47 protein-coding genes and 1 tRNA gene (2 of these 48 running past the window's edge) are annotated in these 57,671 nt (G+C 56.9%); 32 read left to right on the top strand and 16 right to left on the bottom strand.

Annotation, left to right across the window (positions count from 1 at the left end):
- The 5 genes from ureC to AC236I_RS03270 all read left to right on the top strand — a co-directional run.
- Nucleotides 1–139, top strand: the 3' end of a protein-coding gene (gene ureC / locus AC236I_RS03290; RefSeq protein ID WP_004867822.1) for an urease subunit alpha. Its footprint begins 1,565 nt before the window's first position; only the last 139 of its 1,704 coding nucleotides appear in the window; its start codon lies off the left edge, out of view; the stop codon is at nucleotides 137–139.
- Between the two features lie 9 nt (nucleotides 140–148).
- Nucleotides 149–646, top strand: a complete 498-nt coding sequence (gene ureE, locus AC236I_RS03285) for an urease accessory protein UreE (RefSeq protein WP_004867824.1) — start codon at nucleotides 149–151, stop codon at nucleotides 644–646.
- Nucleotides 647–1,321 carry an urease accessory protein UreF gene (locus tag AC236I_RS03280; RefSeq protein WP_048023343.1) on the top strand — a complete coding sequence of 225 codons (675 nt, stop codon included), beginning with the start codon at nucleotides 647–649 and terminating at the stop codon, nucleotides 1,319–1,321.
- Between the two features lie 8 nt (nucleotides 1,322–1,329).
- Nucleotides 1,330–1,944, top strand: coding sequence for an urease accessory protein UreG (gene ureG, locus AC236I_RS03275; protein WP_004867829.1), 615 nt, complete (start codon nucleotides 1,330–1,332; stop codon nucleotides 1,942–1,944).
- A gap of 156 nt (nucleotides 1,945–2,100) precedes the next feature.
- Complete coding sequence (locus AC236I_RS03270) at nucleotides 2,101–3,708, top strand: purine-cytosine permease family protein (protein WP_015585696.1); 1,608 nt, start codon at nucleotides 2,101–2,103, stop codon at nucleotides 3,706–3,708.
- A 42-nt stretch (nucleotides 3,709–3,750) separates the two neighbouring features.
- Here the strand turns inward: AC236I_RS03270 and tsaD are convergent, their stop codons facing one another.
- Nucleotides 3,751–4,764, bottom strand: a complete 1,014-nt coding sequence (tsaD, locus tag AC236I_RS03265; protein WP_257333246.1) for a tRNA (adenosine(37)-N6)-threonylcarbamoyltransferase complex transferase subunit TsaD — start codon at nucleotides 4,762–4,764, stop codon at nucleotides 3,751–3,753.
- Between the two features lie 349 nt (nucleotides 4,765–5,113).
- Here tsaD and rpsU point away from each other — a divergent pair, with 349 nt between their 5' ends.
- The 3 genes from rpsU to rpoD all read left to right on the top strand — a co-directional run bounded on the left by rpsU (nucleotide 5,114) and on the right by rpoD (nucleotide 9,246).
- The gene (gene rpsU / locus AC236I_RS03260; protein WP_001144069.1) at nucleotides 5,114–5,329 is read left to right on the top strand and encodes a 30S ribosomal protein S21; all 216 of its coding nucleotides are present in this window, start codon (nucleotides 5,114–5,116) and stop codon (nucleotides 5,327–5,329) included.
- 176 nt (nucleotides 5,330–5,505) lie between these two features.
- Nucleotides 5,506–7,251, top strand: a complete 1,746-nt coding sequence (gene dnaG / locus AC236I_RS03255; protein ID WP_004867839.1) for a DNA primase — start codon at nucleotides 5,506–5,508, stop codon at nucleotides 7,249–7,251.
- A 150-nt stretch (nucleotides 7,252–7,401) separates the two neighbouring features.
- A complete protein-coding gene (gene rpoD / locus AC236I_RS03250; RefSeq protein ID WP_004867842.1) occupies nucleotides 7,402–9,246 on the top strand; it encodes an RNA polymerase sigma factor RpoD in 1,845 nt (614 codons plus the stop codon).
- Between the two features lie 100 nt (nucleotides 9,247–9,346).
- Here rpoD and mug read toward each other — a convergent pair whose 3' ends face one another.
- Complete coding sequence (gene mug / locus AC236I_RS03245) at nucleotides 9,347–9,853, bottom strand: G/U mismatch-specific DNA glycosylase (RefSeq protein ID WP_004867844.1); 507 nt, start codon at nucleotides 9,851–9,853, stop codon at nucleotides 9,347–9,349.
- A 124-nt stretch (nucleotides 9,854–9,977) separates the two neighbouring features.
- Here mug and AC236I_RS03240 point away from each other — a divergent pair.
- Nucleotides 9,978–10,053, top strand: a tRNA-Ile gene (locus tag AC236I_RS03240).
- 369 nt (nucleotides 10,054–10,422) lie between these two features.
- The gene (locus AC236I_RS03235; RefSeq protein WP_015585695.1) at nucleotides 10,423–10,587 is read left to right on the top strand and encodes a hypothetical protein; all 165 of its coding nucleotides are present in this window, start codon (nucleotides 10,423–10,425) and stop codon (nucleotides 10,585–10,587) included.
- Nucleotides 10,588–11,023: 436 nt separating this feature from the next.
- Here the strand turns inward: AC236I_RS03235 and AC236I_RS03230 are convergent, their stop codons facing one another.
- The 3 genes from AC236I_RS03230 to AC236I_RS03220 all read right to left on the bottom strand — a co-directional run bounded on the left by AC236I_RS03230 (nucleotide 11,024) and on the right by AC236I_RS03220 (nucleotide 14,691).
- Nucleotides 11,024–11,347, bottom strand: a complete 324-nt coding sequence (locus tag AC236I_RS03230) for a DUF1889 family protein (RefSeq protein ID WP_071824665.1) — start codon at nucleotides 11,345–11,347, stop codon at nucleotides 11,024–11,026.
- A 225-nt stretch (nucleotides 11,348–11,572) separates the two neighbouring features.
- On the bottom strand, nucleotides 11,573–13,498 hold the full coding sequence (dhaR, locus tag AC236I_RS03225; RefSeq protein ID WP_487608688.1) for a dihydroxyacetone kinase operon transcriptional regulator DhaR: 1,926 nt from the start codon (nucleotides 13,496–13,498) through the stop codon (nucleotides 11,573–11,575).
- A gap of 95 nt (nucleotides 13,499–13,593) precedes the next feature.
- The gene (locus AC236I_RS03220; protein WP_004867850.1) at nucleotides 13,594–14,691 is read right to left on the bottom strand and encodes a glycerol dehydrogenase; all 1,098 of its coding nucleotides are present in this window, start codon (nucleotides 14,689–14,691) and stop codon (nucleotides 13,594–13,596) included.
- Between the two features lie 596 nt (nucleotides 14,692–15,287).
- Here AC236I_RS03220 and dhaK point away from each other — a divergent pair.
- From dhaK to AC236I_RS03200, 4 genes are all read left to right on the top strand, one after another.
- The gene (dhaK, locus tag AC236I_RS03215; protein WP_004867852.1) at nucleotides 15,288–16,358 is read left to right on the top strand and encodes a dihydroxyacetone kinase subunit DhaK; all 1,071 of its coding nucleotides are present in this window, start codon (nucleotides 15,288–15,290) and stop codon (nucleotides 16,356–16,358) included.
- 10 nt (nucleotides 16,359–16,368) lie between these two features.
- Nucleotides 16,369–17,001: a dihydroxyacetone kinase subunit DhaL gene (dhaL, locus tag AC236I_RS03210; RefSeq protein ID WP_004867854.1), complete on the top strand. Its 633-nt coding sequence runs from the start codon at nucleotides 16,369–16,371 to the stop codon at nucleotides 16,999–17,001.
- Nucleotides 17,002–17,011: 10 nt separating this feature from the next.
- Nucleotides 17,012–18,433: a dihydroxyacetone kinase phosphoryl donor subunit DhaM gene (dhaM, locus tag AC236I_RS03205; RefSeq protein ID WP_048023336.1), complete on the top strand. Its 1,422-nt coding sequence runs from the start codon at nucleotides 17,012–17,014 to the stop codon at nucleotides 18,431–18,433.
- Nucleotides 18,434–18,522: 89 nt separating this feature from the next.
- On the top strand, nucleotides 18,523–20,175 hold the full coding sequence (locus AC236I_RS03200; protein ID WP_015585692.1) for a glycerone kinase: 1,653 nt from the start codon (nucleotides 18,523–18,525) through the stop codon (nucleotides 20,173–20,175).
- 111 nt (nucleotides 20,176–20,286) lie between these two features.
- Here AC236I_RS03200 and AC236I_RS03195 read toward each other — a convergent pair whose 3' ends face one another.
- Nucleotides 20,287–21,060, bottom strand: coding sequence for a siderophore-interacting protein (locus AC236I_RS03195; RefSeq protein ID WP_004867861.1), 774 nt, complete (start codon nucleotides 21,058–21,060; stop codon nucleotides 20,287–20,289).
- 237 nt (nucleotides 21,061–21,297) lie between these two features.
- On the opposite strand from AC236I_RS03195, the gene AC236I_RS03190 reads away from it, so the two are divergent.
- Together AC236I_RS03190 and ygjG are read left to right on the top strand one after the other, a co-directional pair.
- On the top strand, nucleotides 21,298–21,891 hold the full coding sequence (locus AC236I_RS03190) for a PadR family transcriptional regulator (protein WP_004867865.1): 594 nt from the start codon (nucleotides 21,298–21,300) through the stop codon (nucleotides 21,889–21,891).
- Nucleotides 21,892–22,157: 266 nt separating this feature from the next.
- Nucleotides 22,158–23,537, top strand: a complete 1,380-nt coding sequence (gene ygjG / locus AC236I_RS03185) for a putrescine aminotransferase (RefSeq protein WP_064359227.1) — start codon at nucleotides 22,158–22,160, stop codon at nucleotides 23,535–23,537.
- An 88-nt stretch (nucleotides 23,538–23,625) separates the two neighbouring features.
- Here the strand turns inward: ygjG and AC236I_RS03180 are convergent, their stop codons facing one another.
- Nucleotides 23,626–23,958: a tRNA-binding protein gene (locus AC236I_RS03180; RefSeq protein WP_065907099.1), complete on the bottom strand. Its 333-nt coding sequence runs from the start codon at nucleotides 23,956–23,958 to the stop codon at nucleotides 23,626–23,628.
- Nucleotides 23,959–24,176: 218 nt separating this feature from the next.
- Between AC236I_RS03180 and ebgR the strand changes: the two genes are divergently transcribed.
- The 7 genes from ebgR (at nucleotide 24,177) to ygjK (ending at nucleotide 35,606) form a co-directional block, all read left to right on the top strand.
- Nucleotides 24,177–25,160 carry a transcriptional regulator EbgR gene (gene ebgR / locus AC236I_RS03175; protein ID WP_394945497.1) on the top strand — a complete coding sequence of 328 codons (984 nt, stop codon included), beginning with the start codon at nucleotides 24,177–24,179 and terminating at the stop codon, nucleotides 25,158–25,160.
- A 241-nt stretch (nucleotides 25,161–25,401) separates the two neighbouring features.
- Nucleotides 25,402–28,494, top strand: coding sequence for a beta-galactosidase subunit alpha (ebgA, locus tag AC236I_RS03170; protein WP_487608687.1), 3,093 nt, complete (start codon nucleotides 25,402–25,404; stop codon nucleotides 28,492–28,494).
- On the top strand, nucleotides 28,491–28,940 hold the full coding sequence (locus tag AC236I_RS03165) for a beta-galactosidase subunit beta (protein ID WP_064359231.1): 450 nt from the start codon (nucleotides 28,491–28,493) through the stop codon (nucleotides 28,938–28,940). The genes ebgA and AC236I_RS03165 overlap by 4 nt, the downstream gene beginning before the upstream one ends.
- A gap of 94 nt (nucleotides 28,941–29,034) precedes the next feature.
- A complete protein-coding gene (locus tag AC236I_RS03160; protein ID WP_064359232.1) occupies nucleotides 29,035–30,468 on the top strand; it encodes an amino acid permease in 1,434 nt (477 codons plus the stop codon).
- 224 nt (nucleotides 30,469–30,692) lie between these two features.
- Entirely contained in the window at nucleotides 30,693–32,126 is a 1,434-nt protein-coding gene (locus AC236I_RS03155; protein ID WP_487608686.1) for an amino acid permease, read from the top strand.
- A 52-nt stretch (nucleotides 32,127–32,178) separates the two neighbouring features.
- On the top strand, nucleotides 32,179–33,237 hold the full coding sequence (gene ygjJ / locus AC236I_RS03150; protein WP_065907104.1) for a protein YgjJ: 1,059 nt from the start codon (nucleotides 32,179–32,181) through the stop codon (nucleotides 33,235–33,237).
- A gap of 17 nt (nucleotides 33,238–33,254) precedes the next feature.
- The gene (gene ygjK / locus AC236I_RS03145) at nucleotides 33,255–35,606 is read left to right on the top strand and encodes an alpha-glucosidase (protein ID WP_064359235.1); all 2,352 of its coding nucleotides are present in this window, start codon (nucleotides 33,255–33,257) and stop codon (nucleotides 35,604–35,606) included.
- Nucleotides 35,607–35,673: 67 nt separating this feature from the next.
- Here the strand turns inward: ygjK and lsrG are convergent, their stop codons facing one another.
- From lsrG to lsrA, 6 genes are read right to left on the bottom strand one after another with little or no spacing between them, the layout of a single operon-like run.
- Complete coding sequence (gene lsrG, locus AC236I_RS03140; protein ID WP_064359236.1) at nucleotides 35,674–35,970, bottom strand: (4S)-4-hydroxy-5-phosphonooxypentane-2,3-dione isomerase; 297 nt, start codon at nucleotides 35,968–35,970, stop codon at nucleotides 35,674–35,676.
- Nucleotides 35,967–36,854: a 3-hydroxy-5-phosphonooxypentane-2,4-dione thiolase gene (gene lsrF, locus AC236I_RS03135; RefSeq protein ID WP_134936074.1), complete on the bottom strand. Its 888-nt coding sequence runs from the start codon at nucleotides 36,852–36,854 to the stop codon at nucleotides 35,967–35,969. Before lsrF ends, lsrG begins: the two co-directional genes overlap by 4 nt.
- A gap of 11 nt (nucleotides 36,855–36,865) precedes the next feature.
- Nucleotides 36,866–37,879: an autoinducer 2 ABC transporter substrate-binding protein LsrB gene (gene lsrB / locus AC236I_RS03130; RefSeq protein WP_004867888.1), complete on the bottom strand. Its 1,014-nt coding sequence runs from the start codon at nucleotides 37,877–37,879 to the stop codon at nucleotides 36,866–36,868.
- A 4-nt stretch (nucleotides 37,880–37,883) separates the two neighbouring features.
- Nucleotides 37,884–38,876 carry an autoinducer 2 ABC transporter permease LsrD gene (lsrD, locus tag AC236I_RS03125; protein WP_044350404.1) on the bottom strand — a complete coding sequence of 331 codons (993 nt, stop codon included), beginning with the start codon at nucleotides 38,874–38,876 and terminating at the stop codon, nucleotides 37,884–37,886.
- Nucleotides 38,877–39,911 carry an autoinducer 2 ABC transporter permease LsrC gene (gene lsrC, locus AC236I_RS03120; protein WP_015585686.1) on the bottom strand — a complete coding sequence of 345 codons (1,035 nt, stop codon included), beginning with the start codon at nucleotides 39,909–39,911 and terminating at the stop codon, nucleotides 38,877–38,879. It abuts the gene before it with no gap.
- Nucleotides 39,908–41,395 carry an autoinducer 2 ABC transporter ATP-binding protein LsrA gene (lsrA, locus tag AC236I_RS03115; RefSeq protein ID WP_004867895.1) on the bottom strand — a complete coding sequence of 496 codons (1,488 nt, stop codon included), beginning with the start codon at nucleotides 41,393–41,395 and terminating at the stop codon, nucleotides 39,908–39,910. Before lsrA ends, lsrC begins: the two co-directional genes overlap by 4 nt.
- Before the next feature lie 217 nt (nucleotides 41,396–41,612).
- Between lsrA and lsrR the strand changes: the two genes are divergently transcribed.
- The 3 genes from lsrR (at nucleotide 41,613) to AC236I_RS03100 (ending at nucleotide 46,427) form a co-directional block, all read left to right on the top strand.
- A complete protein-coding gene (lsrR, locus tag AC236I_RS03110) occupies nucleotides 41,613–42,584 on the top strand; it encodes a transcriptional regulator LsrR (protein ID WP_004867898.1) in 972 nt (323 codons plus the stop codon).
- Nucleotides 42,585–42,621: 37 nt separating this feature from the next.
- The gene (gene lsrK / locus AC236I_RS03105) at nucleotides 42,622–44,214 is read left to right on the top strand and encodes an autoinducer-2 kinase (protein WP_004867902.1); all 1,593 of its coding nucleotides are present in this window, start codon (nucleotides 42,622–42,624) and stop codon (nucleotides 44,212–44,214) included.
- Nucleotides 44,215–44,405: 191 nt separating this feature from the next.
- Nucleotides 44,406–46,427 (top strand): NADPH-dependent 2,4-dienoyl-CoA reductase, encoded by a 2,022-nt coding sequence (locus tag AC236I_RS03100; protein WP_113990825.1) that lies wholly within the window; start codon nucleotides 44,406–44,408, stop codon nucleotides 46,425–46,427.
- An 89-nt stretch (nucleotides 46,428–46,516) separates the two neighbouring features.
- Here AC236I_RS03100 and rlmG read toward each other — a convergent pair whose 3' ends face one another.
- A complete protein-coding gene (gene rlmG / locus AC236I_RS03095; protein ID WP_015585685.1) occupies nucleotides 46,517–47,653 on the bottom strand; it encodes a 23S rRNA (guanine(1835)-N(2))-methyltransferase RlmG in 1,137 nt (378 codons plus the stop codon).
- A gap of 136 nt (nucleotides 47,654–47,789) precedes the next feature.
- Between rlmG and AC236I_RS03090 the strand changes: the two genes are divergently transcribed.
- The 4 genes from AC236I_RS03090 (at nucleotide 47,790) to sstT (ending at nucleotide 52,103) form a co-directional block, all read left to right on the top strand.
- Nucleotides 47,790–48,290, top strand: a complete 501-nt coding sequence (locus tag AC236I_RS03090; RefSeq protein WP_032718272.1) for a M48 metallopeptidase family protein — start codon at nucleotides 47,790–47,792, stop codon at nucleotides 48,288–48,290.
- 73 nt (nucleotides 48,291–48,363) lie between these two features.
- Nucleotides 48,364–49,353 (top strand): Gfo/Idh/MocA family protein, encoded by a 990-nt coding sequence (locus AC236I_RS03085; RefSeq protein ID WP_118842335.1) that lies wholly within the window; start codon nucleotides 48,364–48,366, stop codon nucleotides 49,351–49,353.
- Nucleotides 49,354–49,633: 280 nt separating this feature from the next.
- Entirely contained in the window at nucleotides 49,634–50,602 is a 969-nt protein-coding gene (locus tag AC236I_RS03080) for a TerC family protein (protein WP_075808201.1), read from the top strand.
- Between the two features lie 253 nt (nucleotides 50,603–50,855).
- A complete protein-coding gene (sstT, locus tag AC236I_RS03075) occupies nucleotides 50,856–52,103 on the top strand; it encodes a serine/threonine transporter SstT (RefSeq protein ID WP_004867918.1) in 1,248 nt (415 codons plus the stop codon).
- Between the two features lie 84 nt (nucleotides 52,104–52,187).
- On the opposite strand, the gene AC236I_RS03070 is transcribed toward sstT, so the two are convergent.
- Both AC236I_RS03070 and uxaC read right to left on the bottom strand, forming a co-directional pair.
- Nucleotides 52,188–53,675, bottom strand: a complete 1,488-nt coding sequence (locus AC236I_RS03070; protein WP_113990823.1) for a UxaA family hydrolase — start codon at nucleotides 53,673–53,675, stop codon at nucleotides 52,188–52,190.
- A gap of 18 nt (nucleotides 53,676–53,693) precedes the next feature.
- Nucleotides 53,694–55,106: a glucuronate isomerase gene (gene uxaC / locus AC236I_RS03065; protein WP_004867932.1), complete on the bottom strand. Its 1,413-nt coding sequence runs from the start codon at nucleotides 55,104–55,106 to the stop codon at nucleotides 53,694–53,696.
- Between the two features lie 481 nt (nucleotides 55,107–55,587).
- Between uxaC and AC236I_RS03060 the strand changes: the two genes are divergently transcribed.
- Both AC236I_RS03060 and exuR read left to right on the top strand, forming a co-directional pair.
- Nucleotides 55,588–56,889, top strand: coding sequence for an MFS transporter (locus tag AC236I_RS03060; protein WP_004867935.1), 1,302 nt, complete (start codon nucleotides 55,588–55,590; stop codon nucleotides 56,887–56,889).
- A 129-nt stretch (nucleotides 56,890–57,018) separates the two neighbouring features.
- Nucleotides 57,019–57,671, top strand: partial view of a transcriptional regulator ExuR gene (exuR, locus tag AC236I_RS03055; protein ID WP_004867938.1) — the 5' portion only. Its footprint extends 124 nt past the window's final position; only the first 653 of its 777 coding nucleotides appear in the window; the start codon lies at nucleotides 57,019–57,021; its stop codon lies beyond the right edge, outside the window.

Raw genomic sequence — 57,671 nt, 5'->3', positions numbered from 1 at the left:
GACCGACATGATCCATAACGGCCTGCAGCCCAATATCACCGTCGACGCGCAAACCTATGAAGTGCGCATCGATGGCGAACTGATCACCAGCGAACCGGCAGATGTCCTGCCGATGGCGCAACGTTATTTTCTGTTTTAAGGAGTCCGGATGCTCTATCTGACCCAACGAGTGGATTCACCTGGCAAACTGACCGCCAGCCTTACGCTGCCGATCGATGTGCGGGTGAAAAGTCGTATCAAAGTCACCCTCAACGACGGTCGCGAAGCCGGTTTGTTGTTGCCGCGCGGCCTGCTGCTACGCGGCGGGGATGTGCTCAGCAATGAAGACGGCAGCGAGTTTGTGCAAATTATCGCCGCAGATGAAGGCGTGTCCGTGGTGCATTGCGACGATCCGTTCACCCTGGCGAAAGCCTGCTATCACCTCGGCAACCGCCACGTTCCGCTGCAAATCATGCCCGGAGAGCTGCGCTATCACCACGATCATGTGCTGGACGATATGCTGCGCCAGTTCGGCCTGGAGGTCACTTTCGCGCATCTGCCGTTTGAACCGGAAGCCGGCGCCTACGCCAGCGAAAGCCACGGCCACAGCCACGGTCATAGTCACGATCATGGCCACGATCATCATCATCACGAGCACAGTCACTAAATGCCAACGCCGGAAAAACGCCTGCGGTTGATGCAGCTGGCCAGCAGCAACCTGCCGGTCGGCGGCTATAGCTGGTCGCAAGGTCTGGAATGGGCAGTCGAAGCAGGCTGGGTACCCGATGCCGCCGCTTTTGAACGCTGGCAGCAGCAGCAGATGGAACAGAGCTTTTTTACCGTCGATCTTCCTCTGTTCGCCCGGCTGTATCGGGCATGCGAAAACGACGATCTGCCGTCAGCACAGCGCTGGACCGCCTGGCTGCTCGCCTGCCGTGAGACCCGCGAACTGCGTGAAGAAGAGCGTAATCGCGGCGCGGCATTTGCCCGCCTGCTGGCCGACTGGCAGCCGGATTGCCCGCCGGCGTGGCGCGTTTTGTGCCGGCAAAGCCAGCTCGCCGGCATGGCGTGGCTCGGCGTGCGTTGGCAAATCGCACTTCCCGACCTGGCGCTGAGCCTTGGCTACAGCTGGATCGAAAGCGCGGTCATGGCGGGCGTTAAGCTGGTTCCCTTCGGCCAGCAGGCGGCCCAGCAGCTGATTTTACGCCTGTGCGATCGCTACGCGGCGGATATGGCCTGCGCCCTTGCGGCGCCGGATAGCGCGATAGGTTCCTCCACGCCGCTGGCCGCCATTGCTTCCGCCCGGCATGAAACCCAGTATTCCCGATTATTCCGTTCCTAGGAGAGAGTATGCATAACTACAAACACCCGCTGCGCGTCGGCGTCGGCGGCCCGGTCGGTTCCGGGAAAACGGCCCTGCTGGAAGCGCTGTGTAAAGCCATGCGTGACAGCTGGCAGTTAGCCGTCGTCACCAACGACATCTACACCAAAGAAGATCAGCGTATTCTCACCGAAGCGGGCGCGCTGGCGCCGGAGCGCATCGTCGGCGTCGAAACCGGCGGATGTCCGCATACCGCGATCCGCGAAGACGCGTCGATGAACCTGGCGGCGGTAGAAGCGCTGAGCGAAAAATTCGGCAACCTCGATCTGATCTTTGTGGAAAGCGGCGGCGATAACCTGAGCGCCACCTTCAGTCCGGAGCTGGCGGATCTGACCATCTACGTCATTGACGTTGCGGAAGGGGAAAAGATCCCGCGCAAAGGCGGGCCGGGGATCACGAAGTCGGACTTCCTGGTGATCAACAAAACCGACCTTGCACCGTATGTGGGCGCGTCGCTGGAGGTGATGGAGCGCGATACGATGCGTATGCGCGGCGAGCGCCCGTGGACCTTTACCAACCTGAAAAGCGGCGATGGCCTGAACAACATCATCGCCTTCCTTGTCGACAAAGGTATGCTGCGCTAAAACGTTCCTGCACCATCCGGACGCGCCCGCGCCCGGATGGTGCATTCGACGCCCTCTTTTTATCCCCCCCTCCCCCACAGCCCCCTGCGGCGCCTGCTCTACGAAGTGGCATAAGGTTTGCTAATTACAGTCATACCTGACCATTAAGGAATGACTATGTCATCACTGGATATCAAAACTGAGTTACCTGCCCAGACCGGGCCATCAGGCTCCAGAGAAACCCTGGAAGACTATACACTCCGCTATGCTCCGCTGAGCTTCCGCCGCTGGGGGCCTGGCGTCGTCGCCGTGACCGCGCTGGGCGGCATCGCCTATCTGGCGGACTTCTCCATCGGCGCCAGCATCGGCATGGCATGGGGCACCACCAACGCGATTTACGCCATCCTGCTGGCGGCGCTGGTGATCTTCCTCACCGGGATCCCGCTGGCGATTACCGCCGCCCGCTATAACATCGATCTCGACTTAATCACCCGCAGCGCCGGATTCGGCTATTTTGGCTCGGTCATCACCAGCATTATCTTCGCAGGCTTCACCTTTATCTTCTTCGCCCTTGAAGGCTCGATTATGGCCCAGGGGCTGCTGGTTGGATTAGGGATCCCGCTGTGGATGGGCTATCTCATCGCCACCCTGATGGTGCTGCCGCTGGTCGTTTACGGTATGAAAGCCCTGACCCGCCTGCAGGTGTGGACCACGCCGCTGTGGCTGGTGCTGATGGTGGTGCCGGTGGCCTGGCTGATTGCCAAAGACCCGGCGCTGGTGGACGGCTTTATGAACTTCGCCGGCAAGAATAACGCGGCGCAGGTCGATTTAACTGCCATTATGCTCGGCGCCGGCGTCTGTCTGTCGCTGATTATGCAGATCGGCGAGCAGATCGATTACCTGCGCTTTATGCCGCCCAAAACGGCGGAAAATAGCAAAAGCTGGTGGCTGGCGGTCTTTTCCGCAGGCCCTGGCTGGGTGGTATTAGGCGCGATAAAACAGATCATCGGCGCCTTCCTCGGCTTTTATCTGCTGACCCGCTTCCCGGCAGTGCACAACACCGAGCCGGTACAGCAGTTCGTCAGCGTCTTTGATAACCTGGTACCCGGCTGGCTGGCGTTAACCCTGGCCGTGGTGCTGGTGGTCATTTCACAGATTAAAATCAACGTCACCAACGCCTATTCTGGCTCGCTGGCGTGGACCAGCGCCTGGACGCGCACCACCAAACGCTATCCGGGGCGGATTATCTTCGTCATCGTCAACCTCGCCATCGCGCTGGCGCTGATGGAGGGCGATATGTTCAGCGCGCTGTCGTGGATTCTTGGTTTCTATTCTAACTTTGCCATTGCCTGGGTCGTGGTGGTTGCCACCGATATCACCGTCAACAAAGGTCTGCTCAGGCTCGCTCCGGCGCAGCCAGAATATCGTCGCGGGATGATCTACAACGTTAACCCGGTGGGGGTGGTTTCGTTTGCTCTGGCGGCCGGCCTGTCGATCTGCGCCTTCTTCGGCCTGCTCGGTGCCACGCTGGCGCCATTCTCGCCGCTGATTGCGCTGGTCGTGGCGCTGGTGATGACGCCGCTGATGGGTATCCTCACCGGCGGGCGCTACTACATCAAGCAGTATGATGACGGGATTAGCGAGCCGCGCTACGACGCGCAGGGCAATGCGTCCATCACCGTTTACCAGTGCGTCAGCTGCGAAGAAGAGTACGAACGTCCGGACGTCATGCACTCGCACAAACATCAGGGCGCGATTTGCTCGCTGTGTAAAAGTATGGAGTAAAGCAGAAAGGCAGGCCGACGGAATGTCGGCCTGTGATGCAGATTACGCCGCCGGCAGTTCAGCAAGCGGCCAGCGCGGACGGACGGTCACGCCGAGATCCGGTTTAGCACCGGTACGCAGGCGAACCATCCCGGCATAGGCGATCATCGCGCCGTTATCGGTGCAGAACTCCGGGCGCGCATAGAACACTTCGCCGCCGCGCTTTGCCATCATCTCCGCCAGCTTCGCGCGCAGCGTGCGGTTGGCGCTCACGCCGCCGGCCATCACCAGACGTTTAAAGCCGGTCTGCTCCAGCGCGCGACGACACTTAATCATCAGCGTATCCACCACCGCATCTTCAAACGCACGGGCGATATCTGCACGGGTCTGCTCGTCGTCATCGTTATTGCGAATAGTGTTAGCCGCAAAGGTTTTCAGGCCGGAGAAGCTGAAATCCATACCGGGACGGTCAGTCATCGGACGGGGGAAAACAAACCGCCCTTCTTTGCCCTGAGCCGCCATCTTAGACAGCATCGGGCCGCCGGGATAATCGAGCCCCAGCAGCTTAGCGGTTTTATCGAACGCCTCCCCGGCCGCATCATCGATAGACTCGCCGAGCAGCTCGTACTGACCAATACCGGTTACGCTAATCAGCTGGGTATGGCCGCCAGAGACCAGCAGCGCCACAAACGGGAATGCGGGGGGATTATCTTCCAGCATCGGCGCCAGCAGATGCCCTTCCATATGGTGCACCGGAACCGCCGGCACGTTCCAGGCAAAGGCCAGCGAACGCCCTACCGTTGCGCCGACCAGCAGCGCGCCAACCAGGCCGGGACCTGCGGTATAGGCTACAGCATCGATCTCTTTTGCCGTCAGCCCGGCCTCTTTCAACGCCGCCTGAATCAGCGGTACGGTTTTACGCACGTGGTCGCGCGAAGCCAGCTCGGGCACCACGCCGCCGTAGTCAGCATGTAATTTCACCTGACTATACAATTGATTGGCTAGCAGGCCTTTTTCGTCGTCATAAATGGCGATGCCGGTTTCATCGCAGGATGTTTCAATACCCAGTACACGCATGTCTTGTTTTACCTCGCTCTAATACCGCGCAGTTTAGGACCAATGCGGGTTGATGTATACCCTCAGCGTGCCTGGTTGGCGCAGCGAGGCAACCGGCGCGGCGCGAAAACCCGCCCGGCGGCACGTTGCCCGCCATGCAGCGTCAGAAAGGCCTGCAGGCGGCGAAGATAAAACTTTGTTCGCCCCAGGAACAACCCTCGTGTATACTCCTCACCCTTATAAAAGTCCTTTCAAAAAAGGCAGCGGTGCTTTACAAAGCAGCAGCAATTGCAGTAAAATTCCGCACCATTTTGAAATAAGCTGGCGTTGATGCCAGCAGCAAACCGAATTAATCAAAGGTGAGAGGCACATGCCGGTAATTAAAGTACGTGAAAACGAGCCGTTCGACGTAGCTCTGCGTCGCTTCAAGCGTTCCTGTGAGAAAGCAGGTGTTCTGGCGGAAGTTCGTCGTCGTGAGTTCTATGAAAAACCGACTACCGAACGTAAGCGCGCTAAAGCTTCTGCAGTGAAACGTCACGCGAAGAAACTGGCTCGCGAAAACGCACGCCGCACTCGTCTGTACTAATCTGTTGAGGGCCAAAGCCCTCAATTCAGACTGAGTTGTTGTTGTAAGGCCGTGCTTCCGGAAGGAATGCGCGGCTTATTTTCGTTTATGCATTAGCAGATACACCGCATCATGAAAGAACGTGTTCAGCCCACGCTGAGGCCGTCTGGTGATCGTGTGTATAGTTTACGGGGCCTATGGCTGGACGAATCCCACGCGTATTTATCAATGATCTGCTGGCGCGCACCGACATCGTCGATCTGATCGACGCGCGGGTAAAGCTCAAAAAGCAGGGCAAGAACTACCACGCGTGCTGTCCATTCCATAACGAAAAAACCCCCTCTTTTACCGTCAACGGTGAAAAACAGTTTTATCACTGCTTTGGTTGCGGTGCGCACGGCAACGCTGTCGACTTCCTGATGAACTACGACAAACTCGAGTTCGTGGAGACGGTCGAAGAGCTGGCCGCCATGCACAACCTCGAAGTGCCATATGAAGCAGGCAACGGACCGAGTCAAATAGAGCGCCATCAGCGGCAAAGTCTCTATCAATTGATGGACGGTCTGAATGCGTTTTATCAACAGTCTCTGATGCAACCCGCCGCCGACCCTGCGCGCCAGTATCTGGCAAAACGTGGCTTAAGCAGCGAGGTCATTGCGCGCTTCGCGATTGGCTACGCCCCACCCGGTTGGGATAACGTCTTAAAACGTTTTGGCGGCAATCAAGAAAACCGCCAGTCGCTTATCGATGCCGGCATGCTGGTGACGAACGATAAGGGGCGCAGTTACGACCGCTTCCGCGAACGGGTGATGTTCCCTATCCGCGATAAGCGAGGCCGGGTGATTGGTTTTGGTGGTCGCGTGCTGGGCGATGCCCTGCCGAAATACCTTAACTCTCCGGAAACCGATATTTTCCATAAAGGTCGTCAGCTGTACGGCCTGTATGAAGCGCAGCAGGATAACGCCGAACCACCGCGTTTGCTGGTTGTCGAAGGCTATATGGACGTCGTGGCACTGGCGCAGTACGACATAAACTACGCCGTCGCGTCGCTGGGGACCTCGACCACCGCCGACCATATTCAGCTTTTGTTTCGGGCGACCAACCAGGTCATCTGCTGTTACGACGGCGACCGGGCTGGCCGCGATGCCGCCTGGCGGGCGCTGGAAACGGCGCTGCCGTACATGACCGATGGTCGTCAGCTACGCTTTATGTTTCTGCCCGACGGCGAAGACCCGGATACGCTGGTGCGTAAAGAGGGTAAAGCGGCGTTTGAAGCGCGGATGGAGCAGGCTCAGCCGCTCTCCACGTTTTTGTTCAACAGCCTGCTGCCGCAGGTCGACTTGAGCACCCCGGACGGGCGCGCGCAGCTCAGTACCTTAGCGCTGCCGCTCATCACCCAGGTACCGGGTGAAACGCTGCGCATTTATTTGCGTCAGGAGCTGGGCAACAAGCTGGGGATTTTAGATGACGCTCAGCTTGAACGTTTAATGCCAAAACAGACAGAAAGTGGAGCGCCACGCCCCGCGCCACAGCTAAAACGCACGACCATGCGTATACTGATAGGACTGCTGGTGCAAAACCCGGATTTGGCGCCGCTGGTTCCGCCTTTAGAGGGCCTGGATCAGCGCAAAATGCCCGGGCTTGGCCTGTTCAGCGAACTGGTCAAAACCTGTTTGTCTCAGCCAGGTCTGACCACCGGGCAACTTTTAGAGCAGTATCGCGGTACAAATGAGGCCGCAACCCTTGAAAAACTGTCGATGTGGGACGATATAGCAGATAAAGATATCGCGGAAAAAACCTTCACCGACGCGCTCAACCATATGTTTGATTCACTGCTGGAACTGCGGCAAGAAGAGTTGATAGCTCGCGACCGCACGCACGGTTTAAGCAGTGAAGAACGCCGGGAACTCTGGACCATCAGTCAGGAGCTGGCAAAAAAATGAATTGCACGGCTTAAGTGCCGAATATCGTTCGGGAAGCCCCCGACAGCCGCGCTGAGGCGCAGCGGCAATAATATAAGTACGCCCTCGCTTTAAATGTTGGCAGTTTGTCTGTCGACACCAATCAAACGAATTAAGTGTGGATACCGTCTTATGGAGCAAAACCCGCAGTCACAGCTGAAGCTTCTTGTCCAACGTGGTAAGGAGCAAGGCTATCTGACCTATGCCGAGGTCAATGACCATCTGCCGGAAGATATCGTCGACTCCGATCAGATCGAAGACATCATCCAAATGATCAATGACATGGGCATTCAGGTGATGGAAGAAGCACCGGATGCCGATGATCTGCTGCTGGCTGAAAACAGCAACAACACCGACGAAGATGCAGAAGAAGCTGCTGCACAGGTGTTGTCCAGTGTTGAATCTGAAATCGGACGTACAACCGATCCGGTGCGCATGTACATGCGCGAAATGGGTACCGTAGAACTGCTGACGCGTGAAGGCGAAATCGACATCGCCAAACGTATTGAAGATGGGATCAACCAGGTTCAGTGCTCCGTTGCTGAATATCCGGAAGCCATTACCTATCTGCTGGAGCAGTACGACCGCGTCGAAGCTGAAGAAGCGCGCCTGTCTGACCTGATCACCGGTTTCGTCGATCCTAACGCCGAAGAAGACCTGGCGCCAACCGCGACACACGTCGGTTCTGAACTCTCTCAGGAAGAGATGGATGACGACGAAGACGAAGATGAAGACGACGACGACGACAGCAGCGATGACGACAACAGCATCGATCCTGAGCTGGCGCGCGAGAAATTCGCTGAACTGCGCACGCAGTACGAGCTGACCCGCGATACCATCAAAGCGAAAGGTCGTAGCCACGCCGCAGCCCAGGAAGAAATTCTCAAGCTGTCTGAGGTGTTCAAACAGTTCCGCCTGGTACCGAAACAGTTCGATTACCTGGTCGGCAGCATGCGTAGCATGATGGATCGCGTCCGTACTCAGGAACGTATCATCATGAAACTGTGCGTCGAACAGTGCAAAATGCCGAAGAAGAACTTCATCACCCTGTTCACCGGCAATGAAACCAGCGAGACCTGGTTCAACGCTGCGATCGCCATGAACAAGCCGTGGTCTGAAAAACTGCACGACGTCAAAGAAGACGTTCAGCGCGGCCTGCAGAAGCTGCAGCAGATTGAAGAAGAGACCGGCCTGACCATCGAGCAGGTTAAAGATATCAACCGTCGTATGTCCATCGGTGAAGCGAAAGCCCGCCGTGCGAAGAAAGAGATGGTTGAAGCGAACTTACGTCTGGTTATCTCTATCGCCAAGAAATACACCAACCGTGGCCTGCAGTTCCTGGATCTGATTCAGGAAGGTAACATTGGTCTGATGAAAGCGGTTGATAAGTTCGAATATCGTCGCGGCTACAAGTTCTCCACCTATGCAACCTGGTGGATCCGTCAGGCCATCACCCGCTCCATCGCGGATCAGGCGCGCACCATCCGTATTCCGGTGCATATGATTGAGACCATCAACAAGCTCAACCGTATCTCCCGCCAGATGCTGCAGGAAATGGGTCGCGAGCCGACGCCGGAAGAGCTGGCTGAACGTATGCTGATGCCGGAAGATAAAATTCGTAAAGTGCTGAAAATTGCCAAAGAGCCAATCTCCATGGAAACGCCGATCGGCGATGATGAAGATTCGCATCTGGGTGATTTCATCGAGGATACCACCCTCGAGCTGCCGCTGGACTCCGCGACCACGGAAAGCCTGCGTGCCGCCACTCACGACGTGCTGGCAGGCCTGACCGCTCGTGAAGCGAAGGTCCTGCGTATGCGTTTCGGTATCGATATGAATACTGACCACACGCTGGAAGAAGTCGGTAAACAGTTCGACGTTACCCGCGAACGTATCCGTCAGATCGAAGCGAAGGCGCTGCGCAAGCTGCGTCACCCGAGCCGTTCTGAAGTGCTGCGTAGCTTCCTCGACGATTAATCGTTGTCGGAAATAAAAAAGCTCCCTGCGGGGAGCTTTTTTTTGTCTTCCATTCACTCTGTTGCCGTCAGAGAGAGCCAACGCCGGTCCCCGCCGCAGGCTATCGACCTCGCGATGCCAGCGCATCATCCAGTTCACGATACGCCTCCACTAGCTTATCCAGCGTCGCCCGGTTCAGTCCGCTGGGGTTGGGCAGCACCCACACTTCCGTATCGCCGATGGTCACCTGCTGCTTGCCCCAACGCGCACCGCGTACCTGAAACGCTTTCTCAAAGGCCTGTTTACCGAGAATCGCCAGCGCCCGCGGCTGATACTGTTCAATTTTCAGCACCAGCTCCCGGCCGCCGCTGCGTAGCTCCTGCAGGGCGACTTCGCTGGCCTGAACCGTCGGGCGTTCCACCAGCATAGTGATCCCGCAGCGCGTATCGAGCAGCTGCAGCTCCTCTTCAGGCTTCAGCAGACGGTCGGTAAAACCGGCCTGGTAAATCACCTTCCAGAAGCGATTACCCGGATGCGCGAAATGAAAACCAGTATGGGCAGAGGACTTCCCCGGATTGATGCCGCAGAAGACCACCCGCAGGTCCGGCGCCAGAATATCGTTAATCATCTTTCCACCCGCTCAATACCTAAAAGGCGATTATAAAGGATTGAAAATGCATTGTTTATAAAAACAGCAGCCGTGCGTTTTGCGCTGGATTGCGTCTGCCAGTTACTTTATAATCCCTCGCCACGGCCCCTTAGCTCAGTGGTTAGAGCAGGCGACTCATAATCGCTTGGTCGCTGGTTCAAGTCCAGCAGGGGCCACCAGATAAAACAAGGACTTAGATAAGAAATTATCTAAGTCCTTTTTGTTTGCATTGCATTTGGACCAGGTCCCGTTTTAGCTTCAGACTTCAATCTCGGTTTTTACCCTGAAGGTTCATCAGAACACTTTCGTTTCAGATAGCCATCAGTTGCTCCAGCAATTCACCTGGTATGCTAACCCAAAACTGCCGTGACTGGCTTTTATCACAATGTCCACTTTCACCGGATGTGAAATACACGACGGACGCATTTTTGAGTCAGACACTTGTCTATTTATAGCATTTGCCCACAAACTGAAAGCCCAGAGAAAATTGCCGCAGCCTTGCTGGCATCGCTCAATAGAACTAGAATCACGGCATAACTAACGAGATAATGATCACGACGCAAAAAACATCCTCCCCTAAGATCACGAAAACGCAGCTTTTCCGCACCGTTGCCAGTTCTCCCGCGATTGAAACGGGTATTTCTGTGGAAGAAATCGAGCAGCAACTCAAACGCTTCCAGGCACAGGCGAAAGCCGTCGGGCTCGCTCGCTAATCAGGAAAAACTGAATCGCCACCGATAAACCTGAAGCTGATGAAAATCAGCGTTGAATCGAAGCGTTAAAAAAGTCTCATCGCTGAGTTGCTAAAACAGTCAGAATGCTGAGGCGCTCACGGGGCACTCAGTACAAAGTGAAAAAGGCAGCAGCATGTTCAGTCGGGAAGGAAAGGAAAAGAACCGATAAGGGACGATAAACAAGATAGTGTTATTGAGCGCCAGACAGGTTCAGAATTTCCTGCCATGCTAAATACGCCAGAGCGCCAGTCTCTTATTCAGCCAGCGGAAAATACATTGCTTAGCGCGGAAATTTCAAATTATCCTGAATATTCATTAGCGGAAAAATATAAGGAGCGACGTTAGCAACGTTGCTCCTTTTTTATACCATCCTGCAGGATACCATCTTCAGAATCATTTTTTAAAAACGAGCCGCTTACACCAGCTCCCGGAGCTGCTCCCGCATATAGGAGGAGAAGTACTCTGGATTTTTAATCACGATACGGTTGCCAGCGGCGATTTTCTCCGCCCATCCGGCCACTTTATGGGTGAACCCGGAATTCCATCCCTCCCGCTCTCCTCGCACGATCACGTCTTCGGCGCTAGCCGGAACGCCTAACTCATGGAGATATTTTAAAATGCCCTTAGCCGTACTTTCATCCATTGAATGCGGAGCCGACGCCGATGTGTTCATTCCACCAATAAAATCTAACGCTTTATCTATCGCTGTTGGCATGCTCTTATCCTTAAAATTAACCACGTGATGAACATGTTTATAATATGGACCCAAGTCTGCGGGGATATCAAAGAGATCGTTGCCTTTCTTTGATTCAGACCTCAGTCAAACGTTTGCATGGCGTTTTTCTGCCCGATAAGTCCGGTGCAGCCCGTATAAACCGCCCCGTCATCCGCGACCGACAGCAAATCGCCGCTTAGATCGCGAAAAACAGCAATTGCGCCCCCAAATCGCGGAGAGTGCAGACAACTAGTCGTGATTTTTGTGCTTAAACTGGCTGGCGTCGATATCGTACTGCTTCATTTTGCGCCACAGCGTCGTGCGCCCGATGTTGAGCAGATGGGACATCTCCTGCACCCGGCCACTGGTGACGCGGGCGGCATGGATAATGGCCTCTTTTTCAATAGCGCTGAAGGTCAGGCTGGCAGGTAGCAGGGGCGAGACGGTATCGCTGCCCGGCCGCTCGGAGAAGAGATATTCCGGCAGGTTGCTCAGGCGGATATGGCCGTTATCGCTGCTGATGGCGATATTTTCAATAATGCTGTTTAACTCAAAATCATTACCCGGCCAGGAGTAGTTCACCAGCTGCGCCAGGGCATCGTCGTCCACTTTCAGGCGCGATGAAAAGCGTTTCTCCAGGCTACGCAGGCGGTTGTGTACCAGCGAGGGAATGCTGTTGCGCCGTGACCTCAGCGGCGGAATGACGATCTCAAACGAATGCAGCGCGTAATAGAGCTGGCGACTAAAGCGGTTCTGCTCCACCAGATTAGCCAGATCAACGGTGGTGGTGGCAATCACCTTAACGTCCACCGGAATCAGGCGCCGGGCATCGAGGCGGGTTAATACCCCCTGTTTAATCACCTGCAGCAGCGCGGACTGCAGCTCCGGCGCCAGGTACTCTATTTTTTCCAGAAACAGGGTGCCGCCGCTGGCCAGTTCCAGGCGGCTCAGGCGCCCGTTTTCGTCATCGGTAGGCGCGCTACCCATAAAATCCTGGCCCAGCGCGCTGTCGGCATACAGCTGACAGTTGACGGCAATATAAGGCCCGCCCGCCCGTTCGCTTTCATTATGAATGGCCTGGGCGACCAGCTCCTTACCCACCCCTTCTTCCCCACAGAGCAGGACCGGAAAACCGCCCCGCGCCGCCTGACGGCCAAAATGAATCAGCCGTCGCGTTTCCGGATCGTCCGAGGACATCTGCGCAAAAGTGTGGCTCACTTTGCCTAACTGGCTGGTCATCAGCTGGCGCATCTGTTCCACCGGGTGCAGCAGTAAAATAAAGCTATTGCCCTGCTCTTCGACGATGGGCTTGAGGGTAATGACGGCATCGATAAACTGATGCTGGCTCTCAAACGTCACTTCCGCATGGTTCAGCGCGCGCGCGTGCTTAATGGCCCGGCGCAGCAGCGCCGGCAGCGTCACCAGTTCGTTAATATTTTTCCCCTGGCTGGTCTGGGCATCAAGATGCAGGAGCGTCGCGGCCTGGACATTAAGAAACTGCAATACCCCCTGCTCATTCCACGCCATCACGCCATCATCCATGCTCTCCAGCAGGCCATACATCTGGTTGAGATGACGGTTAGATTCGGCCAGCAGGCTGTCGGTCAACAGCGAGTTGCCCACTTCCCGGGCGATAGCCAGCGTCAGAGACAAATCAGAGGAGGCCTGCTGTTCGATCAAACAGCACAGCGAGATGGAGCCAAACAGGCGACCGTGGTTATCAAACACCGGCGTGGAGCTAAATGACCACCCGTGCAGCGCCTGTTTAAAGTGTTGCTCGCCGATGGTTTTCACCGGTTGCCCCAGCATCGAGGCCAGCGAGAGCGCGCAGCTGCCGATAATGCTTTCCGCGCAGTAGCTGCCGTCAAGAAAACCGAGTTCCGCGAGCTGCGCCAGCGTCTGCGGTTCGCCGCAGCGGCTGAGGATACAGGCGGATTCATCGAGGATAAACAACGCGCAGGGTCGGCTATCCATAAACTCCCAGGCATCTTCCAGCGCCGCCTGGCCGATGGTCAGCAGCGCGGTTTTACGCCGGCAGATCGATTCGAAGGTCAGCCCCTGCGCCTGATGCGGCGCCTGCCAGGTCTCCCTCGGCATAAACCGGCTGCAACGCTGCCACGACTGGCTGATAACGGAAGATACTGTTTTTCCGGAGTCCTGAGTCTGCGCCGCCATTTCCTTTTCCGCTGTTTAAAATAGATAACCCCTCCGGCAGAGACTGTCGGAGGGGAGAATACGCTTCACCCTGCAAAAAGCAGGTCAGCGAGACGTTAACGCGCCAGCCACTGCTGACCGAGCAAATCGGCCGTCAGGATCGCGGCGTAAACGCTGTCTGCCGTCACCGGGAATGGCATGTTATGGATCGTTTCGCCTTCCGCGCAGGTCGCTTTCGCGACCGCCTGAATTTTACCTTCAATGCCCTCTTTGACGCCCATTTGCGCCAGGGTCACCGGCAGACCGACTTTCTGGCAGAAGCCCAGCACCGTTTCAATCTCTTCCATCGGGCTGTTTTGCAGCACCAGCTGCGCCAGAGTGCCAAACGCCACTTTTTCGCCGTGGTACAGATGATGGCACTCTTCCAGAATAGTGAAGCCGTTATGAATGGCGTGCGCCGCGGCCAGCCCGCTGCTTTCAAACCCAATTCCGCTGAGGTAGGTATTGGCTTCGACAATGCGCTCCAGCGCATCCGTCACCACGCCAGCCTGCGCTGCCAGGCGCGCTTTTTCGCCTTCGGCCAGCAGCGTATCATAGCACAGGCGAGCCAGACTCAACGCCGCCGCCGTGGACTGTCCGCCGGCCATACTGGTCGCTCTGGCATCAAAACAGGCCTTCGCTTCAAACCAGGTCGAGAGCGCATCGCCCATCCCGGCCACCAGCAGGCGCACCGGCGCTTTGGCAATAATTGCCGTATCCATGACCACCATATCCGGGTTTTTCGGATAGATCAGATACTCTTCAAACTCACCGGCTTCGGTGTAGATAACCGACAGCGCGCTGGTTGGCGCATCGGTAGAGGCAATCGTCGGGATCACCACCACCGGCAGCTTCTGGTAGAAGCCAATGGCTTTAGCGGTATCGAGCGTCTTCCCGCCGCCAATCCCTACCACGCCGCGGCAGCCGTGCTGCTGCAGAATGGCAATCAGGCGGTTGATCTCCGCGTGGCTGCATTCACCGTTAAAACGGGCCGCGTGGCAGCTTAAACCGTGGTTATGCAGGCCATTGAGTACTTTGTCCCCCGCCAGCTTCATCACGAAGTCATCGGCAATCACAAAAAAGCTGTCCGCCAGATTTTTGGCATACTGACCAAAAAGCGTGGATGCGTCAGGACCCTGAAGATATTTGGCCGGAGATTGAATAACTTTTAGCATTCCTTTCACCCTCAAATAAGTGCATGTTTTACATGATGAGCCCTGGCGTCATCCTGTTCAGCCTGCGGTTCATGGCGGAAACGGGATCGTGACCGGAGCGATGCAAACACTGTAGGGCGAGCGGTGAACAAAAAAATTTTTCCCGTTTTTGTTCTGATATGAAACAGAGAATATTTTTTACCGTTCCATATTGGAACATCAATTGCCGGAAAACGCCGGGATTGCGATCCCGATCCGGCCATTCGCCGTCCTGCGACAAAAAAAAACGGCTAATCTGCCAACGTTGATCCCCTCGACAGCAGAAAACAGATAAAAAAAGGATCCGCCTCCCCCGTAGACAGCGGGGGAACGCAGGGCGAAAAAACCGCCTTAGCTCGCATTTTTCTCTTTTCATCGGCGATAACGTTTCATAACGGAACAAAAATAAATAACCACGTTCCGTTATGAAACTCGTTTTCGCGACATTTTTTTTTCCGTTAACTCAGCCAGAATCATAACGTCGCCGGGTAGTTCTTCACGCCAGACGATACCCCTACACGATGACCGCCTCCGTGGGTAGAGAGGCCGCATCGCATCACTCCGACGGAGCATAAATAATGAAAAAATTGATTAACCGTGTCGAAGATGTACTGAGTGAACAACTGCTTGGCCTCGCCAGAGCCCATCCTGAATTAACGCTGCATCAGGACCCGGTGTATGTCACCCGCGCCGATGCGCCGGTGGCAGGGAAAGTGGCGCTGCTCTCCGGCGGCGGCAGCGGACACGAGCCGATGCACTGCGGCTATATTGGCAAAGGTATGCTTGCCGGCGCCTGTCCGGGCGAGATTTTCACCTCCCCGACCCCGGATAAAATGTTCGAGTGCGCGATGAATATCGACGGCGGCGAAGGCGTGCTGCTGATCATCAAAAACTACACCGGGGATATCCTTAATTTCGAAACCGCCACCGAGCTGCTGCACGAAAGCGGCGTCAAGGTGACCACCGTGGTGATCGATGACGACGTGGCGGTCAAAGACAGCCTCTACACCGCCGGACGCCGCGGCGTCGCCAACACCGTGCTGGTTGAGAAGCTGGTCGGCGCGGCGGCCGAACGCGGCGATTCGCTGGAAGCCTGCGCTGAACTGGGCCGCAAGCTTAACAACCTCGGCCACTCCATCGGTGTGGCGCTGGGCGCCTGCACCGTGCCGGCCGCCGGACAGCCGTCATTCGAATTACAGGATAATGAGATGGAGTTCGGCGTCGGTATCCACGGCGAGCCGGGTATCGACCGTCGCCCCTTCAGCTCTCTCGACCGCACCGTTGATGAGATGTTCGACACCTTGCTGGAGAACGGCACCTACAGCCGCACGCTGCGTCAGTGGGACACCGTCAAAGGGCGCTGGCAGGACGTCACGCAAAGCAAACAGGCGCTGCAGCAAGGCGACCGCGTCATCGCGCTGGTCAATAACCTTGGCGCCACCCCGCTGTCGGAGCTGTACGGCGTATACAACCGACTGGCCACCCGCTGCGAGGAGAACGGCATCACGATCGAACGCAACCTCATCGGCAGCTACTGTACCTCGCTGGATATGGTGGGCTTCTCCCTCACTCTGCTGAAAGTCGATGACGACACGCTGGCATTATGGGACGCCCCCGTTCATACCCCGGCACTGAACTGGGGCCATTAAGGAGCACGACATGTCACTGAACAGAACGCAAATCGTTAACTGGCTCTATCGCTGCGGCGACATTTTTACCAAAGAGAAAGATTTTCTGACCGGCCTGGATAAAGAGATTGGCGATGCCGACCACGGTCTGAACATGTATCGCGGCTTCAGCAAGGTGGTGGAAAAACTGCCGTCCATTGCCGATAAAGACATCGGTTTTATTCTTAAGAACACCGGAATGACGCTGCTCTCCAACGTCGGCGGCGCCAGCGGCCCGCTGTTCGGCACCTTCTTTATTCGCGCCGCCCAGGTGACGCAGGCCCACCAGAGTCTGACCCTCGACGAGCTGTATCAGATGATGCGCGAAGGGGCCGACGGCGTGGTCAACCGGGGGAAAGCGGAACCCGGTGATAAAACCATGTGCGACGTCTGGCTGCCGGTCGTCGAGTCACTGCGCCAGTCCAGCGAACAGCACCTGTCGGTTCAGCATGCGCTGGATGCCGCCGCGATACAGGCAGAGGAAGCCGCCCGTTCTACCATCACCATGCAGGCCCGCAAAGGCCGCGCCAGCTACCTCGGCGAACGCAGCATCGGGCATCAGGATCCGGGCGCAACCTCGGTGATGTTCATGATTCAGGCGCTGGCTGCTTCAGCCAAAGAGTAAGGATAACGCGATGGTAAACCTGGTGATTGTTTCTCATAGCGCCCGACTGGGCGAAGGTGTCGGAGAACTGGCCCGGCAGATGTTAACTGGCGACGGCTGCAAGCTGGCGATCGCCGCCGGCATTGACGATCCTGAAAACCCGATCGGCACCGATCCGATTAAGGTGATGGAGGCCATTGAATCCGTTGCCGATACCGACCACGTGCTGGTGATGATGGATATCGGCAGCGCCCTGCTCAGCGCGGAAACCGCGCTGGATCTCCTCGATCCGGCGATCGCGGCGAAGGTTCGCCTGTGCGCCGCGCCGCTGGTCGAAGGCACGCTGGCGGCAACGGTCAGCGCCGCCACCGGATCGGGTATCGATAAAGTGATCGCCGACGCCATGAACGCCCTGGAAGCTAAGCGCGTACAGCTGGGGTTACCATCGCTCGCACAGAACGGCCCCGAGGCCACGCCAATGGCCGACGATCTCAGCGGCGAGTCCGTCTCGGTGGTCATTAAAAACCATAACGGCTTACACGTTCGTCCGGCATCGCGGCTGGTAGCCGCGTTATCCGGATTCAATGCCGATCTGGTGCTGGAGAAAGGCGGCAAATGCGTCTCACCGGACAGCATTAACCAGATTGCCCTGTTGCAGGTACGCTGCAACGATACATTAAGGCTGCTGGCCCGCGGGCCAGATGCCGAAGCGGCGCTGGCGGCATTTCAGGCGCTGGCAGCGGAGAACTTTGGCGAGCAGCCGGACGCCGCGCCAGCGGTTTTTGCCCCCGTCGCCGCGCGTGTTCAGGGCAAAGCGCTCCACTATCCGCTGCCTGCCCTCCGGCCAGTCCGGCAAACCGGCGCCGACATCGCCAACGAACAGCGGCGCCTGCAACAGGCGATCGGCCAGACGCTGGACGATCTCAATGCGCTGACCTCCCTGGCGGAAGAGCGCTATTCTGCCGATATCGCGGCCATTTTCTCCGGCCATCACACGCTGCTCGACGACCCGGATCTCTATGAAGCCGCCTGCGATATCCTGCGCCAGGAACAATGCAATGCGGAGTGGGCGTGGTATCAGGTGCTGGCCGACCTCAGCCAGCAGTACCGCCAGCTGAACGATGCCTATCTGCAGGCGCGCTATATTGATATCGACGATCTGCTCCACCGGACTTTGCGTCATCTGCAAGGCCGCAGCGAAATGCCGCTGGCGGTGCATGAGCCGACGATTATCATCGCCGACGATCTCTTTCCTTCCACCGTCTTGCAGCTGGATCCTCATCTGGTCAAGGGGATTTGTCTGCGGGAAGGGAGCGAGGCATCCCACGGCGCGATCATCGCCCGTCAGGCCGGGATCGTCTGCCTGTGTCGGCAGGGAGAGGCCCTGAAGCAGATAGGCGATGGTGAATCCCTTACGCTGGATGTCGCCGGAAAACGCGTTCTCCGCACATAGCTGTCCATTCGTCACTCTCTGTACTCCATTCTTCACGCCGGAGGCTCCGCCTCCGGGGATTGTGTTTCGCTCAACCACCAGGAACCGTTATGTCTCAATTCTTTTTTAATCAGCGCACCCGCCTCGTCGACGATGTTATTGAAGGAACGATCGTTGCCAGCCCGTGGAACAACCTGGCGCGTCTGGAGAGCGATCCGGCGATTCGCGTGGTCGTTCGTCGCGATCTCAACAAAAGCAACGTCGCCATCATCTCCGGCGGCGGCTCCGGCCATGAGCCGGCCCACGTTGGGTTTATCGGTAAAGGGATGCTCACCGCCGCGGTGTGCGGCGATATTTTTGCCTCCCCGAGCGTTGATGCGGTGCTGACCGCCATTCAGGCGGTGACCGGCGAAGCGGGCTGTCTGCTGATCGTCAAAAACTATACCGGCGATCGCCTTAACTTTGGCCTCGCCGCCGAGAAAGCCCGTCGCCTGGGTTACAACGTCGAAATGCTGATTGTCGGCGACGATATTTCGCTACCGGATAACAAGCATCCGCGCGGGATTGCCGGCACCATCCTGGTGCATAAAGTGGCCGGTTATTTTGCCGAACGTGGCTACAATCTTGCTACCGTGCTGCGCGAGGCCCGATATGCGGCAGACAAGACCCGCACGCTGGGCCTCGCGCTCTCCAGTTGCCATCTGCCGCAGGAGGCTGAAACGGCACCGCGCCACCATCCCGATCGGGCAGAGCTGGGCATGGGCATCCATGGCGAACCCGGCGCCTCGGTCATCGCCACCCAGAACAGCGCGCAGATTGTCCGCCTGATGGTGGAGAAACTGACCGCCGCCCTGCCACAAACCGGCCGTCTGGCGGTGATGCTGAACAACCTCGGCGGCGTGTCGGTTGCGGAAATGGCGATTCTGACGCGTGAGCTGGCCGACACGTCGCTCCATCAGCGGATCGACTGGCTGATTGGCCCGGCGTCGCTGGTGACGGCGCTGGATATGAAAGGTTTCTCGATAACCGCCATCGTACTGGAGGAGAGCATTGAAAAAGCGCTGCTTTCCGCTGTGGAAACGGCCAGCTGGCAGGCGCCGGTGCAGCCACGAACCATTGAGGTGATGCCCTCTTCGCTGCGCAGCACCCGCGTGGCGTTCCAGCCTTCGGACAATCACGTCGTGGCGGGCTATGTCAAGCGGATAACCGGTACCTTGTCTGACCTGGAGGCGCACCTGAATGCGCTGGATGCCAAAGTCGGCGATGGCGATACCGGCTCCACCTTTGCCGCTGGCGCGCGCGATATTGCCGACCTGCTGCAACGCCAGCAGTTGCCGTTGGGCGATCTCGCGACCCTGTTGGCCCTGATCGGCGAACGTCTGACCGTGGTGATGGGCGGTTCCAGCGGCGTGCTGATGTCGATCTTCTTTACCGCCGCCGGGCAGAAGCTGGAGCAAGGCGCCGGCGTCGCGGAAGCGTTAAACGCCGGTCTGGCGCAAATGAAGTTTTACGGCGGTGCGGATGAGGGCGATCGCACGATGATCGATGCGCTGCAGCCGGCGCTGGCGTCGCTGCTTGTCGCACCGACGGATTTACAGGCGGCGTTTGCCGCTGCGGAAGCGGGCGCCGAGCGCACCTGCCACGCCAGTAAAGCCAACGCCGGGCGCGCATCGTACCTTAACAGCGACAGCCTGCTGGGCAATATGGATCCGGGCGCCCACGCGGTCGCGCAGGTCTTCAAAACGCTGGCGGAACAACGCTAAGGCGGCGTCCTCCGCAGCGGAATATCCCGGCGACGCGACGCTGAGCCGGACGACAGAACAGAATAGCCGCTATCCCGGGCAACGCGCTGACGCCGTAGCCCGGGCATCAGGCTATTTACTGTGCCAGTAGGCCTGGGAACGCACCAGCTGCGGGTCAATTTCATCATTTTCAAACCGACCGAGCAGTGATTTCACCACCGCGCCTTCACCGGTCACCCAGATAAAATAATCTTCCGCAGGCACGCTCACCTGCGCCAGACGTTCAGCCACCACGGACGAATGATGGCCGACGATCCACTCAATATTAAAGCCCTGCAGATCCGCCAGATAATCTTGATACGATGCCTCGCCGATCGTCACCAGCGCCGTAACCTGCGGGCGCACGGGCAGGCGGCTAAGGCCCAGCAGACGGCGGCGCAGCGCAGGCATACCGGATTCATCGCAGACATACAGCTGCCAGGCATAATCCTCTGGCACCACCAGCGAACCGCGTGGCCCACCAATCACCAGCTTATCGCCGACGTTTGCCGCCAGCGCCCAGCTGCTGGCAATACCGCCGTCATGGATGAAGAAGTCATAGGCCAGTTCATGACGTTCGGCATCATACAGCGGCGTGTAGTCGCGAGTTGCCGGACGGACGCCTTCCCCCCAGTTAATGCCCTCTTCCGTCACCTGCGGCGGTGTAAACGCAGTACCGGCTTGCGGGAAAAAGAGTTTGGTATGGTCGTCAAAACCCTGGGAGACAAAACCTTCCAGCGCCTCTCCGCCCAGCACAATGCGCTGGAAGGCGGCGCCGACGCGCTCAACGCGCAGCACGGTTAACTCGCGAAAACGCAGCTCATTGCGAACGCGTTTCGGGTACTGAGGTTCTTTCGTTTTTATCATCGTCATTCGCCTTCGTGAGATTTATAGATATATCTAAACTTTACCCAAATGATAATGATTGCCATTAAAAAAGAATGCAAGTTTTTTTTGATATAGACGTAGCAAAAAGCAATAAAGTACAACGAACAAAATAAAATCATTTTAAATCAAATGCTTATTAAAATATTCAGATTCATGCTTGCTAAGTATTAATTTTTAGATATAGATTAGATATATCAAAACATACAGGAGCAAACTATGCGACATCATCATGAAGAAGGTCGAGGGCCACGTGGCCACCACGGTGAACACAGCGAACGCGGGGAGCATGGCCGCCGGGGCGGCGAACATGGCGAACACGGTCGCCGGGGTGGTGGCGGCGGCGGACGCCGTCAGCGTTTCTTCGGCCATGGCGAACTGCGTCTGGTGATCCTCGACATCCTCACCCGCAACGCCAGCCACGGCTACGAATTGATTAAAGAGATAGAAAACCTGACCCAGGGCAACTACAGCCCGAGTCCGGGTGTGATCTATCCAACTCTTGATCTCCTTCAGGATCAGGGTCTTATCAGCGTCGAAGAGGAAAATGGCCGCAAAAAAATCGCCATAACCGCAGAGGGCAGCCTCCTGCATGCCGAGAATCAGGAACAGCTCGGCCATATCCAGGAACGTTTGCAGGCCCGTATGGTCGGCTGTGAACTGCGCAAAAACCCGCAAATGAAGCGGGCGCTGGAGAACTTTAAAGCCGTACTGGATTTAAAGGTAAATCAACAGGCCATCAGCGAGACTCAGCTGAAACAGATTGTCGCCGTCATTGACCGCGCGGCAATGGAGATTTCCCAGCTCGATTAACCCCTCCGGGGGGATGCCAGTCCCCCCTCCTGCCCCCATATTGGGCAATCTGCACCACCAGGCAGCACGCACGGGGCTCCCTCCCGGCGGGTAACGTCCCCCGTTCAGGAGTAAAACATGCCAAAAATATCGCCGTGAGATTAAATTTCGCGCAAATGCGCTTTCGCGCTGCGTTTATCCCGATTTTCAGCTCCCGTGCCGAAGTGGCGTAATCCCTGCAATACTTAATTCAGTATCATGTGATACGCCCGTCCCAGGAGCTCACTTTGAACAGGTTACCTTCCAGCGCATCGGCTCTGGCCTGCAGCGCACACGCACTGAATCTCATTGAGAAGCGAACGCTTGATCATGAGGAGATGAAAGCACTTAACCAGGAGGTCAGGGAATATTTTAAAGAGCATGTGAATCCCGGTTTTTTAGAGTACCGAAAATCGGTTACTGCTGGCGGGGATTACGGAGCCGTAGAGTGGCAAGCGGGAGGGTTAAATACGCTTGTCGACACTCAGGGACAAGAGTTTGTCGATTGCCTGGGTGGCTTTGGAATTTTTAATGTAGGGCACCGTAATCCAGTTGTCATTTCCGCCGTCGAGCATCAGCTCGCGAAACAACCTCTTCATAGCCAGGAACTGCTTGACCCGCTGCGGGCCATGCTGGCAAAAACGCTGGCGGCGTTAACCCCCGGCAAGCTGAAATACAGCTTCTTCTGTAACAGCGGCACAGAGTCGGTCGAAGCGGCGCTGAAACTCGCTAAAGCCTACCAGTCGCCGCGCGGTAAATTTACGTTTGTGGCCACCAGCGGCGCTTTTCATGGTAAGTCGCTGGGCGCGCTATCGGCCACCGCGAAATCGACATTCCGTAAGCCTTTTATGCCGCTACTTCCAGGGTTCCGTCACGTGCCGTTTGGCGATATCAACGCGATGCGTACGCTGCTGAGCGAGTGTAAAAAAACCGGTGATGATGTCGCGGCGGTGATCCTTGAGCCGATACAGGGCGAAGGGGGCGTGATTCTGCCGCCGCAGGGCTACCTGCCCGCGGTGCGTAAGCTGTGCGATGAATTTGGCGCGCTGCTGATCCTCGACGAAGTGCAAACCGGCATGGGGCGTACCGGCAAAATGTTTGCCTGCGAGCACGAAAACGTTCAGCCGGACATTCTGTGTCTTGCCAAAGCGCTCGGCGGCGGCGTTATGCCCATTGGGGCGACGATTGCCACCGAAGAGGTGTTCTCGGTGCTGTTCGACAACCCGTTCCTGCACACCACCACCTTCGGCGGTAATCCGCTGGCCTGTGCCGCAGCGCTGGCCACGATCAACGTCCTGCTGACGCAGAATCTGCCGGCCCAGGCGGAACAGAAAGGTGAGCTGCTGTTAAACGGCTTCCATCAACTGTCCCGTGAGTATCCGGATCTGGTAAATGAAGTTCGCGGTAAAGGGATGCTGATGGCGATTGAGTTCGTGGATAACGAGATCGGCTATAACTTCGCCAGCGAGATGTTCCGCCAGCGGGTACTGGTAGCTGGCACGTTAAATAACGCCAAAACCATTCGTATAGAGCCGCCGCTGACGCTGACGATTGAGCAGTGCGAACTGGTGCTCAGCGCGGCGCGTCAGGCGCTGGCTGCACTGCGGGTTGCCGTAGAAGAGGCCTGATGCTCTCTACTCTTCGCTGTCCTCTCCCCATCGGGGAGAGGCGCTTTTCCTGCGGTATCGCCGATATCCTAACGCAGAGAAACGAAGCTTAAACCACCCGTACGCCAGGTGGCATCAGACGCTCCGGCGTCAGCAGCACGCTTTCGCTGCCATCCTCAGTCTCTGCGCACAGCAGCATGCACTCCGACGTTTCACCCCGCATTTTGGCCTTCGCCAGATTGCACAGCACCACCACCGTTTTTCCCAACAGCTCCTGTTCGCTGTAGTAAGGCACCAGGCTTGTCACCGTTTGCAAGATACGCTCACCAATATCAATCTTCGCGATATACAGCTTATCGGCATTCTCATGCCGTTTAACCTCAACAATCTTCCCGGTACGCATTTCCAGTCTGGCAAAATCATCGTAAGCAACAGTATCCATCGTTTACCTCCAGTAAAATTTTAGTAAAATATAGCAAGTTTAATTATTTGTTCAGCATCCCGCTGACAGGAATGTTACTTCCGTCACTCTTTATGGCGGAAAAAAGACCCCGTTCGCTGCGAATAAAACCAGCAATATTTACTGAAAACAGATGCAGGAACCCAAGCTTGCTTTACAATGGGCGGGCGCAGATGGGGCAACGTCAGATAAGGAATAAGATGGCAACACTCAAAGATATCGCAACCGAAGCGGGTGTCTCACTGGCGACGGTTTCACGGGTATTAAACGACGATCCGACCCTGAACGTGAAAGAAGAGACCAAGCACCGTATCCTGGAGATTGCGGAGAAGCTGGAATATAAAAGCAGCAGTTCGCGTAAGGCGCAGGTTCATGCCGTGGGCCATCACCATATTCTGGCGCTCTACAGCTACCAGCAGGATCTGGAGATTAACGATCCTTACTATCTGGCAATCCGCCACGGGATTGAAACCCAGTGCGAAAAACTGGGGATCGAGCTGACCAACTGCTACCTCAACAGCGCGCTACCCGAACTGAAAAAAGCCACCGGCGTACTGATCGTCGGCAAGCCTTCCCGCGCCATTCGCGAAGCCGCCACCGCGCTGACCGACAATATCTGCTTTATCGATTTTCATGAGCCAGACAGCAGTTACGATGCGGTGGATATCGATCTGGTGCGCATCGCCAAAGAGGTGATCGACTTCTTTATCGCCCAGGGGGCTTCACGTATTGGCTTTATCGGTGGCCAGGATGAACCCGGCAAAGCCGATATCCGCGAAATGGCATTCGTTGAGTACGGACAGCTAAAAAGCGTGGTCTCACAGGGTGATATCTGGCGCGGCGGTTTCTCCAGCTCGTCGGGCTATGAGCTGGCGAAAACAATGCTGGCTCAGGAAGACTACCCGATGGCGCTATTTGTCGCCTCGGACTCGATTGCCATCGGCGTCCTGCGCGCCATTCACGAACGCGGCCTGTCGATACCTGAAGATATCTCGTTAATCAGCGTGAATGATATTCCGACCGCGCGTTTCACCTTCCCGCCACTGTCGACCGTGCGCATCCACTCAGAAATGATGGGAAGCCAGGGGGTGAACCTGCTGTACGAAAAAGCTCGCGATGGCCGGGCGTTACCGCTGAACGTCTTTGTCCCCAGCGTCCTGAAGCTGCGCGGCACCACCCGATAACACCCTCTTCGCGCGAAACTTCCCCGGCGGCACCAGGCCGGCCGGGGAGACTTCCTCTACGTCCATCCCGGCGTAAATGCGGTAAAATTCCGCTCCCCGGTATTTTCTGATTTGCACGTTCGCCCCCCTCTGACAACGCTCATTTTGTGATCGAGTTAAAGTAAATCATCCCCGCCCATTTTATTTAGTAAAAGTTTTACTAAAATAGACGTATTACATCAGATCCGTACAGGGAGGCGATATGAATCGCTGGGAAAATCTTCAACTGACTCATGAAAACAGGCTGCCGCCGCGAGCGTATTTCTTCTCTTACGATACGCTGGCGCAGGCGCGCACCTTTGTCCGCGAAACCAGCAGCCGCTTTTTATCGCTTAGCGGGCAATGGAACTTCCGCTTCTTCACGCACCCGCTGCTGGTTCCGGAGGCGTTCACCCGCGAATATATCGCGGGCTGGGGTCCGATCACCGTGCCGGGAATGTGGCAGATGGAAGGCCACGGGCAGCTTCAGTATACCGATGAAGGTTTTCCCTTCCCGATTGACGTGCCGTACGTACCAACTGACAACCCAACCGGCGCCTATCAGCGCATCTTCACCCTCGGCGACGGCTGGAAGGGTAAGCAGACCCTGATTAAGTTCGACGGCGTCGAGACCTACTTCGAAGTCTACGTCAACGGCCAGTATATTGGCTTCAGCAAAGGCAGTCGTCTGACCGCCGAGTTTGATATCAGCGCGGCGGTGAAAACCGGTGATAACCTGCTGTGCGTGCGGGTAATGCAGTGGGCAGACTCCACCTATATTGAAGACCAGGATATGTGGTGGATGGCGGGGATCTTCCGCGATGTCTACCTGGTGGGTAAAAATCCACTTCACGTGCAGGACTTTACCGTACGTACTGATTTTAATGACGATTACCGCGACGCCACCCTCTCCTGCCAGCTGGTGCTGGAAAATCTGAGCGGCCGGCCTGCCGATGTCAGCGTGGAATATACTCTGTTTGATGGCGACAGCGCGCTGTATCAGGGTACCACCGGTCGCCTGACGGTCGGGCAATCGCTGGAGAGCGGTTTCACCATTGATGTCACCGCCCCGCAGCAGTGGTCGGCGGAGAATCCCTGGCTCTATCATCTGGTGATGACGGTGAAAAACGCCGCCGGTGAAGTGCTCGAAATCATCCCGCAGCGCGTCGGTTTTCGCGACATTAAGGTGCGCAATGGCCTGTTCTATATCAACAACCATTACGTGATGCTCCATGGCGTCAACCGTCACGACAACGACCATCTGAAAGGCCGCGCCGTCGGGATGGATCGCGTCGAAAAAGATCTGCTGTTAATGAAGCAGCACAATATCAACTCGGTGCGCACCGCCCACTATCCAAACGATCCGCGCTTTTATGAGCTGTGCGATATTTACGGCCTGTTTGTGATGGCGGAAACCGACGTGGAGTCCCATGGTTTCGCCAACGTCGGCAACCTGAGCCGCATTACCGATGACCCAGGCTGGGAGCACGTATACGTTGAGCGCATCGTGCGACACGTACACGCGCAGAAAAACCACCCGTCAATCATCATCTGGTCTCTGGGGAATGAATCCGGCTACGGCTGTAACATTCGCGCGATGTATCACGCCACCAAAGCGCTGGATGATACCCGCCTGGTGCACTACGAAGAGGACCGCGACGCCGAAGTCGTCGATATCATCTCGACCATGTATACCCGCGTACCGCTGATGAATGAGTTCGGCGAGCACCCGCACGAGAAGCCGCGCATTATCTGCGAATATGCCCACGCCATGGGTAACGGCCCGGGCGGGCTGACCGAATACCAGAACGTTTTTTACCAGCACGACAGCATTCAGGGCCACTACGTGTGGGAGTGGTGCGATCACGGTATTCAGGCCACCGATGAGAACGGTGCAGTATGGTACAAATTCGGCGGCGACTATGGCGACTACCCGAACAACTATAACTTCTGCCTCGACGGCCTGATCTTCTCCGATCAAACCCCTGGACCGGGTTTAAGGGAGTACAAGCAGGTTATTGCGCCGGTCAAGGTGCAGGCGACGGATATCCATCGCGGCGAACTGCGCATCGAGAACAAACTGTGGTTCTCCACCCTCGACGATTACACCCTGCGCATTGAAGTGCGCGCCGAAGGGGAAACGCTGTCGACTCAGACGATAAAAGTTCGCGATCTGCCGCCGAACAGCGGTCGTGATATCACGATTGCGCTGCCCGAACTGGATGCGCGTGAAACATTCGTCAACGTCATCGTCACCAAAGATTCCCGGACCTTGTATAGCGAAGCCAACCACGATATTGCCGTGTATCAGTTCCTGCTAAAGGCGCAGACAGCGGCAAAAACGACGCTCGCCAATGCCAGCGCAACGCCGCTGCAGATTGCTGACGAACGTCTGAGCTACACCCTGACCGGGCATAATTTCCGCGTCGAATTCTCTAAACTCAGCGGCAAACTGACCCGCTGGCTGATTAATGGCTGCGAGCAGGTGACCCGTGAGCCGAAGATTAACTTCTTCAAACCGATGATTGATAACCATAAACAGGAATATGAGGGGCTGTGGCAGCCGAACCATCTGCACATCATGCAGGAGCATCTGCGGGAGTTCAGCGTTGAACAGCAGGGCGAGACCGTTATCGTCACTACGCGGACGATTATCGCGCCGCCGGTTTTTGATTTCGGGATGCGCTGTACCTATCGCTGGCAGATCACGCCACAGGGCCATATCAACGTTGAACTGCAAGGCGAGCGCTACGGCGACTACCCGCATATCGTTCCGTGCATCGGCTTTATGATGGGGATTAACGGTCAGTTTGAGCAGGTCAATTATTACGGTCGCGGGCCAGGAGAGAACTACGCCGATAGCCAGCAGAGCAATATTATCGATGTCTGGCGTACCAGCGTTGACGACATGTTTGAGAACTACCCGTTCCCACAGAATAACGGCAACCGTCAGCACGTACGCTGGGCGTCATTTACCAACCGCCACGGCAGCGGTTTGCTGGTGGTTCCGCGTGCGCCGTTGAACGTCAGCGCCTGGCACTACACGGCAGAAAATCTGCACGCAGCCCAGCACTGCAACGAACTCCAGCGCAGCGACGACATCACGCTGAACATCGACGCCCGGTTGCTCGGCCTTGGCTCCAACTCCTGGGGCAGCGAAGTTCTGGATAGCTGGCGCGTCTGGCTCACCCCCTTCAACTATGGCTTTACGCTGCTGCCGCTGGAAGGCGGATGCGGCTCCTCGCAGGTGCTGGCGAACCATGACTTCGGCGCCGGTTTCTTTTCCCCCGTTTCACACAGCGAGGCTGAAAAATGAGAATTCTTGATAATTTAGAACAATTTAAGCAGATCTATCACAGCGGACGTAAATGGCAGCGCTGCGTGGAAGCCATTAATAACATCGAAAACATTCGCCCTGGCGTGGCCCATTCGATCGGGGACTCACTCTCCTATCGCGTGGAAAATGACAGCACCACCGATGCGCTGTTTGCCGGCCATCGCCGCTACTTCGAGGTGCATTACTACCTGCAGGGACAGCAAAAGATCGAGTTTGCCGCGAAAGCACAGCTGCAAACCGTAGCCTGCTACCGGGATGAGACGGATCGCGAATACCTGAAAGGCCTCGGTGAGACCGTCCAGGTGCATGAAGGACAGATGGTGATTTGTGATAACGATGAGGCCTACCGTTTTATCAGCGAAACGCCGGTCAAAAAAGTGGTGCTCAAAGTAACGATTGAAGACGGCTATTTCCTGAATAAGTAGTGCAGTCCTCAGCAATACCCAAGGTCAGCGGGATACCCGCTGACCTGACCGTTTCCAGCCCAGAATACGGGCTACATGATTTCCCGGAGGACTTATGTCCGAATCAGTTCGCGCCAAAATAGGCAAATTCGCCCTGCTGTCGATGGCCTTCACCGCCGTGTTTAACGTGCGGAACATCATCAATAACAACATTGAGCTAGGGTTGAGTTCCGCCCCGATCTTCCTGTTTGCCACGGTGGTCTATTTCATCCCCTTTGTCTTTATCATCGCCGAATTTGTCTCGGCCAATAAGCATTCCGAATCGGGCATGTATGCCTGGCTGAAACAGCCGTTAGGGTCACGGGCGGCCTATCTCGGCTCGTTCCTGTACTGGTTCGTGAACCTGTTCTTTTTCATTTCGCTACTGCCCAACGTCGTGGCCTATGCCTCATACGCCGTGATGGGGTACGCCATTCCCTTCTCCCCGATGGTCACCTCAATGATCTCCATCGTGCTGTTCGCCATGGCAACCCACATCTCGACTAAAGGGGCGACGTGGCTGGGGAGAATTTCCGAGTGCGTGGCCTACGGCGTCTTCGCGCTGTTTGCTATCTACGTCGTCGGCGCCTTTACCGCATTAAGTTCTGGCCACGTCCCGGCACAGCCGATTACGCTCTCCGCCATGGAGCCGACCATCAACTGGGCCACGCTGGGCATCATGTGCTGGATTTTCCAGGCCGCAGGCGGCGCAGAAACCGTGGCAGCCTATCTGAACGATACCAAGGGCGGCCAGAAATCGTTTATCAAAGTCATTATCTCCGCTGGCGTATTGATTGGCGGCATGTATGCGCTGGGCTCGCTGCTGGTCAACGTGTTCGTCGCACGTGAAGATTTGACCTACGCCGGTGGGATGGTGGAAATCTTTACCGGACTGGGAGCTTACTTCCATATTCCTGAGCTGCTGATGGGCCGCTTTGTCGGGGTTATTTTGTTTATCGCCATCTTCGGTAGCATGATGATGTGGACCGCGGCACCGGTAAAAATCCACTTCTCTGAAATTCCGGCCGGCATCTACGGCGAGAAAACCACCGAACTGAATGCGCATGGCGTACCGGTACGCGCCGCATGGTGGCAGTTCCTGTTCGTCTTCCTGATGCTTATCGTTAACGGCTTCGGCTCCGCCAGCGTGCAGCAGATGATGAATACGGCCATTAATCTGACCGCCGGCACTGCAATGCTGCCGCCGCTGTTTATTATGGTGGCCTACTTTGTTCTACGCTGGAAACACGATGATACCCCGCGCGACTTCCGCATGGGCTCGCGCAAGGTCGGCATGGGCATCGTCTCTATGCTGATTGTTATCTTTGTGGTCAGCATGACGGCTTCCGCCTTCCCGGCGGGTGTCGACCTGGTTAACGCCTTCTTTATCAACGTCTTTATGACCGCCGTCTTCTCAGGCCTTGCCTGGTGGTGGATCACCCGCTTTGAGAAAAAACAGCAGCAGCGCCAGAAAGCGTCGGCTGCGACGGCACCGGGTATCTCCAGATAACGTGTCGCGTTCTCCCGCCAGCGCTTGTCCCGCTGGCGGGATTTTTTCTACCTGTCATTACGTAACGCTCAGCTTTTTCGTGATCGAGTTAAAGCAACCGGGTTTTATTTCTGTTATTTACTAAAACTTTTACTAAAATTAACTTCACTACTTAACTACCTCTGTCTTACAAACAACACAACCCCCTTCGGCATCCTCTGAAGGACAATGTGTGGAGATGTGTTATGTCTGATACCAAACGTAATACCATCGGTAAGTTCGGCCTGCTGTCGCTGACCTTCGCCGCCGTTTACAGTTTTAATAACGTTATCAATAACAATATCGAATTAGGACTGGCATCGGCGCCGATGTTTTTCCTCGCCACCTTGTTCTACTTCATCCCGTTTTGCCTGATCATTGCGGAATTCGTGTCACTGAATAAAACCTCTGAAGCGGGGGTCTATGCTTGGGTCAAAAGCTCGCTGGGCGGCCGTTGGGCGTTTATTACCGCCTATACCTACTGGTTCGTGAACCTGTTCTTTTTTACTTCCCTGCTGCCACGCGTTATTGCCTACGCCTCGTACGCCTTTTTAGGCTACGAGTACATTCTGACCCCTGTGGCAACAACGGTGCTAAGCATGGCGCTGTTCGCCTTCTCCACATGGGTTTCTACCAACGGCGCGAAAATGCTGGGGCCGATAACTTCCGTAACCTCATCATTGATGCTGCTGCTGACGCTCTCCTATATTTTACTGGCGGGAACCGCGCTGGTCGGCGGCATACAGCCGGCGGACCCAATTACCGTCGAAGCGATGATCCCGAATTTTAACTGGGCGTTCCTTGGGATAACCACCTGGATCTTTATGGCGGCCGGCGGGGCAGAGTCCGTTGCGGTCTACGTAAATGACGTCAAAGGCGGTTCGAAATCCTTTGTCAAAGTGATAATCCTTGCCGGGATTGTGATTGGCGTACTGTATTCTGTCTCTTCAGTACTGATTAACGTTTTCGTCAGCAGCAAAGAGCTGAAATTTACCGGCGGTTCAGTGCAGGTGTTCCACGGCCTGGCAGCGTACTTTGGCCTGCCTGAAATCATGATGAACCGCTTCGTCGGCCTCGTCTCCTTTACCGCCATGTTCGGCTCGCTGCTGATGTGGACCGCGACGCCGGTGAAGATCTTCTTCTCCGAAATCCCCGAAGGCATTTTCGGCAAGAAGACCGTTGAGCTGAACAAAAATGGCGTACCGGCTCGCGCAGCATGGATTCAGTTCCTGATCGTCATCCCGTTAATGATTATTCCGATGCTGGGTTCCAACACCGTTCAGGAATTAATGAATACCATCATTAATATGACCGCTGCCGCCTCCATGCTGCCACCGCTGTTTATTATGCTGGCGTACCTTAACCTGCGCCGTAAACTGGATCACCTGCCGCGCGATTTCAAAATGGGCTCACGAACGACCGGTATCGTTGTCGTCTCAATGCTGATTGTTATTTTCACTATCGGCTTTATCGCCTCTACCTTCCCGACCGGCGGCAATATCATGACGATTATTTTCTATAACGTCGGCGGAATCGTCATTTTCCTTGGATTTGCATGGTGGAAATACAGCAAATACGTCAAAGGATTAACCCAGAAAGAGCGGGAAACGGAAGCTGCGCCAGCCTCAAATATTTCTTAAGACACCTAAAAATCATTCTAAAAATATAAACAACAATACATCTGAAAACGTTATGAAAAATAATAATTCGCTGTACGGGGCACTCGCTGCCCTCGCTTTTTGCTGCCCGGCTATTGCCGCTGAAATCGCCCATCCGGCGGAGCATGATGATACAAAAACGCCAGAAATGACCTCTCCGTCATTCCGTTTTTATGGCGAGATGGGCCTCGGCGGATATATGGATTTAGAAGGTGAAAATAAACATAAGTATAGCGACGGGACCTATATTGAAGGGGGTCTGGAAATAAAGCACGGCCACTGGTTCGGTTTAATTTACGGCGAAGGCTGGACGGTACAGGCGGACAGCCAGGGCAACGCCTGGGAGCCCGGCCACAGCTGGGGCGGGTTTGAAGGCGGGATAAACCGGTTTTATGGCGGCTATAAAACTGATGATAGCACCGAGATCATGCTCAGCCTGCGCCAGGACTCGTCGCTGGATGACCTGCAGTGGTGGGCCGATTTTACGCCGGACCTGGGGTACGTTATCCCCAATACCCGCGACATCATGTACGCCCTCAAGGTGCAAAACCTGGCCGGAGAATTGCGCTACAGCATCACCGCTACGCCGGCCGGACATCATGACGAGAGCAAAGCCTGGCTGCACTTTGGCAAATATGACCGCTACGACGATAAATATACCTATCCGGCAATGGTCAACGGCTATATCCAGTACGACCTGACCAAAGAGGTCACCTGGATGAACGGCCTGGAAGTGACCGACGGCACCGGGCAGCTATTTTTAACCGGTATTCTCTCACCCAACCTCGCCGCCCGCGCCTGGCACCATACCGGCCGCGCTAAAGGCCTGAACGTCCCCGGAAGCGAAACCGGGTTTATGGCCAGCGCAATGTATGAAGCATTAAAAGGCTTTTACCTTTCAACCGCATACAGCTACGCCAGACACCGCCCGGATCGTGCCGCCGAAGAGACCACCTCGTTTATGCAATTCGGTATCTGGTACGAATATGGCGGCGGCCGTTTTGCTACCGCCGCCGACAGCCGTTTTTATATGAAAAATGCTTCTGGCGATCCGGCCGATCAGGTCTTCCTGATGCAATATTTCTACTGGTAAGAAGGGATATAAATACCATGAATATCACCACCCGTTTCACGCCGCTGGCCTGTGCGCTGCTACTGAGTTTTTCCGCCCACGCGGTCACCGCCGATGCGTTTAAAAACGTCATCAACCGGACCGGTTCGCCACAGTACATGCATGATTTTGACCACGATGACCACCAGCGTTTTAACCCGTTTTTCGATCTCGGTGCGTGGCACGGACATCTGCTTCCGGATGGCCCGGCAACCATGGGCGGCTTCCCCGGCCCGGCGCTGCTGACGGAAGAGTACATCAACTTTATGGCCACCAGCTTCGACCGACTGACGGTCTATCAGAACGGTCAAAAAGTGGCCTTCACCCTTCAGGCCTGGAGTCTGCCCGGCGCGCTGGTACAGACGCTAACCGCCCCCGGCGTACGCGTAGTCATGACCCTGCGCTTTGCCAGCCCGCACACCTCGCTGCTGGAGACCAAAATCACCAGCAATACGCCGCTCACCCTGGTATGGGACGGCGCGCTGCTGGAAAAACTGGAAGCCAAAGAGGGAAAACCACTCTCGGATAAGACCATCGACGGCGCATTCCCGGATTATCAGCGCCGCCTGACGGCAACCCACGACGGACTGACGGTGAGCTTCGGCAAGGTACGCGCCGCTTCTGACCTGATGACCTCCGGTGAGTCGCAGTATCAGATCCATAAGTCCCTGCCAGCCGAGACCAAAATCGACGGCCACCGCTTTACCAGCACGGCCAAAATCAGCGGCTCCACGACGATTTACACAACCTATTCACATCTGCTGACCGCGGAGCAGGTGCGAACGGAGAAAGCACAGATCCGCGATATCCTCGCTCGCCCGGCGTTCTACCTGAACGCGTCGCAGCAGCGCTGGGACGGCTATCTGCAAAAAGGGCTGACTAACCCGGATGCGACCGCCGAACAGACCCGGGTGGCGGTTAAGGCTATCGAAACGCTTAACGGTAACTGGCGCGCGCCGGGCGGCGCAGTGCAGCACAATACTGTCACTCCATCGGTCACCGGGCGCTGGTTCTCCGGCAATCAGACCTGGCCCTGGGATACCTGGAAACAGGCTTACGCCATGGCGCACTTTAACCCCGAGATCGCCAAAGAGAATATTCGCGCGGTCTTCTCCTGGCAGATTCAGGCCAACGACAAGGTACGCCCGCAGGACGTCGGCTTCGTCCCGGACCTCATCGCCTGGAACCTGAGCCCAGAGCGCGGCGGCGATGGTACTAACTGGAATGAGCGCAATACCAAGCCAAGCCTGGCCGCCTGGTCGGTGATGGAGGTCTATCGCGTCACCAAAGATAAAGCGTGGCTACAGGAGATGTATCCGAAGCTGGTGGCCTATCACGACTGGTGGCTACGCAATCGCGATCATAACGGCAACGGCGTGCCAGAGTACGGTGCCACTCGCGATAAAGCCCATAATACCGCCAACGGCGCGATGCTGTTTACGCTCAAAAAAGGCGACAACGAGGAGACACTTTCTGGCCTGAAAACCTATGAAGCCGTCACCCGCAAGGGGGATTATGACAGCCTGGAGATCCCGGCGCAGGTCGCCGCGTCCTGGGAGTCAGGGCGCGATGATGCGGCGGTGTTCGGCTTTATCGATAAAGATCAGCTGGATAAGTATGTGGCCAACGGCGGCAAGCGCAGTGACTGGACGGTCAACTTTGCCGAAAACCGCGATAAACAAGGACATCTGCTGGGCTATTCACTGTTACAGGAGTCGGTTGATCAGGCCAGCTATATGTACAGCGACAACCACTATCTGGCGGAGATGGCGACCCTTCTAGGTAAACCCGATGAGGCGAAACGCTACCGGGCGCTGGCACAGAAGCTGGCGGACTATATCAACACCTGTATGTTCGACCCGCAGACCTCGTTCTATTACGACATTCGGATCGAAGAAAAGCCGCTGGCCAACGGCTGCGCCGGGAAGCCGATTGTCGAACGCGGCAAAGGCCCGGAAGGCTGGTCGCCGCTGTTTAACGGCGCGGCAACCCAGCAGCACGCCGATGGGGTGATCAGCGTGATGCTCGATGCCAAAGAGTTCAATACCTTCGTACCGCTGGGTACCGCCGCATTAACCAACCCGGCATTTGGCCCGGATATTTACTGGCGCGGCCGCGTGTGGGTGGATCAGTTCTGGTTTGGCCTCAAAGGCATGGCACGCTACGGTCATCGTGAAGAAGCACTCAAGCTGGCGGATACCTTCTTTAAGCACGCCAAAGGACTCACCTCCGACGGCCCGATTCAGGAGAACTACAACCCGCTGACCGGCGCCCAGCAAGGCGCGCCCAACTTCTCCTGGAGCGCCGCGCATTTGTATATGTTGTATAACGATTTTTTCAGGAAACCGTAGTCCATTAATGCCCGGTGGCGCTACGCTTACCGGGCCTACGGGATTTGACTCGTAGGCACGGTAATGTCTACACCTCCGGCAGCAACCCCACGAAACTGCGTTTCTTACGCGGTTCCGACATCATCTCGTCGAGCTTTTCCACGCAGGTCAGGTAGTGCGGGGTTTTCTTATGCGCCAGCACCGCCTCATCATCTTTATAGGCTTCATAGATAAAAAAACGGGTCTTCACCTCCGGGTCCTGCAGCACGTCAAATCGCAGGTTGCCCGGCTCTTTCAGCGCCCCTTCATGGTTAGCCCGAAAGACGTCAAGAAACTCCGCCACCCGCTCTGGCCTGATATTAATCTCCACCAGCGTCACGTTCATTTTTTCTCTCCCTGTTTCTCTTCCTGCCAGAACTGATACGCCTCGCGGGCGCTCATATTCTCATGGACCACTTTTTTCACCGCCTTTAACATCGCCCGCGGCGCGCTGGACTGGAAGATATTGCGCCCCATATCGACGCCGGATGCCCCCTGGTCAAGCGCCCGCCAGCACATCTCCAGCGCTTCATGTTCCGGCAGTTTTTTGCCTCCGGCGATCACAATCGGCACCGGGCAGCTGGCGGTGACTTTTTCAAACCCCTCGTCGACAAAATAGGTTTTGACAAACTGCGCCCCCATCTCAGCAGCAATGCGGCTGGCAAGCGAGAAGTAGCGGGCGTCGCGGGTCATCTCTTTCCCCACGCCGGTCACCGCCAGCACCGGCATACCGTAGCGGTTGCCCGCATCCACCAGCTTAATGATGTTATTGATCGACTGGTGTTCGTACTCGCTGCCGATATAGACCTGCGCCGCCACCGCGCAGACGTTGAGGCGCAGAGCATCCTCCATCGCCACGGCAACGCACTCGTTGGAGAGCTCGCTAAGAATAGAATTACCGCCGGAGGCGCGCAGCACCACCGGTTTGTTGGTCGCCGCCGGCACCTGGCTGCGTAGCACGCCGCGGGTACACATCAGCACGTCGGTCTCCTCAAACAGCGGAGCAATAGAGAGATCGATACGTTCAAGCCCGGTGGTCGGCCCCTGGAAGTAGCCATGATCGAAAGCCAGCATGACCGTGCGGTTGCTCTGCGGATTAAAGATACGCGCCAGCCGGGACTGCATCCCCCACTCCAGTGAACCACAGCCTTTCAACGTATAGAGCGTATTCTTCTGCGGCCGGTCAAAGCCGAAGTCTTTCCCCTCTTTGATATCGTCTAAATCTGCCATCTCGTCCTCCATCAGAAGTCGTAGTTATTGATGTTCTCTTTGGTGAACACCACGCGCTCCGGCAGCAGTACGATACCGTTGCCTTTCGCTTCATACTGGTAGCCCTGCACGCTGTTTGGCTCGACCTTCAGCGTGCCGATATCTTTGATGTCCACGCTATCACCAACGTTAAGATCGCCTTTTTTCAGCAGCCGATCGGCGACGTTCACCGCAATTTTTCCCTGCTGTACCACATCCCACAGGCCGAAGGCTTTTACCGTGCCGCGCTCGACGTAGGGGCGCATCACATTCGGCGTGCTGAAGCCGACAATCGCCACGCCCTGGCGCTTGAGGTTCTCTGCCGCCTGCGCGGCGGCCGGCAGCGCGTTGGCGTCAGGGGCGATAATGGCGTCGAGATCCGGATACGCTTTTAAGATTCCCTCGGCGGTTTGCAGCGATTTAGTGGCGTCGTTATAGCCGAACTGGGTGGTCACCACCTCCCACTGCGGATGCTCTTTTTCGATTTTGGCTTTCGCCTCTTTCACCCACTGGTTCTGGTCGGTCACCGTCGGGCTGGAGTAGAAAAATGCCACTTTAGCGGCGGGCTTCGTCACCTGTTTTTCCGCCATCTCAACCAGCAGGCCGCCGAGCTGCTGCGGAGTCCCCTGGTTGATGTAGATGCTGCGGCACTCGGGTTTGGTATCGGAGTCCCAGGTCAGAACCTTCACGCCGCGCTGCATCGCCCGCTTCAGCGCCGGACACAGGCCATCCGGCGACACCGCCGAGACGATAATCGCGTTGTAGCCCTGATTGACGAAGTTGTTGATTAGCTGCACCTGGCCGGACACGCTGGGTTCGGTCGGACCGTCGTAGGTCACGTCCACCGCCAACGCTTTGCCGGCCTCTTTCGCGCCGTTGCCGCCGCTGGTAAAGAAGCCCACGCCGACCAGCTTAGGAATAAAAGCGATGCGGTCAGCCGCCTGAGCCACCGCGACACTCATGGCCAGCGCCAGGGCACTGATTTGCAGGATATGTTTTGCTTTCATCTTGTTATGCTCCGATTGTTTTACGCGAGAGAAGACGCCGCCAGGTCATCCGCACCCATTCGCGGTGCAGGCTCAGCGAACGCCCCATCACCACCACAACCAACAGCGCCCCTGACAGCGCGCTCGACACCTGGTTGGGGATGCCGACCATCTGTAAACCCTGTTGCAGGTACCCCACCAGCAGTGCCGCCAGCGCCGTACCGAGTATCGAACCCGACCCGCCATAAATATTCGCTCCGCCGAGCACGGCAGCGGTCAGCGCCGGCATCAGCAGATCGCGGCCTAAATCCGAACGCGCCGAACCGAAATAGGAGACCAGAATCAACGCGGCGATTGCCGACGCCACGCCCACCAGGCCATACAGCACGTAGGGCATACCGTTGACCGACAGCGCGGCATAGCGTGCTGCTCTGGGATTTTGTCCAAGTAAAAAGAGGTGGCGGCCAAACCGCCCGCGATGGGTCAACAGCCAGAAAAAAAAGGTGATGATGGCAAACATCACCAGCGGCAGCGGTAGGCCAAATAGCGTCAGGTTGGCAAAAGCAGTAAAGCTATCGGGAAAGCCGCCAATCCCTTCATAGCCCGTCGCCCCGGCCATTCCCGAAAGCAGCAGCGCCCCGCCGCCGTAGAGATACAGCGTGCCGAGAGTAATCACCAGCGGACTGATGCCGGTGTAGTGAATCAGCGCAGCATTCACCAGGCCGCACAGCAGCCCAATGGCAAGGGTGAGCGGAATCGCCAGCCCCAGCGGCCAGCCCGCCTGCATCATTACCCCCAGCGCGATGGCGCACAGGCCAATGGTGGAGCCGAGGGAAATATCAATACCGCCGCTGATGATCACCAGGGTCAGCGGCAGTGCGACAATACCAATACAGATAAAGTCGCTGGTACTAAACAGCAGCATGTTGATATCCAGCATGCGCGGATTGATCGCCCCAAACAGCAGAATCTCCAGCACCAGTAATGCCAGCAGCGCGCTTTCCCAGTTAAGTTTCATCTACGCCACCTCTTTGTTTTTACGTTTTTCGAACGGGGTGACGTGCTTTCCCCCTTTGTTGCCGGGCTGAAAACGGCTGTACTTCAGCGCCCGCTGATGCCGCGCCAGCGCCTGGCGCAGCCGTCCGTCGAGCACCAGTACGCCCAGCAGAACGAGGCCGGCGATAAAGTCGTTCCACCATGCCGGCAGCCGCAGCAGCACCAGTACGGTATCGATTTGAGTGAGGAAAAAGGCGCCGAGAAAAGCGCCGACGAGGGTTCCGGTCCCGCCGAGCAGCGAGATCCCGCCCAGCACGCAGGCGGCGATCGCTTTCATCTCCAGTCCGCTACCGGTCTGGTTGGGGACAAAGCCAATCTGCGCGGCAAAGACGATCCCGGCGCAGGCCGCCAGCATGCCGTTAAGCGTAAAGGCCAGCATCCGCGTGCGGTTGACCGCGACGCCCAGCTGACGCGCGGCGGCCAGGTTATCGCCCACGGCGTAAAAATCGCGACCAAAGGCGGTGCGTGCCAGCAGCCAGGTCCCGCTCAGCAGCAGCGCCAGCACCAGCCAACCCAGCGGCGATACGCCGATAAAGAACGGTTCAGAGAGCGACTTCAGACTATCGGGCAGCCCCTCGATCCACTTGCCTCCGGTCCACAGCAGCATCATTCCGCGATACAACCCCAGGGTGCCGAGCGTCGCGACAATCGCCGGAATGCGCAGGCCAACCACCAGCAGGCCGTTGAAGACCCCCGCCAGTGCGCCAATCGCCAGCGCAAAGACAATCGCCGCCGTCAGGCCATAGCCACCGTTGAGCGCGGCACCGACCGCAATCGCGCTCAGGCCGACGGTCGAGCCGACGGAGACGTCAATATTGCGGGTCAGCATGACCAGCGTCGCCCCCAGCGCCAGCAGACAGAGGATTTGCGAACTGGCAAAAATCATCGCCAGAATTTGCAGGTTGAACCAGGCCGGGTTGAGCGCAATCAGCAGCGCAAAGAGCGCCAGAATCGCCAGCAACGCGCTCAGCTCGCGGTTTCGGAGTAACGTTTTCATGACTGCCCTCCAAAGGCCAGGGTCATCATGCGATCGACGGTGACCGCCTGTCGCAGCAGTTCCCCGCTCTGCCGGCCCTGGTGCATAACCACCACCCGGTCGGCCAGCCCGACAAACTCATCCAGATCGCTTGATATCATCAGCACCGCCACGTTTTGCGCGGCGACGCTTTTCAGCAGTTGATAGATATCGGCCCGGGCGGAAACATCCACGCCGCGCGTCGGTTCATCGACAATCAGCAGCAGCGGATTGGCCTCCAGACAGCGGGCCAGCAGCACCTTTTGCTGATTGCCGCCGGAGAGCGTGCGCACGGTCTGATCGCTGTGATTAAGTTTGATGCCCAGCGCCCGGTGGTAACGCTCCACCACCGCCGCTTCGCGCTGGCGCTGCTGCCACCACGATGGCTGGTTAAACATCACCGTGTTCCAGCGCACCGGGGCATCGAGAAACAGCCCGGAGACCTGCCGATCTTCCGGCAGATAAACCAGCCCGCTGGCGAGCCGCGCGCGCGTGCTGTCGCGACTGATATCGCGGTTTTCCAGCCATATCCGGCCGGCCCGCGACGGGCGCAGGCCGTAGAGCGTCTCGGCAAATTCGGTGCGCCCGGATCCCACCAGCCCGGCGAGGCCAACGATCTCCCCGGCATGGATCTCCAGACTGAGATCGATAAAGCCTTCACCGGTCAGATCGTCCACCCGCAGCACCGGGAAATCCTGCGGCTGGGTGCGGCGATTCCCCGGCAGCGCCAGCCATAGCTTCTGGGTATCGCTAAGATCGTGTCCGCGAGCGGCGGGGGTCATTGCATCGATCAGCTGCGCGTCGCTGTAGCTCGCCGTGTCGCCGTTCAGCACCACCGCGCCGTCGCGCATGACCGAGATATGGCTGGCGATCTGACGGATCTCCGGCAGCTTGTGCGAGATAAACACGATACCGACGCCGAGATCCTGCAGAGCGCGGATCTGACGAAACAACCGATCCGTCTCCCCGGGCGTTAACGAGGCGGTGGGTTCATCGAGGATCAGGATCTGCGCATCGCGCATCAGACCGCGCAGGATCTCCACCATTTGCTGATCCGCCACTTCCAGCGTCCCGGCCACCGCCTCCAGATTGAGCTGGCAGTTCAACTGCCGCAGCGTCTCCTGCAGCCGCCCGTTGTTATCGGGCCGTCCGGGCAGGCGGAAAAGAATGTTTTCCCGAACCGTCAGATTAGGAAACAGCATCGGTTCCTGGGGAACAAGGTAAACGCCCAGTTGATGAGCCAGCGCCGGGTTGAGACGCGCAAAAGCGCGGCCGCCAAGAATGAGTTCACCCTCGTCGGGCGTTTCCACCCCGGCGATAATCTTCATCAGCGTCGATTTTCCCGCGCCATTACCGCCCATCAGCGCATGCACCTGGCCGGAAAAGAGCGTGAAATCAATGCCCTTTAATACGGCGATGCCGGAGAACTGTTTGCGAATCTGACGGGCTTCAAGCAGTGGCTTCATCATCGCGCCTCGTATGAACAAATGATTTTTTAATTTAATAATGTTCAAAAGCGTAGACGGTGAACTATATTTACAACCGTGCAAAGATCACAGTTTCATGCTTTAGATCGTTGGAAAAAACCTGCAAACAATGAAAGATCGGTTTTGCCGGGCGGCTCACACTTTCCGACCGCGCAATAACGAACATATGATCTAAATTTTTATAAGAGTTCACTTTATGAGCGAAAAACGCATTACGGAAGAGAGCCGCTACGCGGGCCTGGCGCTAGCCGAAGAGGAGCTGGTGGCGCGGGTAGCCTGGTGTTACTACCACGACGGATTGACGCAGAACGATATCGGCGAGCGCCTGGGGCTGCCGCGGTTAAAGATCTCCCGCCTGCTGGAGAAAGGCCGCCAGTCCGGGGTGATCCGCGTGCAGATCAACTCCCGCTATGAAGGGTGTCTGGCGCTGGAAACCGAGCTGCAACAGCGTTTTGACCTGAAGATTGCCCGCGTGCTGCCGGCGCTCAATACGCCACCGATGAATACGCGGCTGGGGATCGGCGCGGCGCAATCGCTGATGGGGGTACTGGAACCTGGGCAGCTGCTGGCGGTGGGGTTTGGTGAAGCTACCATGAGCTGTCTGCAGCACCTGAGCGGATTTATCAGTTCGCAGCAGGTGCGGCTGGTGACGCTTTCCGGCGGCGTGGGCCCCTATATGACCGGTATCGGTCAGCTGGACGCCGCCTGTCGCGTCAGCATCATTCCGGCGCCGCTGCGGGTCTCTTCGGCCGACGTGGCTGACATTCTGCGTCGGGAGTCGAGCGTCCGGGATGTGATTCTGGCGGCCACCGCGGCGGATGCTGCGGTCGTGGGGATCGGCGCCATCGACCAGCGCCGCGACGCAACCATCCTGCGCTCCGGCTACATCAGCGAAGGCGAACAGTTGATGTATGCGCGTAAAGGCGCGGTGGGCGACATTTTAGGTTATTTCCTGCAGGCCGACGGCAGGCGGGTTGAGGATCTGGAGATTCACCGGGAATTACTCGGCGTCACCCTCGACGAGCTGGCGCAGCTGCCGACCATCGTCGGCGTTGCCGGTGGCACGGAAAAAGCGCAGGCGATTTATGCCGCCCTGACGGGCAAACGCATCAATGGCCTGGTAACGGAAGAGACAACAGCACGCGCGGTGCTCACGCTGGCCTCCTGATGGCCCTGCGCCGCGCAACAACCGCGAGGCGCATGTCATGAGTTACCTGTTAGCGTTAGATGCCGGGACCGGCAGTATTCGGGCGGTGATTTTCGATCTCAGCGGCCACCAGGTCGCGGTCGGTCAGGCGGAATGGAAGCACCTGAGCGTGGAAAATGTTCCCGGCTCAATGGAGTTTGACCTCACCACCAACTGGCTGCTGGCCTGCCAGTGTATCCGCCAGGCGCTGGCCGCCGCGCACCTTCAGGCGGCCGATATTCAGTCCATCGCCTGCTGTTCCATGCGTGAAGGCATCGTCCTGTACGACCGCAACGGCGAGGCTATCTGGGCCTGCGCCAACGTCGATGCCCGCGCCAGCCGCGAAGTCTCGGAGCTTAAAGAGATCCATGATTATCAGTTTGAATCGGAAGTCTATGATGTCTCGGGCCAGACGCTGGCACTAAGCGCCATGCCGCGCCTGCTGTGGCTGGCTCACCATCGCCCGGATATTTACCGTCAGGCTGCCACTATTACGATGATTAGCGACTGGCTGGCGGCAAAACTCTCCGGCGAGCTGGCCGTTGACCCATCCAATGCCGGTACCACCGGAATGCTCGACCTGTTCAGCCGAGACTGGCGCCCGGCGCTGCTCGATATGGCCGGGCTGCGTGCGGATCTGCTCTCGCCGGTCAAAGAGACCGGCACTCCGCTCGGCGCGGTGACCGATACGGCAGCGCAGCAGTGCGGACTCCGTGCCGGCACGCCGGTGATCATGGGCGGCGGCGATGTACAGCTTGGCTGCCTGGGTCTGGGGGTGGTACGCGCCGGCCAAAGCGCGGTGCTGGGGGGAACCTTCTGGCAACAGGTGGTGAACCTGCCGGAGGTCCGCACCGATCCACAGATGAATATCCGCATCAACCCGCACGTCATACCCGGCATGGCGCAGGCCGAGTCGATCAGCTTCTTTACCGGCCTGACCATGCGCTGGTTCCGCGATGCTTTTTGCGCCGAAGAGAAGCTGGTTGCCGAACGCCTGGGGGTGGATGCGTATGCTCTCCTCGAAGAGATGGCCAGCCGCGTACCGGCAGGTTCCCACGGCGTGATGCCGATTTTCTCCGATGCCATGCACTTTAAGCAGTGGTATCACGCCGCGCCGTCGTTTATTAACCTCTCCATCGATGCGGAAAAATGCAACAAGGCCACTCTGTTCCGCGCCCTGGAGGAGAACGCAGCGATTGTCTCTGCCTGTAACCTGGCGCAAATCTCCCGCTTCTCCGGCGTGACGTTCGACAGCCTGGTGTTCGCCGGAGGCGGCTCGAAAGGAGCATTATGGAGCCAGATTCTCAGCGATGTCACCGGCTTGCCGGTGCGGGTCCCGGCTGTGCGCGAAGCCACGGCGCTGGGCTGCGCGATCGCCGCCGGAACCGGCGCCGGCCTGTACAGCGATATGGCCAGCACGGGTGAGAAGCTGGTGAGCTGGCATCGGGTGTTTACCCCCAATCCGGCGCACCGCGAACTGTACCAGGGGATGATGGAGAAATGGCAATCGGTCTATGCCGACCAGCTCGGGCTGGTCGACAGCGGGCTGACCACCTCGATGTGGCAGGCGCCAGGCCTTGAGCGGCGCCCACCTGTCGTTCCGGCCCCCTGACCCTCCACGGAACGTCTGTCCCAGGTGCAAAATCCCCTCTTCCCTTCGAGGAGGGGAACTTCCCGTCACCGTTATTTGAATCCCATCACAATCACCGCACGCCCTTTTTCACTTTTCGCTGACGACGGCTAAATTAGTAACTCATCCGACCACATAACAATAATGTTACATATAAGAGACTGGAAGCCATTATGAGCCACTACCCGTCGTTATTCGCCCCGCTCGACCTGGGGTTCACCCAGTTGAAAAACCGCGTGCTGATGGGTTCCATGCACACCGGGTTGGAAGAACATGCCGACGGCGCGCAACGGCTGGCGGCCTTTTACGCCGAACGCGCGCGTCACGGCGTGGCGCTGATTGTCACCGGCGGGATTGCGCCAGTGGATTCCGGCGTCACGATGGCCGGCGGCGCGGTGCTCGATGATGCCCGCCATCTGGCGCACCATCGGCATATTACCGATGCGGTTCATCGCGAAGGGGGCAAAATCGCCCTGCAAATTTTGCATACCGGCCGCTACAGCTATCAGCCGCGGCCGGTGGCTCCGTCGGCATTGCAGGCGCCGATTAACCGCTTTACCCCGCATGCGCTAAGCCATGATGAGATCCTGCAGCTGATCGCCGATTTTGCCCACTGCGCGCAGCTGGCCCGGGAGGCCGGCTATGATGGCGTCGAAGTGATGGGGTCAGAGGGCTATTTAATCAACGAATTCCTCGCCGCGCGCACCAACCAGCGTGACGACCAGTGGGGCGGCGATTACGCCCGGCGCATGCGCTTTGCCGTAGAAGTCGTGCGTGCGGTACGCGAACGGGCTGGCCACGATTTCATTATTATCTACCGCCTGTCGATGCTCGACCTGGTCAACGACGGCAGTACGCTGCCGGAAGTGATTGAGCTGGCGCAGGCCATCGAGGCGGCAGGCGCGACCCTCATCAACACCGGTATCGGCTGGCACGAAGCGCGTATTCCGACCATTGCGACACCGGTACCGCGCGGCGCCTTCAGCTGGGTCACCCGGAAACTGAAAGGTGCGGTGTCGATCCCCCTGGTCACCACTAACCGTATCAACGATCCTGACGTCGCGGATGCGATCCTCGCCCGCGGCGACGCCGATATGGTGTCAATGGCCCGGCCGTTTCTGGCCGACGGCGAGTTCCTTTCCAAAGCTCAAAGCGGGCGCGCCGATGAGATCAATACCTGTATCGGCTGTAACCAGGCCTGCCTGGATCAGATCTTTGCCGGTAAAGTGACCTCTTGTCTGGTCAATCCGCGGGCCTGCCACGAAACTCTGATGCCGGTTACGCCTGCTGTCGGGCCAAAGCGCCTGGCCGTTGTGGGCGCAGGCCCTGCCGGCCTGGCCTTTGCCGTAAATGCCGCCGCGCGCGGCCACTCGGTCACCCTGTTTGATGCCCAGCAGGAGATTGGCGGGCAGTTTAATATCGCCAAACAGATCCCCGGCAAAGAGGAGTTTTACGAAACGCTGCGCTACTACCGGCGCATGCTGGATCTGCACGGCGTTAACCTGCAGCTGGGCCAGCAGGTCACGGCGGATCGTTTGCTGGACTTTGACGAAACGATCCTCGCCACCGGGATCGCCCCGCGAATGCCGGAGATCGCCGGAATAACCCATCCGAAGGTGATGAGCTACCTCGACGTGCTGCGCGACAAGGCGCCGGTGGGTCAGAGCGTCGCGATTATCGGCTGCGGTGGGATCGGCTTTGATACCGCGATGTACCTCAGCCAGCCTGGCGTTGCCACCAGCCAGAACATCGACGCGTTCTGCGAGGAATGGGGTATTGATACGACTTTGCAGAGCGCAGGCGGACTGCGTCCGGAAGGGCCGCTGCGGGAGAAAAGCCCGCGGCGCATTGTGATGCTCCAGCGCAAGGCCGGCAAACCCGGAGATGGGTTAGGCAAGACCACCGGCTGGATCCACCGGGCTACGCTGCTGGCCCGCGGCGTCAACATGATCCCGGGAGTCAGCTATCAGAAGATCGACGATGAGGGATTACATGTCACGATCGGCGGCGAGATCCGGATATTGCCGGTTGATCAGGTGATTATCTGCGCCGGTCAGGAGCCGAAGCGCGAACTGGCGGATCCGCTACGCGCGGCCGGAAAAGTCGTGCATCAGATTGGCGGGTGCGATGTCGCGATGGAGCTGGATGCTCGCCGCGCCATCGCCCAGGGAACGCGGCTCGGGCTGACCATTTAACGGCGCGGCCTGAATGACCCGCTGGCCCGGGCGACAGGCGACAGGCGACGACGATTGCTATCGCGCAGCCTGTCGCCCGACAAATGCGATCAGCGGATCTTGCGTACCTTCACCGCCTTCAACACCACAAATTTATTGTTGGTGGCGACGGTGGCGCAGTTACCGAAAATTTTCTTCAGCTTGTGGAAGTAATCCAGATGACGGTTGGCCACGATATACAGCTCACCGTTGATCTTCAGGCAGCGGCGCGCGTGGTGGAACATCTCCCAGGCGATATTATCGGTTAACGCGTGTTTCTGGTGGAAAGGCGGGTTGCACAACACAGCGTTGAAGCGGAAAGGCTCAACGCCGGACAGCGCGTTGTTAATCATAAACTCGCAGCGATCCAGCGCCTCGGGCATGTTGGTTTCCACGTTCAGACGACTGGAGGCGACGGCCATCGGCGACTCATCGACGAACACCACGTTAGCCTGCGGGTTCTTCTCCAGCAGCGTCAGGCCAATCACTCCGTTACCACAGCCCAGATCGACAATCTCGCCTTCAAGATCCGACGGCAGGTGTTCGATAAAGAAACGCGCGCCAATATCCAGCCCGGTGCGGGAGAACACGTTCGCGTGGTTGTGAATAGTCCAGTCGGTCCCTTCCAGCTTCCAGCTCAGCGTCTGCGGCGCATCGGCAAGCGCCGGTTCGCTGAACGTACAGTTGATCAGGCGGGCTTTCTTCCAGGCCAGGGTGGTGGTGGTCGGCCCCAGCACTTTCTCAAACAGCTCCAGCGTAGAAGTATGGATATCACGCGCCTTTGCGCCGGCGATGATACGGGTTTGCGGCGTCACGACCTGGCGCAGCGCGCGCAGCTGCTGCTCGAGCAAGGCCAGCGTTTTCGGAACTTTAATCAGAACAACGCCTGGCGCCGACGGATACTCCGCGGTGCTGTCGAGAAACTTGACGCTGGATTCCGCGATATCGTTATGGCGTAAATTCTCACGCGTCGCGAGCTCGGTGAGGTAAGAGTCACCGATGCTAAACGGCGTATGCTCCGCCAGCGCGCAGCTCAGTGCGCCAAAGGTATCGTTGAAAATCAGGACCGGGCCGTTAATCTCCGTGTCATCCAACTGCTGCAGCAGATATTCATCCGCCGCTTCCCACGCCAGTAGCGGGTTAACGTCATCCGTTTCCGGAAAACGTTTTAGTGTCAGTGAACGGAAACCGTTGTCTAAGTGGCTCATCGGCCCTCCTGAATGGTAAAATTTCGGCGTTATCCCTGAAAGGGTGCGTGAGTATACCCTTTTTATACACAAAATCATTCAAGATGCGCCGATGCAGCCTGAAGGAGGATGTGAAGATCTTTTATCTGGAGCTGTCATGAGTCAACTCACTTACCTGCAGGGCTATCCGGAGAATTTACTTTCTCAGGTCCGCACATTGATTGCCGAGCAGCGCCTGGGGGCGGTTCTGCAGAAGCGCTATCCGGAAGGTCACGACGTCAATAACGATAAGGCGCTGTATCAGTACACGCAGGATCTGAAAACCCGCTATTTACGCGGCGCGGCGCCGATCAACAAGGTGATGTACGACAGCAAGATCCACGTCTTGAATAATGCGCTCGGCCTGCATACCGCGATTTCGCGGGTCCAGGGCGGTAAGCTGAAAGCAAAAGCCGAAATCAGAGTGGCCACGGTGTTCCGCGAAGCGCCGGAGGCGTTTTTACGTATGATTGTGGTGCATGAGCTGGCGCACCTTAAGGAGAAGGAGCATAACAAAGCCTTCTATCAACTCTGTTGCTATATGGAGCCGCAGTACCACCAGCTGGAGTTCGATACCCGTCTGTGGCTAACGCATCTTTCGTTAAATCGTTCTGCGTAGTCGCGCACTGGTTTTGTCATGGTGGCATGTTAGAGTGACCAAAGGTTCCCTTTAACGGAGTTCGTCAACGTTTATGATACGTTTCGCAGTTGTTGGCACAAACTGGATAACAAAACAGTTTGTCGATGCCGCCCATGAAACGGGCAAGTATAAACTCACCGCGATTTACTCTCGCAGCCTTGAACAGGCGCAGGCCTTTGCGAGCGATTATCCCGTCGACCAGCTGTTTACGTCGCTGGACGATCTGGCGCAAAGCGATGCTGTCGACGCGGTTTACATTGCCAGCCCGAACTCCCTGCACTTCCCGCAAACGCAGCTGTTCCTCAAACATAAAAAGCACGTGATTTGTGAAAAACCGCTGGCCTCAAACCTGCGGGAAGTCGAAGACGCCATTCGGATCGCTCACGAAAACCAGGTGGTGCTGTTCGAAGCCTTCAAAACCGCCAGCCTGCCAAATTTTCTGCTGCTGCAGCAGTCGCTCGGTAAGGCAGGCAAACTGCACAAAGCGTTTTTCAACTACTGCCAGTACTCCTCCCGCTATCAGCGCTATCTCGACGGTGAGAACCCGAACACCTTTAACCCGGCCTTCTCCAACGGCTCGATTATGGATATCGGCTTCTATTGTCTGGCCTCGGCGGTGGCGCTGTGGGGCGAACCGCGCGCGGTTCACGCCAGCGCCAGCCTGCTGGACAGCGGCGTTGATGCCCAGGGTACCGTGATCCTCAGCTACGCCGGTTTTGACGTCACCCTGCACCACTCTAAAGTGAGCGACTCCACGCTACCAAGCGAAATTCAGGGTGAAGCCGGCGCGCTGGTGATCGAAAAAATCTCCGAGTGCCAGAAGCTCTCTTTCATCCCACGCGGTGGGAAGGCTCAGGATCTGACGCAGCCACAGCATATCAATACTATGCTGTACGAGGCGGAGGCGTTTGCGCATCTGGTGGAGAACAACCAGGTTGTTCACCCGGGGCTGGAAGTCAGCCGTATTACGGCCAGACTGCTGAGCGAAATTCGTCGTCAGACCGGCGTCGTATTCCCGGCCGATGGTCCGCAGGGGGCGTAAAAGAGTGTAAAGAGGCCGTCAGCAACCATTGACGCCCTTTATGACTTGTCATATTTTGTTACGCGCAAAGGGGAGTAACTTCCTTGCCGGTGGATCGTCATTACGATGCGTGCAAAACCGCATCCGGTCGCCGGGCAATAATAAAAGGTCCTGCCGTCATCGCGCGGTTCTTTTATTGTTGTAAGTGAGACCTTGCCGGAAGGCGAGGTCTATGCATAAACACGCAGCGGCTGCCGTCTTCCGACGTCAGCCGTTTTGTTTTTATGTAAGGAATTAAGTAATGAATACTGTCGGCACACCGTTGTTATGGGGCGGATTCGCCGTGGTCGTGGTGATCATGCTAGCCATCGATCTGCTTCTTCAGGGACGGCGTGGTGCGCATGGCATGACCATGAAACAGGCCGCGGGTTGGTCTATTCTCTGGGTAACGCTCTCCCTTCTCTTTAACGCCGTCTTCTGGTGGTACCTGACACAAACCCAGGGCCGTGCCGTTGCCGATCCGCAGGCGCTGGCTTTCCTTACCGGCTATCTGATTGAAAAATCGCTGGCCGTGGACAATGTCTTTGTCTGGCTGATGCTGTTCAGCTACTTCTCCATCCCGCCTGCGCTGCAGCGCCGGGTGCTGGTTTACGGCGTGCTGGGGGCGATCGTGCTGCGTACGGTGATGATCTTTACCGGAAGCTGGCTGATCTCCCAGTTCGAGTGGCTGCTCTATCTCTTCGGTGCTTTCCTGCTGTTTACCGGTGTGAAGATGGCGCTGGCGAAAGAGGATGCTTCCGGCATCGGCGACAAACCGCTGGTACGCTGGATCCGCGGCCATCTGCGGATGACCGATAAGATTGAAGGCGAGCGTTTCTTTACGCGGCAAAACGGCGTCCTGTTCGCCACGCCGCTGCTGCTGGTGCTGATCCTGGTCGAGCTGAGCGACGTGATTTTTGCGGTCGATAGTATCCCGGCAATCTTCGCCGTAACCACCGATCCGTTTATCGTGCTGACGTCGAACCTGTTCGCGATTCTCGGCCTGCGCGCCATGTACTTCCTGCTGGCCGGCGTCGCGGAGCGCTTCTCCATGCTGAAATATGGTCTGTCGATCATTCTGGTCTTTATCGGTATCAAGATGCTGATCGTCGACTTCTACCATATCCCGATTGGCGCCTCGCTCGGCGTCGTTGGCGGTATTCTGGCGCTGACGCTGCTGATTAACGCCTGGGTCAATAAGCAACACGACAAGAAGAAATTACAGCACTAAGCCCTAAATGGCCGGGTGAAAACCACTTTCACCCGGTCAGCAACGCCCGCCGCGTATTATTTCTCGCCATGTCACAAAAACGTTAATACATAGTTAAAAAATAAGATCTCAGCTAAATAAGCAGCATTTTACGCTTCCAGGATGGCGCACTTTCCGTATACTCGACCAGGCAAACATTTATTTACATCCGGACATAAACGTAACAAATAATACGTACATGGGACCGGTAGCAACATCACAACAAGGGATAATCATGACGACACAAACTCCCCCATCGGGCCTGCTACAGCGCCTGGCTCAGGGCAGCCTGGTCAAACAAATTTTAATCGGTCTGGTGCTTGGCGTGCTGCTGGCGCTGGTTTCAAAACCTGCGGCGATCGCCGTTGGCCTGCTCGGTACGCTGTTTGTCGGCGCGCTGAAAGCCGTAGCGCCGGTGCTGGTGCTGATGCTGGTGATGGCCTCCATCGCTAACCACCAGCAGGGGCAAAAAACCAGCATCCGTCCGATTCTGTTCCTGTATCTGCTGGGGACGTTCAGCGCCGCACTCACCGCCGTGCTGTTCAGCTTTGTCTTCCCTTCCACGCTGCACCTGACCTCCGCGGCCGGCGATATTACGCCGCCGTCGGGGATTGTTGAAGTACTGCGCGGGCTGCTGATGAGCATGGTTTCAAACCCGGTCGACGCCCTGCTCAATGCCAACTATATCGGGATTCTGGTGTGGGCCGTGGGTCTGGGCTTTGCGCTGCGTCACGGCAATGAGACGACAAAAAACCTGATCAACGATGTCTCCCACGCGGTGACCTTTATTGTGAAACTGGTTATTCGGTTTGCGCCGCTGGGTATTTTCGGCCTGGTCTCCTCAACCCTGGCGACCACCGGGTTTGAAACCCTGTGGGGCTACGCGCAGCTGCTGATGGTGCTGGTGGGCTGTATGCTGCTGGTGGCGCTGGTGATTAACCCGCTGCTGGTGTTCTGGAAAATCCGCCGCAACCCCTATCCGCTGGTGCTGACCTGCCTGCGCGAAAGCGGCGTGTATGCTTTCTTTACCCGCAGCTCCGCCGCCAATATTCCGGTCAATATGGCGCTGAGTGAAAAGCTGAATCTCGATCGCGATACCTATTCGGTATCGATCCCGCTGGGCGCCACCATCAACATGGCCGGGGCCGCCATCACCATTACGGTGCTGACGCTGGCTGCTGTACATACCCTGGGGATTCCGGTGGATCTGCCTACCGCGCTGCTGTTGAGCGTCGTGGCGTCGCTGTGCGCCTGCGGTGCTTCCGGCGTGGCGGGCGGCTCCCTGCTGCTGATCCCGCTGGCCTGCAACATGTTCGGGATCCCCAATGATATCGCCATGCAAGTGGTTGCCGTCGGCTTTATCATCGGCGTGCTGCAGGACTCCTGTGAGACCGCGTTGAACTCCTCCACCGACGTGCTGTTTACCGCCGCCGCCTGTATGGCGGAAGACGAGCAGCTGGCGAAAAACGCGCTGCGCGATTAATCCCGACCTTCCCCTCCGCTCATCTGCGGAGGGGCCTTCTTCCCTCTCTCGCGTTTCCATTTTAAACGGAACGGATGCGCTTCATTACAACGTGACGCCGCTTTTGAAGATCGCCAGTTCACGGAAATCATTGCGCTCATTGCAGGTCGGTTTGCCATTGACGATATCAACGAGGGTATCGATAAACTCTTCCAGCAGCTGAGGCATCGCTTTACCGTGAATCAGCTGACCGGCGTCAAAATCGATCCAGTGTTTCTTTTTCGCCGCCAGTTCGCTGTTAGTGGCGATTTTGACCGTCGGCACAAAACCACCGTACGGCGTGCCGCGACCGGTACTAAACAGCACCATATGACACCCCGCACCGGCCAGCGCGCTGGTTGCCACCGCATCGTTGCCCGGCGCGCTCAGCAGATTGAGGCCATGCACTTTTAAACGTTCGCCATAGCGCAGGACGTCCACCACTTCGCTGGAGCCCGCTTTCTGCGTGCAGCCCAGCGATTTATCTTCCAGCGTCGTGATCCCGCCCGCTTTGTTACCCGGCGACGGGTTCTCGTAAATGGGCTGGTTATGCGCAATGAAGTACTGTTTAAAGTCATTCACCATCGTCACCAGCTTGTCGAAGGTTTGTTCATCGCGGCAGTGGCTCATCAGCAGCTGCTCAGCGCCGAACATTTCCGGCACCTCCGTCAACACGGTGGTGCCGCCGTTGGCGATCAGGTAATCCGAGAAGCGTCCCAGCATCGGGTTCGCGGTAATCCCCGAAAGGCCGTCCGATCCGCCGCACTCGAGGCCAAACTTCAGCTCGCTCAGTTTGCCTGGCTCACGTTTGTCGTGGCGCATCACCTCATAAAGCTGATGCAGATGCTCCAGTCCCGCTTCCACCTCATCATCCTGCTTCTGGCAGATCATAAAGTGTACGCGCTGAGGATCGAACTCACCGAGGGTTTCACGGAACGCGTCGACCTGGTTGTTCTCACAGCCCAGGCCAATCACCAGCACCGCCCCGGCGTTCGGGTGACGCACCATGTTTTGCAACATGGTGCGGGTATTGATGTGATCATCACCCAGCTGCGAACAGCCGTAAGTGTGACTGAAGAGAAAGACGCCATCGGTGCCTTCCGCTTCGTTGGTCTCTTTCAGAAACCGGTTCTGAATCTGACGGGCGATACCGTTGACACAGCCGACGGTCGGCAGGATCCACAGTTCATTGCGCACCCCGACCTCCCCGTTCGCACGACGATAGAGCTGCACGTCGCGGTCGGCCGGCTGCGCCGACGGCTCGGCAAGATCCGGTTGATAGCGATACTCGTCAAGGTCGCTCAGGTTGGTACGCGTATTATGGGCATGAATATGTTCCCCTGGCGCAATATCCGCCAGCGCATGACCAATGGGCAGACCATACTTGATGACGTTTTCTCCCTTCGCAATCGCGCGTAATGCGAACTTATGACCACGGACAACGTCCTGGCTTAAGGTGACCGCAGCATCATCAATGGTGACCTGGGTACCCGTCGCCATATCTGCTAACGCGACAGCAACGTTATCCTGCGAATGGATTTTAATGTATTGCATAGCAACCGACCTCTGGTCTTAATTCAGTTCAATCGCGAAGTAATCACGCGCATTGTTAAAGCAGATATTTTTCACCATCTCGCCCAGCAGCTGAATATCCGCCGGCGCTTCACCCGCGGCAACCCAGCGGCCGATCATCTGGCACAGGATGCGACGGAAATACTCATGGCGGGTGTAGGACAAGAAGCTGCGGCTGTCGGTCAGCATGCCGACGAAACGACTGAGCAGACCAAGCTGCGCCAGCTGGGTCATCTGACGTTCCATGCCGTCTTTCTGATCGTTGAACCACCAGCCGGAACCGAACTGCATCTTGCCCGGCATCCCTTCGCCCTGGAAGTTACCGATCATCGTGCCCAGCACTTCGTTATCGCGCGGGTTCAGGCAGTAAAGAATGGTTTTCGGCAGCAGGTTTTCTTCATTCTGCTTGCTCAGCAGTCGGGACAGCTCTTCCGCCATCGGGCGATCGTTGATGGAATCAAAGCCAACATCCGGCCCTAACAGCTTGAACTGACGCTGATTATTGTTACGCAGCGCGCCAATGTGATACTGCTGGACCCAGCCACGGCGAGCGTATTCTGCTCCCAGGAAGACCAGCACAGCCGTTTTAAACTGCGCCACTTCATGTTCGCACAGGATGGAACCGGCCAGACGGCGGGCAAGGATGCTATCGAGTTCCGCTTCGCTGGCTTCAGCAAACAGCACCACATCCAGCGCATGGTCGGAGACTTTACAGCCGTGCGCGGCGAAGTGATCCAGACGTTTGACCAGCGCAGCCTGCAGATCGGCAAAGCGGCGGATGTCGGTATCTGAAACTTCACCCAGCTTCGCCATGTAGTCGTTAAACGTCGCCTGCTCAATGTTGAACGCTTTATCCGGACGCCAGCTTGGCAGCACTTTGGTCGTGAAGGTCGCGTCTTTCGCCACCGCCGCATGATGTTCCAGCGAATCGATCGGATCGTCGGTGGTGCCGACCATTTTCACGTTCATCTGCGTCATGATACCGCGGGCGGAGAAGCGCTCCTGGGCCAGCAGATCGTTGCACTGATTCCAGATCTCATCCGCGGTGGACGGAGACAGCAGCTTACCCGTAATCCCAAACGGGCGGCGCAGCTCCAGATGGGTCCAGTGATAGAGCGGATTGCCGATCGTATGCGGTACGGTAGCTGCCCATGCGTCAAACTTCTCGCGGTCCGAAGCATCGCCGGTACACAGGCGTTCAGCCACGCCATTGGTGCGCATTGCGCGCCATTTGTAGTGGTCACCTTTCAGCCAGATGTCATACAGGTTTTTAAAACGATAATTTTCGGCAATCTGCTGCGGCGGAAGGTGGCAGTGATAGTCGAAAATCGGCTGGTCTTTGGCGTAGTCGTGGTACAAACGGCGGGCAAACTCGGTATCAAGCAGAAAATCTTCGGTCATAAACGGTGTCATTTTCATTTCCTCTTCGCCCCATTGAGGAGCCCTTCAGATGATTGACTATCATGCTGACAAAGTTATCACACCAATTTCTACAGGCCGAAATCTTTTTCGTGAGATAGATCAATAAACGCTGACAAAAAAAGTACCCTTTCTGGAGTAAACCCTCGTGCAAGCCGCGCCAGCACTGGCTTTGCTCGCAAGAAATAATACCCCCATAAACTTTCCCACTTTTGTGACAGTACTCAACTTTTAAAGTTGTATGACAAGTTATCTTTCTGCCGTCGCAACATATAAACCGTTGGAATGTATTCGCGATGATTCAATACATCGCATTGACCGGTACGGATACCGAATTAAGCAAAACAATTGATGGCAAGGTTCGGGCCATATGGGTTTTCCCTCCTGAGCCCTCCGTTTCTCCTTCTCAACCCCTGTACAGGGTTTGAAGATGGCCGCACTCGCTGCGGAGATATAACAAACGATGAGGTTTTACATGCGTAAAATTAAAGGGTTACGTTGGTATATGATCGCACTGGTGACAATGGGCACCGTGCTGGGTTACCTGACACGTAACACTGTGGCTGCGGCTGCGCCGACTCTGATGGAAGAGTTACACATCTCCACCCAACAGTATTCCTATATCATCGCAGCCTATTCAGCTGCTTATACCGTCATGCAGCCGGTGGCAGGCTACGTCCTTGACGTGCTGGGGACGAAGATCGGTTATGCCTTCTTCGCGATCGCCTGGGCCGTTTTCTGTGGTTCAACGGCGCTGGCGGGCAGCTGGGGCGGATTAGCGCTGGCTCGTGGCGCGGTCGGCGCGGCGGAAGCGGCGATGATCCCGGCAGGCCTGAAGGCCAGCTCCGAATGGTTCCCGGCAAAAGAACGCTCTATTGCCGTCGGTTACTTCAACGTGGGCTCCTCAATCGGCGCGATGATCGCCCCGCCGCTGGTCGTCTGGGCGATTGTGATGCACAGCTGGCAGATGGCGTTCATTATCTCCGGTGTCCTGAGTTTTATCTGGGCCATGGCGTGGCTGGTCTTCTATAAACACCCTCGTGACCAGAAAAAATTAACCACTGAAGAACGCGACTACATCATCGGCGGTCAGGAATCGCATCACCAGACCAACAACAGCAAGAAAATGTCTCCGTGGCAGATCCTGCGCAACCGTCAGTTCTGGGGCATCGCGCTGCCGCGCTTCCTTGCCGAGCCAGCATGGGGGACCTTCAATGCCTGGATCCCGCTGTTCATGTTTAAAGTCTATGGCTTTAACCTGAAAGAAATCGCGATGTTTGCATGGATGCCAATGCTGTTTGCTGACCTGGGCTGCATCATCGGGGGCTATCTGCCGCCGCTGTTCCAGCGCTGGTTCGGGGTTAACCTGATTGTGTCGCGTAAAATGGTCGTGACCATGGGCGCACTGCTGATGATTGGCCCGGGGATGATCGGCCTGTTTACCAGCCCGTTTGTGGCTATCGCCCTGCTGTGCGTCGGCGGCTTTGCCCACCAGGCACTGTCCGGTGCGCTGATTACGCTCTCTTCCGACGTATTTGGCCGTAACGAAGTGGCTACGGCAAACGGCCTGACCGGTATGGCGGCCTGGATGGCGAGTACCATGTTCGCCCTGGTGGTCGGCGCTCTGGCGGATACCATTGGTTTCAGCCCGCTGTTCGCCGTACTGGCGGTCTTCGATCTGCTGGGCGCCCTTGTCATCTGGACCGTACTGAAGAACAAGTCAGCCGATGACGACGCCCCGCCGCTCAAAACGACTAAGCCGGTGACGCAAAGCTAGTCCTGATACGGTGAGATCTGTTTACAAAGCCGCCTCATTGAAGGCGGCTTTTTCATGTCTGACGGTGGTGAGATGCGCGTAAAAGTGGTATAACAAATCCAATATTGTCGCCATCTTCCGGGAGCGAATATGGAAATCACAGAACCGCGTCGTTTGTATCAGCAGCTTGCTGCCGAGCTGAAGGCGCGTATTGAGCAAGGTGTTTACCTTGTGGGCGATAAGCTGCCTGCAGAGCGGTTTATCGCCGATGAAAAGAGCGTCAGCCGCACCGTGGTTCGCGAAGCCATTATCATGCTGGAAGTGGAAGGCTATGTGGAAGTGCGTAAAGGCTCTGGCATCCACGTCATCTCCAACCATCCGAAGTATCAGCAGGTGGTTGATGAAACGCTGGAGTTCGCCAGCTACGGCCCCTTTGAACTGCTGCAGGCGCGTCAGCTTATTGAAAGCAATATTGCCGAGTTCGCCGCCACCCAGGTGACCAAGCAGGACATCATGAAGCTGATGGAGATCCAGGAGAAGGCGCGTAAAGAGAAATGCTTCCGCGATTCGGAATGGGATCTTCAGTTTCATGTCCAGGTAGCTCTGGCGACGCAAAATACGGCGTTAGCCGCTATTGTTGAAAAAATGTGGACCCAGCGCGTGCATAACCCGTACTGGAAAAAGCTCCATGACCATATCGACCTGCGCACCGTGGATAACTGGTGTGACGATCATGACCAAATTCTGAAAGCGCTGATTCGCAAAGATCCGCACGCGGCGAAACTGGCCATGTGGCAGCATCT

This window comes from Klebsiella sp. Sb-30 (assembly GCF_057652795.1).
The sequence above is the reverse complement of the archived record's forward strand: the minus strand, read 5'-3'. Positions and strand labels throughout refer to the sequence as shown.

Bases quoted from the DNA above. Each gene is read 5' to 3' on its own strand.
- ureE (WP_004867824.1), top strand. From the start codon at position 149: ATGCTCTATCTGACCCAACGAGTGGATTCACCTGGCAAACTGACCGCC.
- AC236I_RS03280 (WP_048023343.1), top strand. From the start codon at position 647: ATGCCAACGCCGGAAAAACGCCTGCGGTTGATGCAGCTGGCCAGCAGC.
- ureG (WP_004867829.1), top strand. From the start codon at position 1,330: ATGCATAACTACAAACACCCGCTGCGCGTCGGCGTCGGCGGCCCGGTC.
- AC236I_RS03270 (WP_015585696.1), top strand. From the start codon at position 2,101: ATGTCATCACTGGATATCAAAACTGAGTTACCTGCCCAGACCGGGCCA.
- tsaD (WP_257333246.1), bottom strand. From the start codon at position 4,764: ATGCGTGTACTGGGTATTGAAACATCCTGCGATGAAACCGGCATCGCC.
- rpsU (WP_001144069.1), top strand. From the start codon at position 5,114: ATGCCGGTAATTAAAGTACGTGAAAACGAGCCGTTCGACGTAGCTCTG.
- dnaG (WP_004867839.1), top strand. From the start codon at position 5,506: ATGGCTGGACGAATCCCACGCGTATTTATCAATGATCTGCTGGCGCGC.
- rpoD (WP_004867842.1), top strand. From the start codon at position 7,402: ATGGAGCAAAACCCGCAGTCACAGCTGAAGCTTCTTGTCCAACGTGGT.
- mug (WP_004867844.1), bottom strand. From the start codon at position 9,853: ATGATTAACGATATTCTGGCGCCGGACCTGCGGGTGGTCTTCTGCGGC.
- AC236I_RS03235 (WP_015585695.1), top strand. From the start codon at position 10,423: ATGATCACGACGCAAAAAACATCCTCCCCTAAGATCACGAAAACGCAG.
- dhaR (WP_487608688.1), bottom strand. From the start codon at position 13,498: ATGGCGGCGCAGACTCAGGACTCCGGAAAAACAGTATCTTCCGTTATC.
- AC236I_RS03220 (WP_004867850.1), bottom strand. From the start codon at position 14,691: ATGCTAAAAGTTATTCAATCTCCGGCCAAATATCTTCAGGGTCCTGAC.
- dhaK (WP_004867852.1), top strand. From the start codon at position 15,288: ATGAAAAAATTGATTAACCGTGTCGAAGATGTACTGAGTGAACAACTG.
- dhaL (WP_004867854.1), top strand. From the start codon at position 16,369: ATGTCACTGAACAGAACGCAAATCGTTAACTGGCTCTATCGCTGCGGC.
- dhaM (WP_048023336.1), top strand. From the start codon at position 17,012: ATGGTAAACCTGGTGATTGTTTCTCATAGCGCCCGACTGGGCGAAGGT.
- AC236I_RS03200 (WP_015585692.1), top strand. From the start codon at position 18,523: ATGTCTCAATTCTTTTTTAATCAGCGCACCCGCCTCGTCGACGATGTT.
- AC236I_RS03195 (WP_004867861.1), bottom strand. From the start codon at position 21,060: ATGATAAAAACGAAAGAACCTCAGTACCCGAAACGCGTTCGCAATGAG.
- AC236I_RS03190 (WP_004867865.1), top strand. From the start codon at position 21,298: ATGCGACATCATCATGAAGAAGGTCGAGGGCCACGTGGCCACCACGGT.
- AC236I_RS03180 (WP_065907099.1), bottom strand. From the start codon at position 23,958: ATGGATACTGTTGCTTACGATGATTTTGCCAGACTGGAAATGCGTACC.
- ebgR (WP_394945497.1), top strand. From the start codon at position 24,177: ATGGCAACACTCAAAGATATCGCAACCGAAGCGGGTGTCTCACTGGCG.
- ebgA (WP_487608687.1), top strand. From the start codon at position 25,402: ATGAATCGCTGGGAAAATCTTCAACTGACTCATGAAAACAGGCTGCCG.
- AC236I_RS03165 (WP_064359231.1), top strand. From the start codon at position 28,491: ATGAGAATTCTTGATAATTTAGAACAATTTAAGCAGATCTATCACAGC.
- AC236I_RS03160 (WP_064359232.1), top strand. From the start codon at position 29,035: ATGTCCGAATCAGTTCGCGCCAAAATAGGCAAATTCGCCCTGCTGTCG.
- AC236I_RS03155 (WP_487608686.1), top strand. From the start codon at position 30,693: ATGTCTGATACCAAACGTAATACCATCGGTAAGTTCGGCCTGCTGTCG.
- ygjJ (WP_065907104.1), top strand. From the start codon at position 32,179: ATGAAAAATAATAATTCGCTGTACGGGGCACTCGCTGCCCTCGCTTTT.
- ygjK (WP_064359235.1), top strand. From the start codon at position 33,255: ATGAATATCACCACCCGTTTCACGCCGCTGGCCTGTGCGCTGCTACTG.
- lsrG (WP_064359236.1), bottom strand. From the start codon at position 35,970: ATGAACGTGACGCTGGTGGAGATTAATATCAGGCCAGAGCGGGTGGCG.
- lsrF (WP_134936074.1), bottom strand. From the start codon at position 36,854: ATGGCAGATTTAGACGATATCAAAGAGGGGAAAGACTTCGGCTTTGAC.
- lsrB (WP_004867888.1), bottom strand. From the start codon at position 37,879: ATGAAAGCAAAACATATCCTGCAAATCAGTGCCCTGGCGCTGGCCATG.
- lsrD (WP_044350404.1), bottom strand. From the start codon at position 38,876: ATGAAACTTAACTGGGAAAGCGCGCTGCTGGCATTACTGGTGCTGGAG.
- lsrC (WP_015585686.1), bottom strand. From the start codon at position 39,911: ATGAAAACGTTACTCCGAAACCGCGAGCTGAGCGCGTTGCTGGCGATT.
- lsrA (WP_004867895.1), bottom strand. From the start codon at position 41,395: ATGAAGCCACTGCTTGAAGCCCGTCAGATTCGCAAACAGTTCTCCGGC.
- lsrR (WP_004867898.1), top strand. From the start codon at position 41,613: ATGAGCGAAAAACGCATTACGGAAGAGAGCCGCTACGCGGGCCTGGCG.
- lsrK (WP_004867902.1), top strand. From the start codon at position 42,622: ATGAGTTACCTGTTAGCGTTAGATGCCGGGACCGGCAGTATTCGGGCG.
- AC236I_RS03100 (WP_113990825.1), top strand. From the start codon at position 44,406: ATGAGCCACTACCCGTCGTTATTCGCCCCGCTCGACCTGGGGTTCACC.
- rlmG (WP_015585685.1), bottom strand. From the start codon at position 47,653: ATGAGCCACTTAGACAACGGTTTCCGTTCACTGACACTAAAACGTTTT.
- AC236I_RS03090 (WP_032718272.1), top strand. From the start codon at position 47,790: ATGAGTCAACTCACTTACCTGCAGGGCTATCCGGAGAATTTACTTTCT.
- AC236I_RS03085 (WP_118842335.1), top strand. From the start codon at position 48,364: ATGATACGTTTCGCAGTTGTTGGCACAAACTGGATAACAAAACAGTTT.
- AC236I_RS03080 (WP_075808201.1), top strand. From the start codon at position 49,634: ATGAATACTGTCGGCACACCGTTGTTATGGGGCGGATTCGCCGTGGTC.
- sstT (WP_004867918.1), top strand. From the start codon at position 50,856: ATGACGACACAAACTCCCCCATCGGGCCTGCTACAGCGCCTGGCTCAG.
- AC236I_RS03070 (WP_113990823.1), bottom strand. From the start codon at position 53,675: ATGCAATACATTAAAATCCATTCGCAGGATAACGTTGCTGTCGCGTTA.
- uxaC (WP_004867932.1), bottom strand. From the start codon at position 55,106: ATGACACCGTTTATGACCGAAGATTTTCTGCTTGATACCGAGTTTGCC.
- AC236I_RS03060 (WP_004867935.1), top strand. From the start codon at position 55,588: ATGCGTAAAATTAAAGGGTTACGTTGGTATATGATCGCACTGGTGACA.